Genomic DNA, 57,671 nt, shown 5'->3' on the forward strand with positions numbered 1-57,671 from the left:
TCTCATCGATGCATTTTTATAGTTATATATATATCGCTATGACTTTTATAGGAGGGTCATTCTTGAATTTTTTTTTCCTGAAAGCGAAAGAAAAAACTATCTTTTATCTACTTTTAACCATTCTTTTTCACTCGCTTTACAATCTATTCGGCTATCTGTTTATTGTTTAGTTGCCTTACCATTCTAGAATCGTTTAATGTTTGAAAGAACTACATTCTGTTTAATATTCAACCTTTTCATCCCTACAATCTCCCTTTTCGTGTATCTTTTTTTCAGCATAAATTAATAATCACAAACTTGGCCTTAACCAAGCCAGTTGATGATTATGCCTTTAACAGAAGACGCCAATTTCGAAGATAATTCCATCATTTTTTTACACCATACCAGGGTACGTACGCAAATTATTTATTCTGCCACAATATTGTCCATTCTTGCTGCTTTTGCTACCTTACCATTTATTTACACCACAGTAAGCGTTAAGGGGAATGGTTCTTTGCAGAGTAATATCGAAAGAACAGAGTTATTGGCACCAGTAGGTGGGAAAATTACGCTGATTAATTTAACAGATAATAAAAAAATAAAAAAAGGACAACTTCTTTTAAATATAGACCCTACTCTACCTGAAACGCAAAACGTGATTTTGAATAATCGCTCAAGTGAATTAAAAGATTTATTAAATGATGCGCTCCTCCTCTTAAAACTGGTCGATTTAAGCAATGCCGGGCAACCTGCATTGCAAACCGGCCTGTATGCCGCAAGCTGGCAGCAATATGCAGAGCAAATTCAAAATGCTTTAAATGCCCGCGAGCAGGCTTACAAGATTTATAAAAGGTATGAGATTCTTTATAGCAAGAAAGTAGTTACTGAAGCAGAGTATGAGCAATATAAGTTCAATTACGATCAGGCGCTTTCCGATTTCAATCTGGTGGCTAAAAAATACAAAACACAGTGGCAAACGGAATCAAATCAGTATAGAAAAGAATTAAAAGATCTCGCTGGTCAGAAAATCCAGTTCACCGAACAGGAGAAATTATACCATTTAAACGCAGGGGTTTCCGGAACGGTACAAAATCTATCAGGTTTACAATTGGGTTCTTTTATTACGGCCAATCAGAAAATTGGCGAGATATCGCCTGATAGCGCTTTGCTGGCCATCAGTTACATCAAGCCTGCTGATATCGGTTTAATTAAAGCTGGTCAAATTGTGCGGTTTCAGATCGATGCTTTCAACTATAACCAATGGGGGTTACTGGATGGTGTAGTAACCGACATTTCAGATGATATCATACTGATTAACCAAAGCCCTTATTTTAAAGTGAAGTGTAAGCTGGACAAGGATTATTTAAAGCTAAAAAACGGTTACAAAGGACAGGTAAAAAAGGGGATGACTTTTAATGCACACTTTACTATTGCAAAACGAAACCTGTATCAATTACTATATGACAAGGTTGATGATTGGTTAAATCCAAATGGAACCAAAAGCTAAAAAACCAAAGCAGAAAATTTCAAATTTCTCAAACCCACATCTCAGTTCGCCAGTCTCAAATCTCACATCTAAAACCCATGTCTACACGAATAAAACAACGCGATATTACCGATTGTGGTGCTGCTTGTTTAGCATCTATATCTGCATTTTATAAACTGAAAATGCCTGTTGCGCGCATCCGTCAACTGGCCAGCACCGACCAAAAAGGAACCAATGTTTTGGGTTTGATAGAAGCGGCAAATAAACTGGGTTTTGAAGCAAAAGGTGTAAAGGGCAATTTAGACAGTCTTTCTAAAATTCCATTACCGGCCATTGCCCATGTGATAGTGAAGAAGCAATTGCAACATTATGTAGTTATTTATAAAGTAACGGATAAATACATTGAAGTAATGGACCCGGGCGATGGGAAAATGCACCGCAAAACTATTGAAGAATTTACAGGCGAATGGACGGGCGTATTGGTGTTGTTATTACCTGATGAAGGTTTTAAACAGGGCAATGAAAAGGTTGATACTGGAAGCCGCTTTTGGAACCTGATTAAACCGCATAAAAGTATTGTCATACAGGCGCTTTTTGGTGCTTTAATTTATACCATACTGGGACTATCTACCTCGGTTTTTGTTCAGAAAATAACCGACCACGTTTTGGTAGAGGGTAACCGGAACCTGCTTAATTTAATGAGCTTAATGATGGTAGCCATTTTAGCGCTGCAATTGTTTATCGGTACCGCTAAAACTATTTTTACTATCCGCACCGGGCAACAGATAGATGCCGGTTTGATATTGGGATACTATAAACACCTCTTAAAGCTACCTCAGCAATTTTTTGATACCATGCGGGTAGGCGAAATTATTTCGAGGGTAAATGATGCCGTTAAAATAAGGGCTTTCATAAACGATGTTTCTATTAATCTGGTGGTAAATGGCTTTATTGTGGTATTCTCTTTTATTTTAATGTTCAGTTACTATTGGAAACTGGCCTTATTGATGCTGGCGGTTATTCCATTGTATCTGCTGATTTATTTCATCAGCAATAAACTAAACAAGAAAATGCAGCGGAAGCTGATGGAGGAGTCGGCCGAGTTAGAATCGCAGCTGGTTGAGGGCTTAAATAATGTGGCCACCATTAAAAGATTTGGCCTTGAAAGGTTTACCAACGAAAAAACTGAAACGCACTTTATTGGCCTGCTAAGAACAATTTATAAATCAGGCTTAAACTCTGTTTTCTCCGGAACAGCAACCGAGGTTATTGCCCGTATGCTCACGATCATATTGCTTTGGGTGGGTGCAGGTTATGTTTTGGACGGAGAAATCACGCCAGGTGAATTATTTTCTTTCTATACCCTTATTGGTTATTTTACGGGTCCGGCTACCTCGTTAATTGGTGCAAATAAATCTATCCAGGATGCCATGATCGCTTCCGATCGTTTGTTTGAAATTATGGATCTGGAAATTGAACAAAATTCATCGAGTGTTTTCCTGACCAAAGAATTAATGGGCGATATCCGTTTCGAACATGTAGCCTTTAGGTATGGCAGTCGCGTTAATGTGTTTGAAGATTTAAACCTCAAGATTAAGGCCGGGAGTTTTACTGCGATTGTAGGGGAGAGTGGATCTGGTAAATCTACCCTAATGTCGTTACTTCAAAATATTTATCCCATACAATCGGGCAATATTTTTATTGGTAATCATGCACTTAAGTATTTGAACAATGCTTCTTTAAGAAATTTACTCAGCGTTGTACCCCAGAAAATTGATCTTTTTGCAGGAAATGTAATCGAGAATATTGCCATTGGCGATTATGAACCCAACATGCAACAGATTATTAGTATTTGTACACAGTTAGGGATTATCGATTTTATTGAAGCTTTGCCAGAAGGTTTCCAGACTTATTTAGGCGAAAACGGAGCTTCTTTATCGGGCGGACAGAAACAAAGGATTGCAATAGCAAGGGCATTGTACCGTAATCCTGAGATTTTAATTCTGGATGAAGCGACTTCCTCTTTAGATTCAGCTTCGGAGCAGTATGTACAGCGGACAATAGATCTGTTAAGGATGCAAAAGAAAACAATCATCATCATTGCGCACCGCTTACCTACGATTAGAAAAGCTGATCAGATTATTGTGTTGGATAAAGGAAAGGTTGTAGAAGAAGGAAGCCATGCTGAAATGATGATTGCAAATGGCCACTACGCCAATTTATGGAAACAACAATTTGGTGATGAGGATTTAACAAGTTTGATGATGCCTTCATTTCTCTAAGAGTTGAACTTTACTAGCAAGTTGGCAAGAAAAGTTGCCAGCTCTTGAATTTAATACACTAAAGCCACATCAGTTTTATTATGAAATTATTAGAATACATCGATCGCATTAAAATTATCCACAAACTGATAAAAGAAAGCCGTACAGGTGCACCAGAAAATTTAGCCAGAAGATTATCAATTTCAACCTCGCGATTATACGTGGTATTAGATGAGTTGAAACTAATGGGTGCTCCGATAGAATACTCGAGACAGTTACAAACATATTATTATACCCAGGCATTTGAAGTAAATATTAGGGCTGATTTTACGGTTTTAAAGCCTCAGGAGTTAATGAATGTAAATGCTGGATTTTTTTATCAGCAAAATTACCCACTCCTTTTTTTGTAGAGTGGGCAAAAGTAATTTAGTAGTGTTGCAACAATAGGCGGTTACCGAAAAGCCTTTAAAGAGTAGGTACATCATTAAAAAGAATTAAATCATGAAAAATTTAAATTTAGAAAACCTTAGTGTTCAGGAAATGAATGCTATCGAAATGCTTGAAGAAAACGGTGGAATGGGATATGATGCTGGTGGTTATGGACTGGTATATGATCGTGCAAAAGGAGACGGCGCATTTTACAAAGGTTTTTTTAAAGGTGTATACGATGCTATTTTTAACTAAAATTTATTATGATACAAGAATTAACTAAAAATGAACTACTCATCACGAATGGTGGTAGTGCTAAAGAGATAACCCCTGAAGATCTAGGCTATGAAGTTGGTCATTGGGTTGGCAAAGCACTTATCGTTTGGGCTACTTTCTTTAAAAAATAAAGAGTGACATACGATTTTTTTAAATCTTATTATTCAGTTTAAACAGAGCAAATCCTTTAATAATTCATTAAAGGATTTGTTGCATATAATACTTTATGCTCTATGTCGCCTGTCATCAGGTTATAGTTAACTGCTTTTCTTCAATATATTAACGCTAGATACCGTCCATGGTGGCTTACGCAGCCTGGTTTAGTGCTTTTATAATCAAAAAGGTTTTCCGGAGATTGGTAAATATTTATATTGATTTCAGCTAATTCATTATAAACTGCTGAGGCTATCGTATGAAGGTAGCTCAGATGTAAATCGCTTTTAGTGAAATATGTATGCTCATCAATGTTTACCAGACCTTCTACCTGCCTGATGCTGGTATAAATTGAACACTTTAAACTTTTAGGCGCAAAATTTCGGATGCCTGTTGTACGGTTATGGATTTTATAGGCCGATTCTTTCATACTCCATAACAGCCATACCATTTCATCCGAATTTTTTGCTGATGAAATGAGTAGCTGTTCGTCGGTTGTGAAAATCTTATTCAGGTAGTTTTTACGCCTCCAGTTACTTTGGATTTTTGCCAGATCCAGGTCAACGATATCGTTACCCAGCATGTGCTTCCAGCTTTTGAGCTATAATTTCGGTCGTGGCTTTTACGTTGAGCATTTTCGCCATCGAATCGTTGTCTATTTCGATGTTGAACTTCTCTTCAATATCTAAAACAATATCAACCAGGTTGGCCGAATTTATTTTTAAATCGGTTATAAAATCAGTGTTTTCGTCAATATGTGCCAGGGCTGTTACCTCTTCGCTGTAAGGTTCGACAATTGTTTTTAAGGCTGCGATAATCTCTTCTTTATTCATGAGGGTATTTTTTAAAAATAATACAGGCATTAATATCGCCAAAACCAAAACTGGCTTTAGCTAAGATATTAATTGGTTTTTGAATTAAAGTTTGTGGAATGCATTTCGCATTTATTAAAGTGCTGATCTCGGGGTTTAAGTCTTCGCAGTTAATATTCGGGAAAATAAATCCTTCCGAAAGTTCAAGTATCGAAGCCACACATTCTATGCTCCCTGATGCTGCAATGCAATGGCCAATCATACCTTTTAATGAATTGATATACGGGAAATCGTCAGACGATAATTGTAATGCTGCTTTCCAGTTTTCTATTTCGAGTGCATCTTTCGTTGTTGCGGTAAGGTGACCATTAATTACATCTATTTCACGGGCTTCAATACCCGCATTTTTTAATGCTGCCTGGATACACCGCTGTACAGCGGTAGGGTTTGGGGCAGTCATGGTGCCTAAACCCCGCTGACCACCTGAGTTGATATGACCGCCAAGCACCTCGCCATAAATTTTGGCTTTCCTTGCCATTGCGTTTTCGAGCGATTCTAATACCAGGGCGCCGGCGCCACTGCCAGGTACAAAACCACTTGCGCTTGCACTCATTGGGCGGCTGCCTTTTTCGGGTTCGTGGTTATGTTTAAAGGTGCAAACTTTCATGGCATCAAAACCACCCCAAATGTAAGGGCCACTGTCGCTGGTACTCCCCGCTAACATTTTTGTGGCCTGACCTGTTTTAATTCTTTCGTAAGCCAGCAATATACTTTCAGCTCCTGTGGCGCAGGCCGATGAATTGGTGCTTACCTGATTCCCCAAGCCTAATTTTCCGCTGATAAAAGCACTTACGCCGCTGGCCATGGTTTGTATCACGACCGAACTTCCCAGCTTTTTGATTTCAAGTGCATCTATTTTATTAATGGCCCATCTAAATTTATCGATACCAGAAGTGCCCGCACCGAAAATGGTTCCGCTATCCCAGTAGGGTTCGTCATTATTCTCAATTGTTAAACCCGCATCCTTCCAGGCATCCAGGCCAGCAATAACACCATAAATAATTCCTGTACTATTTAGGTTTCGTAATTCAAGTGGTGTAAAATATTGGCTGATCCGCGCTTCGCTAAGTGCTGGTTTGCCTGCAATCTGGCAAGAGAAGTTTAAGGCTTCCAAATCGGGTTGATGGCGGATTCCGGAAAGCCCTTTTTTTATGGCCTCCGAAAACTCATTAATGGTTGTGGCATTGGGTGCGCATATGCCTAAACCTGTAATTACAACTCTGTTACCCATTTTCTTTCGAAATTAACATCCCGGAAATATTTCCTTTGCAAACCGTTTCGCCAACTGCATTTTCCATTTTTACCTTACAACTCAGTTTATTAAACCTGAAATATACTTTCTCACTCGTTACGGTAACCTGTTCACCAGGGTAAACTGGTTTTAAAAAATCAATAGCGTTTGACGTCATGGCGATCGATACATTTTGATCAATATCTTTTAACAGGTAAATACCTAAACAAACCAATCCGATTTGTGCCATGGTTTCGGTAAGTATGACTGCAGGGGTTAGGGGATGGTTTTTAAAATGACTTTCGTAAAAGGGTAAATCTTTGGCATAAGTATAAGTGCCCTTCGCTCCATTTTCATCAATGTGCAACAATTCATCAACGAAAAGAAAAGATTTACCGTAAGGCAGTTGATCTATTATTTCTTGTGTAGTCATGGCTGAAGGATGGAGTTCTTGAATAATAGCATGATTGAATGAATGGTTACCATTGTAAAAGTATGCGCTGTGCTGAAAAACCCGGGCCGAAGCTTAACATCAGTCCTTTTTCTCCAGGCATTGGCTTTTTCTCCATCATCCGTTCTAAAACATAGAGAACTGTTGCGCTGCTCATGTTTCCGTAAAGCCTTAAAACTTCTTTTGTTTCATCTATATTTTTGTTTAACTGACTAAATAGCTCTTCAACAATCTGGATAATCTTTTTTCCGCCCGGATGGAAGATCAAATGGTCGATATCGTTAATTCCAAAGCCGTGTTTGGTCAGAAAAGGGTGAATGATATCCGGAAAATGACTGGCAATGGTTTCCGGAACAGCCACATCCAGTACCATTTGCAATCCGGTATTGGTGAGCTTAAATCCCATCATCTCTTCAGCATCGTAAAAATGGTACATTTCTTCGGCTAAAATTTCTGGCCCGCTATCTTCTTCATTCGAACTTAACAGTACACAAGCGGCACCATCGCCAAATATCGCGGCACTTACAATGTTGGCCATCGAAAAATCGTTTAATTGAAAAGTTGCCGTTGGCGATTCTACTGCAACAACCGCGGCGCGTTTGCCCGGATTGGCTTGCAGAAAATTCTTAGCGTAAATCATGCCCGATACCCCGGCAGCACAACCCATTTCGGTTACGGGTAAGCGAACAATATCCTGACGCAGTTTGAGGAGATTAATCAGATAAGCATCTAAAGAAGGGATCATAATGCCGGTGCAGCTTACCGTAATGATGTAGTCTAAATCCTGTGCCTGCCAATTGGCTTTCTGGAGTGCGGTTTCCAAACATTTAGCACCTAGTTTTATTCCTTCCCTTACATAAATGTTGTTTCGTTCCTCAAAACTTAAATCACTAAAAACTTCTTCAGGCGACATGATCGAGTATCTTTTATCTACCGCGGCGCTTTCAAAAATCTTTTTTACCTTCCTGATCAAGCGATCATCCTGGTCTTTTAACCAAATATCCAGAAATGGTAGAATCTCGGTGGTTGACCGCGAAAATTCGGGCAAGGCTTTACTTACTGCTTTTACGGTTACGCTCATATCGTTTTAATTATCCATTGGTAGCGGAAAGCCCATTTCCATTTTATTGAACTCGATTTTAAGTTTAATTGTTTGCTGTATTTGAGCAAATCTGCACTTTTAAACCCGCGTAGAATGGATATTAAACCGTCCTCCCGCGACATATCATTTAAACGGAAAACATAACACAAAGCTTTAAACAGGTAATAGGCTACTGCACTCCGTTGCAGATCGTTGATCACAATGCCTATGGCTGCCGATCTTTTAAAATTTTCTAGCAGATCAATAATTTCTTCATCTTTAAAATGATGTAAGGTTAAGGTACACAGCATAATGTCGCAAGGTTCTGTTTTACTTAAATCATCAAATATATCGCTACAGGCATAGGTGATATTCGGGTAGTTTTCAGATAAACTTTGCGCATGACTGATGGTGAATTTATTGGCATCTATCCCTTTTAAAATAAAATGTAAACCTTGTTTATTAGCATAATCGGCCAAGGTGCGTAACATATCTCCATTTCCACAGCCGATATCAGTAATACGTATAACTTGATCTAATGGTTTGCCGTTGATTAAGGTTTTCACCCCATCGAGTGTAACTTTATTACCCCCAAGGAGCTGATTAATACTGGCTATTTTGTCGAGTGCATCGCGTAATACCTCACCTTCCATGGCGAAATCATCCATAATCTCGGGTGCTGTGCTTCTATATGTGGTATCTACTGGCATTTATGATGAAATCTTGATGGGTTTACCATGAGTCTGTTTAATTATTTTATGGAGTAAAAAGGGCATTTTAGTCAAGGCATTCATCGCCAGACTTTCGAAATTATGGTTCCTGAGCAAAGCAGATAATATTCTTCCCGTTTTTAAGCGGCTTTTAAATTCCCTGTTCCAGTGTAGAGTATAATTTTCCTCCAGTGCCACACGTGAATTGATTTGTCCGCCGATTCTTTGATGCAAAAGTTCTGAAACAATTTTGGCACTGTGAATGGCCATGGCCATACCGTTTCCACAAAGTGGATGAATTAATCCGGCAGTATCGCCAATCATTAACATATGGTTATATACAGGTTCTTTGCCCTCAAAAGAAATCTGACTGATGGTTAAGGGAACATCAAATAAACTGCTGGCATTTTCGAAAACAGCCTTCAAATACCTGTTTTTATAAAGCACATTTTCCTGGAAGGCCTGCAGGTTTTTGTGTTTTTTAAAACGCTCATAGTTCGCCAGATAACAGATGTTTAACCGGTCATTTTCAACCTTTGAAACCCCACAATAACCACCTTGAAAATTATGCAGACTAACCAGGTTGTTCGGAAAATCAGCCTTATAATGTGCTTTAACTGCCAGATAAGGCGATCGTTTATTAATGAAACTCCGGTTTAGCTTAATATCAATAGCCGATCTTTTTCCATAAGCACCAATAACATAAGCGGCAACAAAAGAATGGTTTGCCGTTACTATTGTAAATTTATTTTGGGCAAAGTTTATTTCTACCACGCGATCATGAATTACATTTACCTTCCTCCTGATCAGTTCGGTATACAGGTAATGATCCATGGTATACCTGCTTAAACCAAAACCACCCAGCGGCAATTTAGTTTGTATACTTTTGCCCGAAAGGGAGGTGAAAAGCAGATCGCTGATTGATGTGGGCGCAAGATTTTCAATATCCAGGCCGAGCCATTCAAAATAGGGGAGCACCTCATTCGAAATGTATTCGCCGCAAACTTTATGGTGGGGATAGGTATCTTTTTCGATCAGCGTAACATTTAAACCCAACTTATTCAGGTGAAGTGCGGCCGTTAAACCTGCCAATCCACCACCAATAATTAAAATTTCTGTTTCGGACCGCATAAGATGAGATGGAATACTAATATAACGTTTTAACCATTTGTTTGTTCCATCTCCGAATTTTTAACCACAGAGATAATCGAAAAAAGAGCACAGAGGGCACCGGGTTGGGTGTACAATGGAGGCTATATAGTTATAAATTGTCATCCTGAGCCTGTTGAAGGGCCTGTTTAAATGCCTCTCAATTTCGTTAGTGCCCGTTTCCAAATGAGTGCAGAAATGCTTTACGATTTTATCGTTTGTAACAATTGATTGTCTTTTCCGGGAGCTTCAAAAAACTTTAATAGCAGCAGTGTCTGTTTTGAATAAACGGGATTGCAGCGGCATCTCCCGATTCTTCATCGGGAATCTAGCGTAAAGCCCGACGAACATTAACAATGTTTACCAACACTGCTTTGCTAAACAATCTTCAGGCTATATTAATTGGCTAGCTGCCGTCAAAAGGTTACATAAATAGCTGTACCATTTCATTATTAGAAGCGGGCGTTGACATCTATCTGTCGCTTCTTTCTTCCATATTCAAATCGGTATCAAAAGGACTTTTGGTAAAGGGATAAATGGATTGTTTAACAAAACCTTTCGGATACGAAGCTTCATGTACGCCCGTTCCGGCGGGCCATTCTTTGCCTGGTAAATAATAAGTACCAAACATCATATCAATAAAAGGAAATATGGAAGCGAAATTATGTCCATAGTATTTAGGATCTTCGCAATGATGCCAGTGGTGATATTGTGGTGTCGTAAAAATGTATTTTAAAGGGCCAAAATTAATCCTGGTGTTGGCATGGATGAGTACTGCATGGATGGCAATAAATATAATGTACACATTGAACACGGTTGATGAAAAGCCTAAAACATAAAGCGGAATGAAAGTCATTGCGCGGGTGAAAAAGATATCGATAAAATGTGTGCGGCTTCCTGCCAGCCAATCCATATTTTGTGTAGAGTGGTGTATGGAATGGAAACGCCAAAGGGCTACCCGGGTATGAAAAAAACGATGTGCCCAATATTGAAACAAATCGGTACTAAAAAAAGCCAGAAACAAAGCTACTATAAAAGGGAGTCCCTGTACCCAGGTGTGCAATTTATCTAAACCGATCCAGCCAAAAAATAATACGGCAGGTTTTTGGGTTACAATACCGAAAAACTGAATAAACAGATGGCTGATTACAAAATAAGTTAAATCGGTGCGCCACTCTTCGTGGAATTTAGTCTGCTCATTGTTTTTGGGGAAGAATAATTCTAAAGGAACAAAAATAGCGACCATTAAAAGCAGATCTAAAATCATCCAGTCTAAGCCAAAATGCCAGCTCGATTTGGCTACATCTCTCCCTTCAACACTCAAAGCGCCCAATATTACGGCCAAAGCACCAAGTACAAAGCCTGGCCAGGCCCATTTGAGTTTTTTACTGAGGATTAAACTCAATAAAGAAAAAAAGAATGCTGCAATAACACCGCCAAGCATTAGTGCTTCCATGCTGTTTTTCGTGTAAATTTCGCGGAATTCGGGTGTGGTAAGCTTTTCAGGATAATGAAAACACAGGATACCTAAAAGCGCCAGCACAGCTAAAAAAATAGAAATATACCCACTAATCTGGCCCTGGCCCACTACTAATCTTTTGTTCGGAGACATTAAAATATGTTTTGGTAGATAACAATGATAATAAAAAAAGATAAAATATAGTCGAATAAGTGATTCGAAACTTCAAACAGGTTAATTGACTTTGGACTCCAGACTACCGACTTCGGACTAAATCCTCTTCCTGCAAACCATTTCATTCGCTCAACGGTTGCTTTATCGGGCATTGACCTAAGCCATGCCATTCTTTTTTAAATAATCAGTATTTTTGAAACCACGATATGCTACTTAACTATCTACGCCTTTTGCTGCTTCCTTTTTCACTCATTTATGGAATGGCTATTGTCCTCCGTAAAAAACTTTATGATTGGGGATTGATGCGATCTGTAAAGTTCGGTTTACCGGTAATTTGTGTAGGCAATTTATCCGTTGGCGGATCGGGTAAAACACCAACCACAGAATATTTGGTGAGGTTGCTGGCCGATTATAAAATAGCCATATTAAGCAGGGGCTACGGACGGAAAACGAAAGGTTTTATTGTTGCCGATAGCACTGCAACTGCTGAAACAATTGGGGATGAGCCTTTACAGTATCATCAAAAATTTGCAGCTGTTACCGTTGCTGTTTGCGAAGACCGTGTGAATGGGATTAAGCAATTGAAAGACAACCATGATCTGATTATCCTTGACGATGCCTTTCAACACCGCGCGGTAAGGGCGGGTTTTAATATTTTGCTTTTCGAGTTTAGAAAGCTGGGTACTTTACAGTTTTTGTTACCTGCCGGAAATTTAAGGGATGTTTTCTCCTCACGCAAAAGGGCCGATGTATTGCTGGTCACAAAATCGCCGGTTCCATTGTTACATGTAGCGCAGCAGGCCTCGGTAAACGAGCTGCAGCCAAATGCAAATCAACCTGTATTACATTCCTATTTAAAGTACGGCGATCTTATCCATTTATACCATAATGAAAGCCGCACACTCGAATCGATTAAAGATTTCGAAATTTTCCTGCTCAGCGGAATTGCAAATCCAGCCCCGTTAATAGAAGAGCTTGAAAAATATGCTGAAACCATAAAACACGAAGAATTTCCTGATCATTATGCTTTTAAAAATGATGATATTAAGAAGCTTAAATCGGTTTTTATGGCCAGTACTAAAAAAGATAAAATCATTATCACAACAGAAAAGGATAGCAAGCGTTTAAGAGCTACCGGATTTGAAGATTTACTGGTAGATTTACCTGTATATTATTTACCCATTGAGGTTGAATTATTTGAAGAAGATAAGATTACCTTTGACGAACTCATTTTAAACTATGTTAAGAGCAATAGAAGAAACCGTTGAATATATAAAACGTAAAACAGAGAACTTTAAGCCAGAAATAGGTATTATTTTAGGTACTGGCTTGGGTGGCTTGGTAAAAGAAATCGAAGTTGAGCATCAATTGATGTATTCTAATATTCCGAATTTTCCAATTTCTACTTTAGAATTTCATAGCGGGAAACTAATTTTTGGAACATTAAACGGGAAGAAAATTATTGCCATGCAAGGGCGCTTACATTATTACGAAGGTTACAGCATGCAACAGATCACATTCCCGGTTAGGGTAATGAAAGGTTTGGGTATCGAAAACTTAATTGTATCTAACGCTGCGGGCTCGCTAAATCCTGAGTTTAAAAAAGGTGATTTAATGATTATCGCTGATCATATTAATCTGCAGCCAGATAACCCATTGAGGGGTTTAATCGAAAGCGAATTAGGTCCGCGTTTTCCGGATATGAGTCAGCCTTATAAGCGGGATATCATTGCCAAAGCACTTGAAATAGCTAAAAATGTTGATATTAACTGTCATAAAGGGGTATATGTTGCGGTTTCTGGTCCGAATTTAGAAACCAAAGCCGAGTATAAATACCTGCGTTTAATTGGCGCCGATGCCGTTGGCATGAGTACTGTACCTGAGGTGATTGTGGCCAACCACGCTGGTTTGCCTGTTTTCGCTATCTCCGTATTAACGGATGAAGGTTTTCCTGAAGATCTGCAGCCTTTTAATTTAGATGAAATTTTAGCAGCAGCAGCCAAAGCTGAGCCTAAAATGACTGAGATTTTAACCCGCTTAATTTCTGAACTATAAGATGTATAAAGTCGTTAAAATCTGTTTTTTTCTCTTCCTGCTGTTGGGCATTAACAAAGTCTTTGCGCAAGATTTAAAAACAAGTGTTGGTACCAATAAGGAACTTGATTCTGTTCGAAAGAAATTAGATTCGGGAAAGGATTCTGTTGTTTTTACCGCAAAATATATCAGGTTTACCAAGTTATCGTTGACTAAAGATAGTATTGTACTGCTGCCTTTAGATACCTCCACCACCAATATTCAGAATTATAGTCCGCTTTTACAACCCCTGCACCCCACCATAAGCAATGGTAACATGGGTTTGGCCGCGAGGCCATTATTGTATGAGCCTAGTAAAAGGATTGGCTTTGATGCCGGATTTCATTCGCTTGACTATTATGCTTTAACGCCTGAAGATATTATTTACTACCAGGCCAGAACTCCCTTTACCAGCTTATATTTTGTTAGTGCCGGACAAAAAGAACAACTTTTCAGGGCCATACATACACAAAATATTAAAAAAAACTGGAACGTAGGTGTTAATTTTAACCGTGGCGATTCTAAAGGCTTTTACGCCCGGCAGCGTGGCGATAATTTGAATGTTGCCGTATTTTCATGGTACCAGTCGCCAAGCAAACGTTATAATATGTGGGCATCGGCAATCTTTAATACCATGCGTGCCTACGAGAATGGTTCAACGGTAGCTACAGGTTTATTTGATAAAGATTATTCTAAAATTGCGAGAGAAGCGGAGCCCGTAAATTTATCAGACTCAAGAAATATGTACCGGAAAAATACGGTTTTCTTAAAGCAAACCTATTATGTAGGCCGGATAGATACCTCTGCAAATGTGAACAATGCTGTTTTACCAACGAACAAGGTTTCGTACACGTTTGAGTACAATAACGACAGTTTCGATTTTTACAAAAATGGAGCGGATGTTAATAACGTACTGCCTCCTGGAATTGCGAGTACCCTATTTACGAATGACTCAACCCATGTAAAACATATTAAAAATGAGTTTATTTATAGTTTCTTCTTAAGGCCTAAAAACAGTTCGGTTATTAAAAACGAACTAAAGGTTGATGCTGGGGTTAGGCACGATTATTACAAGCATGAATATCTGGGCATAAAACAAGATGCAACCAATTACGAGCGCAGCAGATTTGCTTATCAAAACATTACCATTTTAGGGGCAGCAGGTTACCGGTTCTCTAACAATATCGATTTTAATTTAGATGTACAGCAAATTTTGCAAGGTGAGAACGCAGGTGATTATTTATACGAGGCAAAAAGTAAAATTCTTTTAGGTAAAAACATAGGTAGAATCGAATTGGGTGCCTATGCACAAAACCAAACACCAGCGGCTATTTTTAATTACTATCATGGTAATCATTACCAGTGGACAAACAGTGATTTTAAAAACACTAAAATTGCCAATTTATCATTTAACTATATCAATGATAAGTATGGTTTTACTGCAGGGGCCAAATATTTCTTAACCAGTAATTACGTTTATTTTGCTGCCGACCATAGCAATGGAACAAATGCCATTTTGCCAAAACAAGCTACTGCTGATATTAGCTTAATCAGGCTGGATGTATCAAAGAAATCGAGATTTGGTAAGTTTGTTATGGAAAATTATGTTGCTTATCAAAAAACAGATAAAAATTCAGTATTAAGAACGCCAGAACTTTATACTTATAACAGCATTTATTTTGATAATACTTTTTTCAAAGTATTAAAAGCTAATGTGGGATTTGATGTGCGGTATAACGCTGAATATGCAAACTATTTATATTCACCTGCAACGGCGCAGTTTTATATCGATGAAAGCAATCCAACCAATTTAGCTTCAAAACCAGTAATTGATGTCTTTTTTAAAGCAAACTTAAAAAGGGCTAATATTTTTGTTAAATACGATTTTGTAAATCAAGGCTTATTCCAGCCAGGTTATTACACTGTGAACAGATACCCCATGCAAGATGCACTATTAAAATTTGGGGTTAGCTGGAACTTTTACGACTAAATAATCAAGCATAAAAAAGCCTCCCGATTTTTAAACCGAGAGGCTTTTGTTTTTAAGGCTTTTCTTAGAATGAATAACCTACTGTAAATCCTAATACACGGTTAGTATATTTATTTGAATTAGCTCTCGAATCTTTTGGAGTTAAATCACTTAAACCTAAACCATAATTAGCACCTACTAAGAAACCTGAAGATGTACGGTAAGCTAAACCAAAGTTTGCACCGAAATCTGTACCACTTGCATCCTTATCGGTTGCACTACCAAAACTTAAATCTTTATCATTGCTGTTGGTAGAAGTAACGCTTGAGTTGGTGTTGTTATTTACTGTTGTAGTTGTAGTATTTCCTTTGTTTTTACCAGAAATGTTAAATCCAACATACGGACCAGCACTAATCTGTACTGCACCACTTTCACCAGTAGGGATATTAAATACCGCATTAATTGGTACCTCTATAGCCATTACATTTGTTTTCAACGAAGTTGTTGTAGTAGTTGTTACTGCGCCAACTGTTGCTGAATTGGTGCCTTCAAATTTAACACCTTTGTTCTGTAATGAAATTCCTGGTTGGATAAAAAAGTTGTTGGCTATTCCGAAGTCTCCAAATGCAGTAACATTGTAACCTAAATTATTTTTCGCATTATCGTTGTACAATGCTTCATTGTCGCCACTCGAATGGATTTTAGCTAAGTTAACTCCAGCTTTGATACCGAACCTTGAAGTAGTACCTGTAGTAGATTGAGCGAAAGCACCCGTGGCTAATAAAATAACTGATGCACTTAATAGTAACTTTTTCATAATATTTTTCTTTTAGAAGAATCTTGTTTAAAAATTTCAGGCTTTAACCTGTTGTTAATTACAAGTCTCAATTCCAAAAGCTGTGCCAAAGTATCAAGTGTGTTACAATTGAGTAGCTAATGTATTGGTTTTCAGTATGCTTTTTGCAGCATTTAAGTGAAGCGATGATAGGAATCAGAAATCATATCAAGCACAATTTACTGTATACATAACAGGAATATAGTGAAAAATTAACATTTTTTTTAACCTGAAATCGGTAATGCCAAAAGCTAAATTCTGGCAAATTATGTTTTTTGAGGTTTCTTTTTTGCCGCTGGAAAAAGCACATTATTTAAGATTAAGCGATAGCCTGGCGAATTTGGATGCAGATTTAAATCTGTTGGCGGATCGCCTACGGCGTGCTGATAATCTTCCGGATCGTGCCCGCCATAAAATGTAAACTGACCTTTGCCAATTTCTCCATGTAAATACCTTACTTCTGCAGCGCCTTTATTTTCGCCCAAAACAGTTACACTTGTTTTCACTAAACTCTTTCTGAAGGCTGTGGTTTGCCCCATAAAACCTTTAATCACCTTATCATGATCCTGGGTAAGCATGGTTGGAACAAGATCCCATTTGGCCGAAAAATCGAATAAAGTAAAATAATCGTTGGTTTGGTTCAGTGTACGGGTTTGAGTCGCATCGATATCCGAAAATTCATAATTCATCGGGTTGTTATCTAACTTGAAATTCTGGAAGGCGAGTGTTTTATTGAAATCCAGTTTACTTTGTGCATTTGGATCTGCGCCATCGCCATCAAACATTTGCGCACAAATATCTACGCCATCGGCGGCAAGCGCAATGTCGAAACTATCCGTACCAGAGCACATGGCAAATAAGAAACCTCCACCCGCACAGTATTCTTTAATGTGTTTGGCAACGGCTAATTTCATCTCCGAAACCTTTTTATAACCCATGCGTTTTGCTAAGGTTTCCTGGTTTTTAACATCTTCCTGGTACCAGGTTGCATACCTGAAGTTGGCCCAGAAACGTCCGTATTGCCCGGTAAAATCTTCATGGTGCAGGTGTAACCAATCGTATTTGCTTAATTTATCCTGTAAAATATCATCATCATAAATTACATCATACGGAATTTCAGCATAGGTTAAAACGAGTGTAACGGCATCATCCCAGGGCAATTTGCTTTTTGGTGAGTATACCGCAATTTTTGGTGTTTTCTCCAGTTTAACCATCTCCATGTTTACCGATGGATCGCTGATTTCGTTTAAAAGATTGGTTACTTTTCCATCGGCCATTACTTCGTATGATACGCCGCGGATTTTAAGTTCATCTTCTACGGTTTTATTGTACTTAATTAAAAAGCTGCCGCCGCGGTAATTTAAAAGCCAATCTACCTCCAGCTGTTTGCTGATTGTCCAATAGGCAATTCCGTATGCTTTGAGGTGGTTTTTTTGGTCTTCATCCATGTAAATTAACAATGATGAGGCCCTTAAGCCCAAAGAGCAAAGCAGGCAAATGAGCAGGATATAATATTTCTTTATCAAATCGGTATGCTTAAAACACTAAAATAACTTATTTAGCGTGTTAACTAAAATATAAAGTGCTTAATTTTTTTCGATTTTACGGCTTGCACCAAATTGTACCTAAACCCGACAGCAGCGGCAGCCCCGAGTTTTTTACGAGGGCTACAGCGAATGGCGGGGCTACAGGCCGCCAAGTACGAATTACTGTTCATTTACCTATAATTACTCTTAATATTAGGTAGATTTATAATTTAAAGATGTTCTATTTATACAATTTTGTTATTTTTGCCCTTTACTAAAAAAATATGAATTTTTTTTAGCTGAACAAAATTTAAAATTAGTACCGATATTGATATGAGTAAAGCAATAATAAAAACAGAAAAAGGCGATATGACCGTAGAGTTCTACGAAAATGATGCGCCGAAAGCCGTTGCAAACTTTAAAAAATTAGCTAAAGAAGGCTTTTATGATGGTGTAACTTTTCACCGTGTAATTCCTAACTTTATGGTTCAGGGCGGATGTCCGAATTCAAAAGATCCGGCTAAAGCGCATTTGGCAGGTACTGGTGGCCCAGGTTATAAAATTGATTGCGAATTAGATGGCGAAAATCAGTATCACGACCGTGGTGTTTTATCTATGGCTCATGCTGGCCGCAATACTGGTGGTTCACAGTTTTTTATCTGTCACAGCAGAACCAATACTGCTCATTTAGACCGTAACCATACTTGTTTTGGTAAAGTTGTGGAGAATGTAGACCTTGTAGACGATATCCGTCAGGGTGATAAAATTTTAAACATTGAAGTTTTAGAAGATTAGTGCGCCATGCGTTTGGCGATAAGCGTTTAGAGCGCTGATACCAATTGCTGAATATTGAGGTTTTTAAAACATTAAAAAACGCGATGCGTTTGGGGGCGAGCGTGTTATAACGCTAAACACCAAACACTAACCGCTAAACACACATAATATGAATTTAAGAGGAATTGTTGCCGTATCTGGCAGACCAGGTTTGTTTAAACTGGTTGGACAAAATAAAGTAGGTTACATTTTAGAAGGCTTAGATGCTCAAAAAACTAAAATTGTAGCGAACATCACCAACACAAAATTAGCTTCTTTAGAAGATATTACCGTGTATGGTGAAGATGAAGAAATTAAATTGGCCGATATTTTTGCTAAAATTTCTGCAAAAGGATCTACTCCAGATTTGAAAGGCGACTTACGTGCTTATTTCCTTGAAGTAGCTCCAGGTCACGATCAGGAGAAAGTGTATGCTTCTGATATGAAGAAAATTATCACCTGGTATAACTTATTAAAAGATCTGCCTTTGTTTACGGAAGAAACTCCTGAAACTCCGGGTACATCAGCAGAGGTTAAGTTGTCAGAAGAAAAAGCAGCTTCAGATAAAAAGCAAAAAGCCACAGGATCTAAAGCATCAGCTAGTGCTAAAGCAACTACTAAAACTTCAGCTCCAGCTAAAAAAGCAAGTATGACCAGTAAAAAAGGCGTTTAAGCTTTATTTACCGAAATGATAGGGAACACCAGGCAATTTGTCTGGTGTTTTTTTGTGGGTTTAATCGAAGAAATAGTAAAGCAAAGCTACAATAACCAAAGAGGCAATAATGCTGATCCATAGGTATTTATTGTTGCCATTCTGATTGCTTTTATATCTGTATTCCCTTTTATATTTATCTAATAGCATAATTTCTTTTATTTAATGATGATTATAGCATAATTATTCCATAAGGTTTTTTATTTACATTTTTCTTTTGCAAATTGTTTTGCATTCTGATCACCCAGACTCGCCGCTCTTTTTACGATTGGGCAACCTTCTTTTTTATTATTAAGAAAATATAGTGCCATTCCTTTTGTAGTGAGTACCTTAACGTCTGTTGGATCGTTTTTGAGAACAATATTTGCATCAGCAATGGTTCCTTTATAATTTGCGAGTACCCCTCTAACCAGTGCCCGATTCCTGTACGCTAAAAAATAATTGGAATTTAAATTAATAGCTTTCGTTAAATCATTTTCAACTTCCTTTAGGTGGTTCAGTTTGGCATTCGCTAGCGATCTATAAAAATAAGCCTCAGCTGTAGGATGGATTGCAATAGCTTCGTTTACTGCTTTCAGACAATCGTTAAATTCGTTAAGCCTAAAATGTGCTTCTCCTTTTGCCAGGTACACCGTATAATCTTTTGGGTAAAGTTTCAAAAGATCATTACAATCTGAAATAGTCGCCAAATAATTGCCGTTCTTAAGATTGGCCTGTGCGCTATATTCATATGCGAGTTTTATCAAAGATGTATCAGGTTGGATGTTAAAATCTGTAATGATTACCTTGCAATCTTCAACGCAACCTGTGTAGTTGCCAGTTAAAAATCTTGTTTTAGCTCTATCGTAATGATCCCAATAAAACATAGGATTATCTTTTTTTACAAGTCTGATATCATGATCAAAATCTGATAATGCCGATATTGTATCGCGAAGTTTGAGGTGCAATTCTGCCCTCTGCCTATAGAACGTAGATTGATTAGGGTCGATGAGAATTGCCTGGTTTAAATCTTGTAAGGCGCCAGGCAGATCATGAGCAGAATCTTTAATAACAGCTCTTTCAGTAAAATTATAAGCATCTTCAGGATCGATTGTTATTGCTTTATTGAGGTCCAGCTGTGCCGAAACGGTATCTTGTAATTTTGCATAAAACTTCGCTCTATCTCTATAATATTCACCTTTTCTTGGCGCAATTTTAATGGCTTGGGTTAAATCTTGCACAGCACCTTTAATATCTGTATTTGAACCTTTTGCAGAAGCTCTATAACCAAAGTTATCGGCATCATTCGGATTGAGCCTTATGGCTTTATCAAAATCTGAAATAGCATCAACAAATTTACCCTGATAAGATTTGATAAAGCCTCTAAGTTGATAGGTGACATATTCATCATTTTTAAGATTTATAGATGAATCAAGGTAAAGCACAGCCTGGTTATCTAATTTCTTTTGGAAGGCGTTTAGCCCTTTTTCATAATAATCCTTTGCCTTTTGAGGGAAGGTTTTAAAATTTGTAATGAATAAGATCGAGAGTATTAATAAAATTCTTTTCATGAATAATAAGATGGGATTTAATGGTATAGAGTTTTTAATGCCAAAATATAATGTTAAGCGTGGTGATATGGTTCGCCTTTTAAAATGCTAAATCCACGGTATAGCTGCTCTACAAAAAACAACCTGATCATTTGGTGCGAAAAGGTCATGTCGGATAAGGAAATTAAACCGTTTGCTCTTTTGTAAATGCTTTCATCAAATCCATACGGGCCGCCAATAATAAAAATTAAATGCTGCACACTACCAATCATCTGTTTATTTAAGTAGTTCGAAAATTCTACTGATGAATATTTTTTCCCTTTTTCATCCAGCAAAATAACAACATCGCCATTATTAATTTGTTTGTGCAACAGTTCGGCCTCCTTGGCCTTTTGCTGCGCTTCACTTAGGTTTTTAACATTTTTTACATCTGGCAAAGCCACAAAACTAAAGTTAATATAATGTTTTAAGCGGTTGATGTATTTATCAATTCCTTCAATCAGGTATTTATCTTCTGTTTTGCCAATGGCGATCAATGTAATCTTCATTTAATATTTTGCCTATCTTTAGAATTTCGAGATTCAAACTTAGAGAAAATTGTAACAAAAAATACAATCTATCGATCTTATACCTTCGAAAATAGATACACCGAAGCGATACCATGTTAAAACAACAAGCAGAAATAATAGCCGATTACGATCAGAAAATTAAACAGGTTACAGCAGATATAGATCAAACCAGGAAACGGATCGATCAGCTTTCTTTAATGCGCATAGGTGTATTCCTCGCTGAAATTTTATTTTTCGTTTTGCTGCTGCGCTCGGCAGACGACAGCCTGCGGACATTAATTCAGATTTGTTTGCTGCTGCCTGTAATTGCCTTCGTTTTTATTGTCCGCAGACAAAGTCAGCTCGACCGCGAAATCGATTATAAAAAGCAACTCTTATGGGTTTATCAGAATGAATGGAATGTTTTAAATGGTGCGGCTAACGGATACGACCATGGTCAGGTTTTCGAATCTGAACTGCATCCTTATACTGCTGATCTTGATATTTTTGGTAACGCATCATTGTTTGCCCTGATTAACCGTTGTAGTACCAAAAACGGGAATAACTTACTGGCTAAAAATTTCGCAGAAAAATCGACCAGAGACCGGATATTACTCCGCCAGGGAGCTGTAAATGAAATAAGGGAAAAGATAGCAGAGACCTATAGTTTCAGGGCTAACCTGCATGGCTACGATCCCAATAAAATAGAGCAGATTAAAATGCAGCTTAAACACCAGTTGGGTGCACAATTGGAATTTGTAAAGAGCAGGTTGATGAGGTTTTATGTTAAACTCGTGCCTTATATTTCTATTACATTGATATTGGCCGCTGTTTTTGTCAGCGGTGTTTTTTGGAAAGTGCTGGCACTTCTATTTGTCATACACACGGGATGGAACGTATGGTTAGGTGCGAAGATTAATAAAGTTTTTTATTGTTTCGGTGGAAGTTCGGGTTTGTTAAATGGTTATGCCAGTGCTATTTTATGGACAGAGAATCAAAGCTGGAAAAGCGTTTATACCTTAAGTTTACTGGACTCAAAAATCCCGGTTAGCAAAGAAATTAAAGCATTGTCTAAAATTATCCAGAATTTTGATGCCAGGCTGAATCTCCTGGTCGGTGGTGTATTAAATGCGCTTTTGCTCTGGGATTTAAAATGCTGCATCAGTTTAGATATTTGGTATACATCTTCATCAAGGGATGTGGTTTCGGCCCTTGACCACTTAGGCGATTTTGAAGAGCTGATTTCGCTGGCTACAACGGCCTATAATCAGCCTGATTGGGTTTTCCCAGTACTTAGCGATCAGTTTGCATTAGCCACCACACATATTGGGCATCCGCTTATTCCAGCGCAAATAAGGGTGAATAACGATTTTCATTTGGAAGCAAAACCAACAGTAGATATTGTAACAGGTTCTAACATGGCGGGTAAAAGTACTTTTCTACGGACTTTAGGCATTAATATGGTATTGGCTTATGCTGGTGCGCCGGTTTGTGCCAAAGAAATGCAATTATCTGTTTTTTCGATCAATACCTATATGCGGATTAAAGATTCGCTGAACGAAAGTACCTCTACTTTTAAAGCAGAGCTAAACCGCCTGAAAATGATCTTGGATCATGTGGTGAAAGACAAAGATACTTTTGTATTGATTGACGAAATGCTGCGCGGTACAAACAGTCGTGATAAATATTTAGGCTCGAAGGTTTTTGTACAGAAGTTGATTGCCGAAAAAACACCTGCACTTTTTGCTACCCACGATTTACAATTAGCCGATCTGATTGTGGATTACCCAGAAACCGTCCGTAATTTTCACTTCGATATCCAGATTACCGAAGGCGAAATGAAGTTTGATTATCTATTGAAGCAAGGGCCTTGTAAAACCTTTAATGCGGCAATTTTATTAAAGGAAATTGGTTTAACGTTGGATTAATATTAACATTATTGGATATTTTGCTCTGCTACTTAATTGATTAAATTTTTGATTTCAATTTTTTTGAAAAAATGCCATAACTATCTAAATTTCGATATCTCAATGAAACAGGCCATTATTTACTCCTTAAAAGTAACATTAACTACACTGTTACTTTGTCTTCCGGTCACCTTTGCAATCATGATGGCATACCTCAAGATGTTGCCAATTATTACTTCAAATTATAGCGTTAATGTTTATTTGGATCTAAAAGACGCCGCTATATTTATTGCTTTAACTTTTTGCGCACTTTTATTTAATATGCGTAAAATTAATGGCAATGCCCAATCAGTTTATAATAAAAAGAGGATTGCAGGCAATGCGCTTATGACCTCAATAGCATTGTTTATGCTTTATTTATGGGCATTTGGAAAGTTAATGCCTCTTGGTGTTGATGAGTTTTTGGTTACCTACGGGCCATCTTTTTTGATTATGTTTATTTGTATGAGGGTTTTCCCGCTTCGGAAAGAAGAGGAGAGTGTATATAATGATTCAAAAAGCATTATTGTTGAACCTTTTGGTCGATTAATCTACAACAGAAAAGATAAAAAATGGTTTGGGGTAGTGCCAAATCTTCATCCTGATCATAATATTGAACTATCAATCGGTACAGAAAGCCAGGATCAGCAAATAGACGATAAAGTAGAGCTCGTTAAAAAACTAGCTTCTGATTATGACGCTATAATTGCCAGTTTGCAATATTTAATCTTCAAAAGATTTAAGAATACCAACTTTGAAAAATCATTGGATGAGATAAAAGAGATGTACTATTTAATCAGTGTAGATTTAAAGCCAGATAATAAAACTTGGTGGCTGGTTATGGAGCCGGATTTTAAGGTGGCATCAATATATAATCACTATCAACGTTTCACTATGGTGGATCGGGAAATTGTTTGGGCAAATTTTGATATTGATCATCATATTTCATCAAGAATGGTTTGAAGTATTAAATCTTATAAGATGAACATCTGATTATTATCCAAAAATGTCTCAGTTAAACCTGTTATCCCTATACTGTTTTGGCGAAATACCCATGATGCTCGAAAACAGGCGGCTAAAATAATAAGGATCGCTGATGCCTATTTTTAGTGCAATTTCGTTAATTCGGAGGTTGGTAAAGAGTAGATACTGTGTGGTTTTCTGAATTTTAAGCTGGTTAAAGTAATCGATAGGAGAAGTACCTGTTTTCTTTTTAAATATAGCCGATAAATATGATGGCGATAGGTAAACAGCCAGCGCCATTTCTTTTAATGTAAGTATTTTTTCGATGTTATTTCGCATAAAATCTATAAGCTCTTCAACCTTATCGGGTTCCATAATTTTATCATTCACAAGATGTTTGTCGGTATAAACCACCTCGGCAATGTACTGGTGGAAGCACAAATTGGCATAAACAATATTCTCTCGGCTAAAACCCCGCTCAAGGCGGCTATATATCGTATTAAAAATGGTGTTTCGTTCTTCACTAAATCCGGCATATCCCTTATAATTTTGTAATTGTGCTACCAAAGCATCAGCACCGGTACCCGAAAAATGGAACCAGTAAATTGTCCATGGTAAAATTAAATCAGCCTGATAAACATGAGCTGTTTTTTTTGGGATAATAATGTAGTTGCCAGCCTCAATATGATAAGTAGTATTTTCTAATGTTACACTACCTTTTCCGTCGGAACAGTAAATTAAAATATGCTGTTCTGATCCGTTTGCCCTTTTTCGATAATGGTTTAGGGCTTTAGGGTAAAGGCCAATATTGGTGAGGTATAAATTGCTTATGATTTCATTTCCAATGCATTGCTTGCTAATTACATTTCGTGGAATGATAATGGTTCTTTCATATTCGAACCCATCTTTTTTTGCATTGGACTTTTCGGTCATCACTTGTGTTTTTCACTAAATTACATATTTTAAAAGTAATATAGTCCATCTTTTTCGCAACTTAATACATTTTTGTTTATAGCTTTTATAAGGACATTTGATTAGATCACGCCTAAAAATATTAAGCACAAAATAAATAATTTCATTTTCAGGGTTCTGCTGGATCTTTAACACTAAGAACTGCCGGAATTACCTCTGAATTGAATACTGACCAAATGTTATTAAAAAGGAAAATATTATTTGCATCCGGCTTTACCTTAGTCGCTATAGGTTTAATTGCTTTTTCACTCTTTTCTTCTGAGGAAGAGATCGATTTTAACTCGCAGGTTAAGCCCATTTTAAATAAAAAATGTATTTCTTGCCATGGCGGCGTTAAGCAGCAGGGCGGTTTTAGTGTATTGTTTCGTGAAGAAGCTTTGGCTAAAACCAAAAGCGGCAAACCGGCAATCATTCCAGGTCATCCGGAGGATAGCGAATTTATTAAACGGTTAAAATCTAACGATCCTGAAGAAAGGATGCCATATAAGCACCCGGCGCTAAATAATGAGGAGATCGATATCCTGAGTGGCTGGATAAAGCAAGGTGCAAAATGGGGTAACCATTGGGCTTATGTTAGTGTAAAACCTACTGAATTACCAGATGTAGATAACAGTTGGATCCGCAACGATCTGGATAAATTTATTTTTGCGAAACTAGAAGAAAATAAACTGGAACCATCTAAAACTGCTGATAAGGCCACCTTATTGAGGAGAGTAAGTTTAGATTTGATTGGTACTTATCCTTCAGACAAACTGGCCAAATTTTATTTGAATAGCAAAGATGAGCAGGCAGCCTACAAGGTGCTGGTTGATAGTTTACTGGCTTCGCCTAAATTTGGCGAGCGATGGGCATCGATGTGGCTGGATATAGCGCGTTATGCCGATACCAAAGGTTATGAGAGCGATCCTAACCGAAATATCTGGAGCTATCGCGACTGGGTGATTAAAGCCTTTAACCGTGATATGCCCTACGATCGTTTTATTACTGATCAGATCGCCGGTGATTTATTCCCAAATCCAACAGATGCCCAATATATTGCTACTGCATTTAGTAGAAATACTCCAACCAATGATGAAGGCGGAACCAATAATGAAGAGTTTAGAACAGCGGCGGTATTAGATCGTGTAAATGCCACCTGGGAAGGCTTAATGAGTACCACTTTTTCTTGCGTACAATGCCATAGCCACCCGTACGATCCCTTTAAACATGATGAGTACTATAAATTCATGTCGTATTTTAACAATACAAGAGATGAAGACGTTTCAGCAGAGTACCCTTTGCTTAAAGATTTTAATGATAGCCTTAAAAATGAGCTGAATCATTTAACCAGCTGGGTTAAAACTGTTGCAGGTAAGGAAAGAGCTGCCGAAGTTGATTTATTCTTAAAAACCGGTCAGCCAGCAATAAATTCTACTACGGCCGATCAACTGGTTAATTCGGTAATCGGTAATAATAACATTGCATTATTTTTTAAAAATAGCTCTTCGGCAAGACTAAAATCAGTCGATCTTAATAATGTTGATCAGTTAATCTTACGCTACAATTGTAGCAAACCAGATGGTACAATGAGCCTGCATTTAGGTTCGCCAAATGGTCCTGTTGTAAAATCGTGGAAAGTGGGCCAAACCAAGGGCTATGAAAATGTAGAAGTTGATTTTGCAAAACAAAGTGGGGTACAAGATGTGTATTTAAAGTATAACAATCCTTCGGTAAAAAATCCTGACGAATTTATGTTGTACTTCGATTGGTTTTATTTTACCAGACAGTTTCCAGGAAAAGGTAAACCTGATTATTTGGTCAACAAAAAAAGGTTTACTGGTTTAATGAATGCAAATGTGCCCACTACACCAATCATGGTTGAAAATCCACTGAGCATGCAACGTAAAAATTATGTGTTTGAGCGTGGTGCGTGGACTTCGAAAGGCAAAGAAGTTAAAGTTGGTGTGCCTAATTCTCTGGCATTTGCCATGCCTAAAAATGCACCAGATAACAGGATGGGTTTAGCCATGTGGCTTACCGATAAAAGAAATCCGCTCGTATCCAGAACCATGGTAAACAGATTGTGGGAGCAGTTGTATGGTGCAGGTTTGGTAGAAACTTTAGAAGATATGGGTACCCAGGGAATGGCGCCAACCCACCAGGAACTTTTAGATTTTATGGCTTATCAGTTTATGTACAAATATAACTGGAGTGTTAAAAAAATGTTGAAGGAACTGGTGATGATGGCCACTTACAGGCAAGACAGTAAGGTAACAGAAGAACTGAAAGAAAAAGATCTGTTTAATAAGTTTTACGCCAGGGGCTCCCGCATCAGGTTAAGTGCCGAGCAAATAAGAGATCAAAGTCTTGCGGTTTGTGGAGTATTAAGTAATAAAATGTACGGACCACCGGTAATGCCCTGGCAGCCTGAAGGCATCTGGTTCTCGCCTTATAGTGGTGCCAAATGGGTGTTAAGTGGCGGAGAAGAACAATACCGCAGGGGAATTTATACCTATTGGAAAAGAACAGCACCATATCCATCTGCTATTGCTTTCGATGGTGCATCGCGGGTGGTTTGTAGTCCGCGCCGTATTCGCACCAATACACCTTTACAAGCCCTGGTAACCTTAAATGACAGTGTGTATATCGATTTAGCTAGAAAACTGGCCGTGCGCATGGAAAAAGTGGGTGGAAGCACCAGCAAATCGAAAATTGCAAAGGGTTATGAATTGATCTTATACAAAACGATCCCTCAAAACAGATTGAAAGTATTTGAAGACCTGTATGCCAAAGCCTTTGGCGAGTTTAGAAAAAATTCGGCAAGTGTATCGGCATTTATGGGCGATAAGCAAAAGAAATATAAGCCAGAAGATGCGGCAATGGTACTCGTGGCCAATGCCATGCTTAATCTGGATGAAGTGGTTACCAAAAATTGATTTGACCGGTTATGACAAGAGACGAATTAAACGCACATAGGTTAATTAAAGAAGCGCATGAAGCAAATGCACGCCTGCACTCGCGACGTCATTTTTTAAAAGAAAGTGCAATGGGTTTGGGTGCTTTGGCAATGGGTTCATTACTGGGTAGCTGTGGTAATCTTTTTTCAAGTCCGCAAACCAAAATTGCTTACGATCCTGCGCATCCGTTATTGCCAAAATCGCCACCACTTGTAGGTAAGGCACGAAGTGTAATTTATTTGCACATGGCAGGCGCTCCATCTCAATTGGAATTATTTGATTTTAAACCAGAATTGATGAAAATGGATGGCCAGGATTGTCCTCCTTCATTACTCGCCGGGAAAAAATTTGCTTTTATAACCGGGGTGCCTAAAATGTTAGGGCCACAGGCTATTTTTGCCAAATATGGCCAATCGGGTGCTTTGGTTAGTGATAATTTACCACACTTTTCTACCATGGTAGATGAAGTAAGCTTTTTGAAAGCGGTAAAAACGGATCAGTTTAATCATGCTCCGGCGCAGTTGCTGGTGCATACCGGTTCACCGCGATTGGGCAGGCCGAGTATGGGAAGTTGGGTAACCTATGGTTTAGGATCAGAAAACCAGAATTTACCCGGATATGTAGTATTGACCAGTGGAGGTAGTTTCCCCGATGCCGGAAAAAGTGTTTGGGGAAGTGGTTTTTTACCATCCGTTTATCAGGGTGTACAATGCCGGAGTGAAGGAGATCCGGTACTGTTTATTAAAGATCCGGATGGAATGAACCGCGATTTGAGAAAAGCCTCTATCGAAGCCATTAATAAAGCCAACGAACAACAATATCAGGAGTATAACGATCCCGAAATTTTATCGAGGATCGCACAATATGAAATGGCTTACCGCATGCAGATTTCGGCACCAGAGGTGATGAATATCAATGATGAACCTGCTTACATTCACGAAATGTATGGCACACAGCCCGGTAAAGCCTGTTTTGCCAATAATGTACTGCTTGCCCGTAAACTGGTAGAAAAAGGCGTACGTTACATCCAGTTATTCGACTGGGGCTGGGATGCACATGGAGATAGCCCAAACAACTCACTTAATATCGGACTAAAGAATAAATGCAGAACCATTGACAGGCCAATTACCGCTTTATTGCTCGATTTAAAACAACGTGGTTTATTAGAAGAAACCCTGGTCGTTTGGGGAGGAGAATTTGGCCGTACCCCAATGATGGAAAACCGAAATGGTATACAAAACCCATTTAAAGGTAGAGATCACCATACAGAAGCATTTACTATATGGATGGCCGGCGGAGGTGTGAAAAAAGGATTTACACACGGAGAAACAGATGAAATTGGTTACAGTGCGGTAAGTGGAAAAGTAGATGCCTTCGATATTCAGGCGACCATTTTAAACCAGTTGGGATTCGATCATGAACAATTTACCTATCCTTTCCAGGGTCGGCCGTTTAGGTTAACCGATGTGGCAGGTAAGGTAATATCAGAGATTGTGGCTTAAGTCGGGAGTCGGGAGTCGGAAGTCAGGAGTCGGAAGTCCGGAGTCCACAGTCGATTAACCCAATGAGTTACCAATAAACTAATGACCAATGAACTAATGACAAGTGAACCAATGAACTAATAACAAGTAAACGAATGAGCCAAACCAGAAGAAAATTCTTACAAAATACAGCTGTTGTAACGGCAGCTTCAATTTTAGCCCCTATCCAAAACATGAGTGCTAATGAACTTAAAAATATAAAAGCAAAAGCCGGCTACGAATTATTATTTATGCAAACCGATTGGGGTTTTGGCGGTACAAGAGATGAATTTTGCGCAGCAGCAAAAAAAGAAGGCTATGAAGGCATTGAAGTATGGTGGCCAGGCGAAGAAAAAGCGATAAAAGAACTTTTTGATGCGTTAAAGAAATATAAATTAGAAGTAGGATTTTTATGTGCCGGATATCAGGCGAATATAACGGAGCATTTAGCCACTTTTAAACAAAATGTAGATGCCATTTGTGCCAATACTTATCAAAAACCAGTTTACATCAATTGCCATTCGGGAAAAGATTATTTCACTTACGAAGAAAACAAAAAGATTATCGATTACGCAACAGCGAAAAGCAAATCGTCGGGTATACCAATTTATCACGAAACGCATCGTAGCCGTATGATGTTTGCAGCACATGTTGCCAAAAACTTTGCGGAGAAAAATCCGGAACTGAGATTTACTTTAGATATTTCGCATTGGTGCAATGTGCACGAAAGTTTATTGTCTGATCAGAAACAAACCATCGATTTCATTTTAGAAAAGGCAGAACATATCCACTCGCGTGTTGGGCACCCGGAAGGGCCACAGGTAAACGATCCAAGGGCACCAGAATGGGCAAAAGTGGTAGAAGCACACCTGGCCTGGTGGGACAAAATTATCGCACGGAAAAAGAAAAACGGCGAACGTATGACCATTCTTACTGAGTTTGGCCCGGCTGATTATATGCCTACCTTGCCTTATACACGCCAACCCGTTGCCGATCAATGGGCAATAAATGTTTACATGATGAATTTATTAAGAAAGAGATATCAATAAGATGCTAGAATTTTTTGGGCGCTTTCACCCGGTTTTTGTCCACCTTCCTATCGGGATTTTGTTACTTGGCTGTATTTGTATGCTCTTATCATTTACTGCAAAATTTATGAACCTAAAACCAGCCATTCCTATTATGCTGCTTCTGGGTGCGTTAAGTGCTGTAGTATCTTGCATTACAGGTTATTTATTGGCCAATGGAGGGGATTATGATGGTAAGCTGGTGAGCAATCACCAATGGATGGGCATTAGTGTTGCTGTTTTGTCTTTTATCTTGTGGATCATCTATCAGAAAGTTAAATCGAATGCCATATTGGGCACAATTGCTGCGGTTCTTATCGTCCTCATTTCGATTACTGGACATTTGGGTGGTTCTTTAACCCATGGTTCTGATTATTTAACTGCCCCGTTAAAATCGGGCAGTACTAAAGGGGGTGCAGCTATTCCGCCAATTCCCAATGTTCAGGAAGCCTTCATTTACCAAAATGCGATTCAACCGCTCTTTCAAAATAGATGTTATAGCTGCCATGGCAGCGAAAAGCAGAAAGGTAAGCTGAGGTTAGACCAGGAGGAATATATTTTAAAGGGTGGAGAAGATGGGCATACCATTGTAAAGGGTAAAGCTGACGATAGTGAGCTGATGAAACGGATTTTATTGCCATTGAATGATGAAGACCATATGGCGCCAAAAGAAAAACCCCAACTTACCACCAACGAGATTGCCTTGGTAAAATGGTGGATTGATAATGGTGCTGATTTCAAAAAGAAATTTAAAGATCTCCCCCAGCCAGAAAATATAAAAACAATTTTAGCCAGCCTGCAAAAAGGCGAAAGTGGTGCTGAGCAAATCAAAGTCAGTGATATTCCAGCTCAAGAGGTTTCAGCTGTCGACAATAAAGTATTGAAAAAATTTACTGATGCAGGGATTACGGTATTTCCCGTTGCCCAGAATACCAACTATCTTTCAGCCAATTTTATTAATGCGCAATCGATGGGGAAAGATGTTTTAGACTTGATAAAATCGATCGAAAAACAACTCCTTTGGCTTAAGCTGGAAAACAACAAGGTAAATGATCAAACCTTAACGGCAATAAAGGATTGCAAAAACTTAACCAGGTTAAACTTAAACAATACGCAGGTAACAGATGCGGGTTTAGCATCGCTTAAAGACTTAGATCAGTTACAATCGTTGAGTTTGGTTGGGACAAAAATTACGGTAAAAGGGCTTAATCAGTTACAGAAACTTAAAAATTTAAAATTTCTGTATGTATATCAAACCGGTATCGGTAAAGCCGATTTAGCCAGTATAAAAAAACTATTGCCTAAAGTAAGTTTAGATACCGGAAATTACACGGTGCCTAAAATTGCCCAGGATACTACCGTATTTAAAGCACCTTAACTGCTAACCTGAATACATTGTTAAATTACCTGAGGAGCGTTATTGAACCAGAATATTTAACCGTATTATTCGATATGTTGGTGCCCAATATGATATAATAATATACGCCAACAGGGAGCTGGTTGCCTTTAAAAGTACCGTTCCAGTTTTCGAATATATTATTGGTAAAGAAAACCTGACTGCCCAGGCGGTTGTAAATCTGAATGCTATATTTCTTGAGGTTGGTTACACCAATAACCAGTTCATCATTAATTCCATCGCCATTTGGCGAAAATGCATTTGGAACAAATGTAGAGGCATTTTTTTTGATGATCAGGTCGCCCTGGGTAATAGCATTTGCACAGCCGTTTTTAGAGAATGCAGTTAAAGTGATCCTGAATAATCCATCGGTTTGATAAATATGGGTAGGGTTTTGTTCTGCAGTGGTAAAACCATCGCCAAAATTCCATTCATAAAAATCACCATAAAGCGAAGTATTGGTAAATGTTATAGGTACAGGAGCAGAAAACTTGGTGTTAAATGTGGGTTCAGTATAAAACTGAGCAACCGGAACCCTGGCAATGGCCGGAATAACGATGGTTGCAGCTTCGGAATTACAGGTGCCCGATGTTAATACAACCTGATACGTACCTGCCAGATTAAGATCTGTTACCGGAATTTCAATAGCATTTGTGCTGGCGGTATAATGGTTTGGTCCGCTCCAGGCATAAGAAATACCTTCTTGTGCCGGCACAGATAATTTTATCACATCTTTTAAACAAAACAAAGCCTGATTGATACTGATTTCTGGTTTTTCGGGCTTCAATTCCACCAGAATATCTTTTTTAAAAGTAGAAATGCAGCCATTGTCGGTTTCAACCGTTAAGGTGATGGTTTTAGGCCCCGGATCAGTAAAGGTTAATACTTTGCTATCGTTACCGGTGTCAACCTGACTTTTTACGCCGGTGCCAAAATCCCAGGTGAGCTTTGTATAATTTTTAGAAGTATTAATCAACGAATAAGATTGGTTTGTTTCGCATCTGTTATTAACCTCAATCGAAAACATCGCTTCAGGTTTTAAATCGACCGATAAAATATCGATCGAATTTACTTCACTCACACAATCTCCAACCTGAACATAAAGTTTGTATGTTCCAACTATTTCTGGTCCGCTTACCGGGATTTCAGGATTTTGTTGTGTTGAACTAAAATTTGGCCCCGACCAGTGGTAAGTGGCTAAATTTATAAAAGGAGTTGATAATTTTAATACATCTCCCTGGCATAAATTAACATTCGAAGCCGTTATAGGAGGTTTTTCGGGCGTATTTGCAACAATAAAAGTTTGCGTGGTCACTACGTTACATCCGTTAGTGCCTTTGGCTTCTAAAACCACAACTTTCTCTCCAGGGGTGCTGTATGTTACGGTAAATGGCCCGGCGGTGGTAGCTGATGCCAAACTTGCGCCTTCTCCAAACGACCATTTTAATGAGGCGAAATTTGATGCTTTGCTTTCGAAAATATACGCCTGGCTATCGGTACAGGGATTTAGTTTCTGAACATCAATCTCCGCTGTAGGGCCAGCAAAATCGGCAGTACCTCCAAATTCTAATGTAAAGCCATTATTTCCGCCAGAAAAATTATCGATTAGTAAGGCATAAACATGGTCTTGTTGCAGCTCTACATATTTCACAAAACCATTTTGACCAGCGGGACAATTTGGCGCTTCTGTCAAATCAGTTTCCGTCATACTTAAGCCGGTTTTATAATAAGTGGGACTACAGGTAACGCCACTTCCCGAGGCACATCGGATAGCATTTGCTGCATCTATTTTACTACAGTCGCCGTTTACACCTAAATCGTAAAAAATCCAGTCAATGTCGTTTGTGGTTACTGTAGGTGTGATCACAAAAGTAAAGTCGCCGGGTGCAGAGGCTTTAAACATATACCAGGCAGAGTTCGATTCGGTACCCAGGCAGGTACCTGCCGATTCGTGGTTGTTAGCTCCTGAGCCTGTAACATTTAACTGGGTAAAGGTTTCTTTTGTACATAACACGGAAAATGTCCCGCAATCTTGCCCTGGTTTTACGGGCGGGAAATAATTATCGATACAAAGTTTAAAAGTACCGGTAGCATCATTTGCTGCGCTTATCCTAACATAGTAAACCTGGCCTACCGTTAAAGCCCCTTTGTATAAAGAAATAACATTGTTTGATGTGGCTTGCGTGCCAGGTAGCTCGCTTATAAAACCAGTTGCGGCGTCAAATGAATATAAGGCAACCAATGGATTAATTAAAGTGTTTGTGCTATTGGCGTTAATTTTTCCGCTAACAGAAATATTTACATCAAATTTAGATGCGGTAAACTTAAACCAAACATCCTTTCCAACAGTCTGCCAGTTTAAAGCTTTATTATAATTGCTCGGGCTAGCTTCTAAATTGTTAAATTCGGCATCACCGCTGCAATATGCACTGGTATTGGTAATATTTATGGCATTTATCAGTTCATCATTAATGGGGGGCGTAAATTTTCCAAAGGCAGCGAGGTTTAATATTACCAATAGAAAAGAAATTAATGAGAAGTAGCGCATTAGGTAAAAATATTAAAAAATGTTTTCATTTCGAATCATTTCGATTGTTAATGATTTGTTAATATTAAACTCGCAACTTATGGCAATTAATTGATAACGAATGATTAACGCAAGTGATTTTGGTCAAAATTTTTTATGGGGTGTGGCTACCGCAGCAGCCCAGATAGAAGGCACTGCTACCCAGTATGGTAAAGGCCCATCCATTTGGGATACATTTACGGCGAAAAATGGAAAAATAAAGAAGAACCATAAATTAGATCCCGCCTGCGATTTTTATCACCGCTATGCCGAAGACCTCGCTTTAGTTAAACTGCTGGGCTTTAAAGTTTTTAGATTTTCCATTGCCTGGTCGCGGATTTTGCCTGCAGGCAGGGGAGAGATTAACCAGGAAGGTATCCGTTTTTATCACAATCTTATTGATGAATGTTTAACCCAGGGGATTACTCCCTACGTAACCCTTTATCACTGGGATTTACCGCAGGCTTTAGAAGATGAGGGCGGCTGGACAAGTTTTAGCATTAACGCGGCTTTTAATGCTTTTGTGAGTATTTGTGCTATAGAATATGGCGATAAGGTAAAAAACTGGATTGTATTGAATGAGCCTTTCGGTTATACCTCTTTGGGATACATGCTTGGGGTTCATGCGCCGGGAAAAACGGGCTTAGGCAATTTCTTTTCAGCAGTGTTACATACGGCACTCGCCCAGGCCGATGGCGGTAAAATTTTACGTGCTGAAATTAGCAAAGCCAATATCGGAACTACTTTTTCTTGCTCAGAAATAATTCCCAGTACCCAAAGTGATAGTGATGTGCTTGTTGCCAGGCGGGTTGATTGTTTAATGAACCGGCTTTTTGTAGAACCTACGCAGGGCATGGGTTTTCCAACTGCCAATTGGGATGCGTTAGAGAAATTTCAGATCGAATATGGTACCTGGCGACTTCACGAACGCATGAAATTCGATTTTGACTTTATTGGTCTTCAAAATTATTTCCCGCTGGTGGTTAAGTATAATGCCTTTATTCCGGTTATTCAGGCCTGGGAGGTTAAAGCCAAAAGTAGAAAAAAGCCCCATACTGCAATGGGGTGGGAGGTAAATGCAGATAGTTTTTATAATATCGTTAAACAGTTTGCTGCCTATCCAAATATCAAAAATATCCTGATCACCGAGAACGGCGCCGCTTATCACGATAAATTAATCAATGGCAAGGTAGAAGACCCTGAACGCATTGAATATTTTAAACTTTATTTAAAAGCACTGCTAAAACTTAAAAAAGAAGGCATAAATGTAACCGGTTACATGGCCTGGACATTAATGGATAATTTTGAATGGGCAGAGGGCTTTACAGCAAGGTTTGGACTGATCTATAATGATTTTAAAACTCAGGAACGCAGCATTAAAGATTCCGGATATTGGTGGCAGAACTTCCTAAAAAGTTAGTTGATATTTCGCTGTTTCCTTCTTCATTATTAAACAAATTCTTAAGTTTGATTTATGAACGATAGAACAGTAGTTTACAGCACCTATTATAATCCAATGGAGGCCAATATTATTAAGGCTAAATTGGAAGACAGCGGATTTGCTTGTTTCCTTGCCGATGAAAATGTTGCCACGTTAAATCCACTTTACAATCAGGCTATTGGTGGTGTAAAACTTATTGTTTTTGAAAGAGATGTGGCGGCCATTAATGCTTTATTGGCCGAAGACCATAGTTTGGGCTTTGATTCATCGGAGGACATTATTGATGAAGATGAACCAGGAGATAATAAAACGGTTTGTGAGAAATGTGGTTCAACCAATGTGGGTTATGGGATGGCTACCGATAAAAAATATAGCATTTGGGCAACTGTACTTGCTTTTTTAACTTTAACGACGCCGATTAAGGCCAATAAATGCCACCACTGTTATGATTGTGGTTATGAGTTTGAATAATTCCAAAAGCATAATGCAATTATTTACAACATCATTTGAAGCGCAAGGCCAGTAGCAGCTATCAAAGTCTGTTCCCGTGCTCCGCTATATCCTTTCGCTGCGCTTCAGGGATGCCGCTATGCCCGGGGGCTAGTTACCCGATGACTGCAAAAATTAGGCAAAATTTTCTTCAATAGTGTATTTGTGCTTTTAATGCACAGGCCTTTGTTTAATAAACCTTATTGAAGCGCTTATACTTTTTGTTGCACAACCAAAAACAATCCACTTAGCAGCACAAAAAGATAAAAGCGGAAAGAAGGACTACCCAAACGGACAGGCAATGAAGCCGATTTTCAACAAAAAATAAAGATTTTCGTTTGAAGCGCAAGACCAGTAGCAGCTATTAAAGTCTGTTCCCGTGCTCCACTATATCCTTTCGCTGTGCTTCAGGGATGCCGCTGTGCCCGGGGCTATAGAGTTCATGTACTGAAAGGGATAAACCTCTCTATCCAGACTTTGTCCCTTCTAAAATAAAAAATCCCGTCCTGACTTAACAGTACGGGATTGGTGTGCTATCTCACAAAAAATATTGTAACCTTATAATTTACGAGCAGTAATCGTTGTATTTTCGGTATATGTCTCCCCGTTCTTACTTCCAATGCTTGATTTATCGGTTCTCTTCAAAATCAAGATATTGTTTGAGATAGAAAAGTTAAAACTATTGTGGTTAAAGGCTAAATTCCCACTGAGGTTTAATTTGTCACCAGCAACAGTATATTTTACCTGCACATCTTCTATTGTATTCTGGTTGTTTCCTTGCACATCTTTGAAATAAAAAATAGCATGTAAACTACCGTCTTCTTTAAAGTCTAAAGTTGGCCTCGGGCTTTCGCCTTTGGTATCGTCCTGATCTTTTCCTGTATTTTCGAAATTAGTGATTACATATGATTCAACTTGCCATTTACCGACAATAGAATTATTTTCAGACTCCGTTTTTTTGCACGCTGTTAAATTAAATATCGCCAGGATGGCAAATGATAATAAAAGTTTTTTCATGTTAAGTAATTATGGGTATGATAAAATAATCCCGTCCTGACTTAACAGTACGGGATTATTTTTTTAAAAGAATATCTAATTAAAAGCCGAAACCTAAAGCAATACCAGTACGAAGTCCGAAACCTTCAATACCACCTTTAATATCAGGTTCATTGTTGCCTTGTGTAGCTTTATAATTTCCATTGTTATAACTTGGACCAAAGAAAATATCCAATACAAAACCGCTTCCATATACCCATTGGCGTCCGATTAATGCACCGCCACCAAATGAATTGTAATTTCCTTTATCAGTACCATCGGTAACCGTATAATCCTGGTATCTCAGAAAAGGGGCTGCATATAAGCCGCTAATTGCTTTTTGTTTCAAGTAGAAGCGAACTTCTGGCGTAATGGCAACACCAGTAAATTTAACATCATCCAGTTTTAAACCGGTATAGGCTACACCCAGTTGTAAAGAAACGCCATCGTTCAATTTACGTTCATAAAATACAGAACCTGTTTTTAGTAATGCACTTAAAGGGTTGATTTTGATTGTGTTTTGGGCATCCTGTGCTTTTGCACAAAAGAAAGTCATGGCCGTAATGGCACAAAGAAAGAGCTTTTTCATTAATTTGATTAGTTTATTTTACTGGCAAAAATAGAACTAATATGGTAGTTTCCAAATAAAAAAATCCCGTTCTGATTTAACAGAACGGGATTGATATTTTGGCTTTAGACTTAGGACTAAAGACTATGTACTTTCAAGACCATTAAAGCGCAGCTTTCGCAGCAGCCTCAGCCCGAATAATATTGAGTGCACCACCCGCTTTAAACCAATCAATTTGTTGTGCGTTATAACTATGGTTAACCGGGAACGACTCTTGTGTACCATCTGCATGGTGTAACACTAAGGTTAATGGCTGGTCTGGCGTAAATTCTGTTAAGCCTAAGATATCGATGGTATCATCTTCTAAAATTTTATCATAATCATCTTTATCAGCAAAAGTTAAACCTAACATGCCTTGTTTCTTCAGGTTGGTTTCGTGGATACGGGCAAAAGATTTTACCAATACAGCACGAACACCTAAATGGCGAGGTTCCATAGCAGCATGTTCACGAGATGAACCTTCACCATAGTTTTCGTCACCAACAACGATAGAACCCAAACCTGCCGCTTTGTAATCGCGTTGGGTTGCTGGAACCGGGCCATACTCGCCAGTTAATTCATTTTTAACGTTATCGGTTTTATCGTTGAAGTAATTTACTGCACCAATAAGCATGTTGTTAGAAATGTTATCTAAGTGACCACGGAATTTTAACCATGGACCAGCCATCGAGATATGATCTGTTGTACATTTACCTTTAGCTTTGATTAAAAGTTTCAAACCTTGTAGGTCAGTACCTTCCCAAGGCGTAAATGGATCTAATAATTGTAAACGGTGTGACGTTGGAGAAACCAAAACCTGAACGGACGAACCATCTGCTGCCGGTGCCTGATAACCTGCATCTTCTACCGCGAAACCTTTTGTTGGCAATTCAAAACCAGTAGGTGGATCTAATTTAACCTGTTCGCCTTTATCGTTGGTTAATGTATCAGTTAATGGATTAAAGCCTAAATTACCTGAAATGGCAATTGCGGCAACCATTTCTGGTGAAGCCACGAAAGCGAAAGTATTAGGGTTACCATCCGCACGTTTAGCAAAGTTTCTGTTAAATGAGTGTACAATGGTATTTTTTTCTGCTTTTTCTGCACCTGTACGGTCCCACATACCAATACATGGTCCGCAGGCGTTTGTGAAGATGGTTGCATTTAAATCTTCGAAAGTTTTTAAGAAACCATCGCGATCTGCAGTATAACGTACTTGCTCAGAACCTGGATTAATGCCAAAGTCAGCTTTAGTTACTAATCCTTTTGCAATGGCCTGGTTTGCGATAGAAGCCGCTCTTGATAAATCCTCGTAAGAAGAGTTGGTACAAGAACCAATTAAGCCCCATTCTACCTTTAAAGGCCAGCCGTTTTTCTCTGCCTCCACTTTCATTTGTGAAACCGGAGTAGCTAAATCCGGCGTAAAAGGACCATTTAAATAAGGCTCTAAAGTATCTAAATCGATCTCAATGACCTGATCGAAATAGTTTTCAGGGTCAGCATAAACTTCTGCATCACCTGTTAAATATGCGGCAATTTTGTTGGCTTCATCAGCAACTTCATTTCTGCCGGTAGCACGTAAATAACGTTCCATGCTTTCATCATATCCGAAAGTAGAAGTGGTGGCACCAATTTCGGCACCCATGTTACAAATGGTGCCTTTACCGGTACAGCTCATTGAAGTTGCGCCATCGCCAAAATATTCTACAATTGCACCGGTACCACCTTTTACGGTAAGGATACCCGCAACTTTAAGAATAACATCTTTGGCAGCGGTCCAGCCGTTTAATTTTCCTGTTAATTTTACACCGATTAATTTAGGGAATTTAAGCTCCCAGGGTAAACCGGCCATTACATCACAGGCGTCAGCACCACCAACACCAATGGCAACCATACCCAAACCACCTGCATTTACAGTATGCGAGTCAGTTCCGATCATCATTCCACCCGGGAAAGCATAATTCTCTAAAACGACCTGGTGAATAATACCTGCTCCTGGTTTCCAGAAACCGATACCGTATTTATTCGAAACAGAAGATAAGAAATCAAAAACTTCAGCACTTTCGGTTTTGGCATGAGGTAAATCTATAGCAGCACCTTCTTTAGCCGTAATTAAGTGATCGCAATGAACCGTAGAAGGCACAGCCACTTGTGGACGGCCAGCCTGCATAAATTGCAATAATGCCATTTGCGCAGTTGCATCCTGCATCGCAACACGATCTGGTGCAAAATCTACGTAGTCAGAACCACGTTTAAATGCCGTTTTAGGATCTCCATCCCAAAGGTGCGCATACAATATTTTTTCAGATAATGTTAAAGGTCTGCCAACTACTTTACGCGCAGCCTCAACGCGGCTGCCAAAGTTTGCATAAACCTTTTTAATCATGTCTATATCAAAAGCCATACTTTATTTTTTTAAAATTATTGTCAATAACAACACTAACTAAATTAAACAATTTTTAATAGACTTATTTTTAAGATTTGTCAAATTATGTTATTTAAAACCATTCTATCCAATTGTTAGTGTAAATAAAAAGGCTATCTGATTATCGGATAGCCTTCATGCTTTATTAACAATAAAATATGTTTATTTGTTTCTTATTGTTTTGTAGAAATAGGGGTAAACTTGGTTAAGTTAATACCTTCTACCGCTACTTTATATTCTTCAATACTTGGAATACGTCCTAAAATAGCAGAAAGAACGACTACTGGTGTAGATGCCAGTAAAGACTCTCCTTTTTTACCATCTTTATCTTCTACCACACGACCCTGGAATAAACGTGTAGATGTAGCCATTACGGTGTCGCCTTTTGCCGCTTTCTCCTGGTTACCCATGCAAAGGTTACAACCCGGACGTTCTAAGTACATGATATTCTCATATTCTGTACGTGCTGCGCTTTTTGGTAAGGCATCGCTGAATTCAAACCCAGAGTATTTCTGTAAATATTCCCAGTCGCCTTCTGCTTTCAACTCATCGATGATATTGTAAGTAGGGGCTGCAACTACCAACGGCGCTTTAAACTCTACTTTACCGGTTTGAGTTTCTACGTTTTTCAACATCTGTGAAACGATTTTTAAATCGTCTTTATGCACCATACAAGAACCTACAAAGCCAAGATCTACTTTTTTATCGCCACCATAAAAAGTTAAGTCTCTGATGGTGTCATGGGTATAACGTTTAGAAACATCTGCGTTATTTACATCCGGGTCGGCAATCATTGGTTCTTCAATTAGATCCAAATCGATTACAACTTCAGCATAATATTTGGCATTATCATCTGGCATTAAAGCTGGTTTAATACCGGTTTTAATTTCCTCAATACGTTTGTTTGCTTTATTGATTAAACCTTGTAGAACCTGGTTATGGTTATCCATACCTTTGTCTATCATGATTTGAATACGATTTTTAGCAATTTCTAACGATTGGATTAAAGTATCGTCCTGAGAAATACAGATAGATGCTTTTGCTTTCATCTCTGCTGTCCAGTCGGTAAAGGTAAAGGCCTGATCGGCTAATAAAGTACCGATATGCACCTCGATAATGCGACCCTGGAATACGTTTTCACCATCAAACTGCTGTAACATTTGCAATTGTGTCGCGTGTACCACATCACGGAAATCCATGTGTTCTTTCATCAGCCCTTTGAAGGTTACTTTTACTGACTCCGGAATTGGCATAGAGGCCTCGCCAGTTGCCAGTGCTAGTGCCACTGTACCCGAATCTGCACCAAAAGCTACCCCTTTAGACATACGTGTATGCGAGTCGCCACCGATGATGATTGCCCATTCATCAATCGTAATGTCGTTCAATACTTTGTGAATAACATCGGTCATGGAATGATATTCGCCTTTAGGGTCGCGGGCAGTAATCACGCCGAAGTCATTCATAAACTTCATCAGTTTAGGGATATTTGCCTGTGCTTTTTTATCCCACACAGATGCGGTATGGCAGCCTGATTGATAGGCACCATCAACAATTGGAGAAATAACTGTAGCAGCCATTGCCTCTAATTCCTGAGCGGTCATTAAACCTGTTGTATCTTGAGAGCCAACAATGTTCACTTCAACACGAACGTCAGAACCGGCGTGTAAAACTTTGCCTTGTGTTAAACCTACAGCATTTCTGTTGAAGATTTTTTCTACCGCCGTTAAGCCCTGACCTTCATAAGATACCTCTTTAGCTGGAGCGAATACTGAAGAAGCTTCGATACCTAAAGTTTTTGCTGCAAAAGTTTGGATTTTTTTACCAAAAATGATGGCGTAAGAACCACCCGCTTTCATAAATTCCATTTTTTGCGGCGTTAGGGCTTTTGAAATATCGATCAGCTCTTGTTCGCCATTGTATAATTTTTTAGTTTTTGTATTGATGGTGAGCACTGTTCCCGTTTCTACAGAAAATCTTTGCTCTAAAATGGGCTCGTCTTTTTCGTTACGAATAACATTCCCGTTTTCATCCGTTTTCTTTACCCAGTTTTGAAGATCGATACCTATACCACCAGTAACATCAACTGTGGTTAAGAAAATTGGCGAAATGCCATTGGTACCACCTACAATTGGAGCGATATTTACAAACGGAACATATGGACTAGATCGTTTGCCCGTCCAAAGTGCCACATTGTTAACGCCCGACATACGAGAAGAACCTACACCCATGGTGCCTTTTTCAGCTACCAACATTACGCTTTTATCAGGGTGTTGAGCCTGCAATGCTTTAATTTCTTCCTGAGCCTCTGGCGTAATCATACATTTACCATGTAATTCACGGTCAGAACGGGAGTGTGCCTGGTTACCTGGCGACAATAAATCTGTAGAAATATCGCCAATACCAGCGATAAAAGTTACCACTTTGATTTCTTCTGCTACTTCAGGAAGTTTGGTGAAGAATTCGGCCTTAGCATAACTCTCCAATATTTCTTTAGCAATTTCATTACCGTTGTTATAAGCATCTTTTAAACGATCTGTATCTGCATCGTACAAGTAAACTTGTGTTTTGAGAACATCTGCTGCTTTTTTAGCCTTATCGCCATTATCTGCCAAAGCGATGTCTAACAAAACTTTGATAGATGGACCGCCCTTCATGTGGGATAACAATTCGAAAGCAAAATCAGGTGTGATTTCTGCAACAATAACTTCAGCCAGAATAATTTCTTTTAAGAACTGTGCTTTAACAGCAGCTGCGGCAGTGGTGCCCGGCAAAGTGTTGTATATGAAAAAGTTAACAGCTTCTTCTCTGTTTATGTTGTTTACATTTTTGATTTGAGTAATAATTTCACTCAATAATTCTGCTCCATCAATAGGTTTAGGGTGAAGACCTTGAGCTTTTCTGTCTTCAATCTCCTGGATATAATCGTTATAAATACTCATCTTAGATATTTTATTCTTTTTGCTATAAGATTGTGCTACAAACACCCGCTTTTTACAAAAAAGAATACTGTTTTGTATATTAATTTGCGTTTATTGAACCCATAAGGCTCAATTTTTTGGTTAAAACAAAAATAGCAAAAAACAACCCTTAAATGCAATTTAGGCAGGCGATTGCGTAATTTGGAATTGTTCTAAACTACGAAAAAAGATGTGAATTGAAGGTCATAAAAAAGTATAAATGATGAAAAAAATATCGGCTGGATTTATGCTGATAAATGTGTGTAGGCGCTAATTATTTCAAGGTCTTGCGAGCGGAAAAGCTTATTTTCAATTTAAGCTTATTTGTACTTTTAATCATAACAGGTATAGTCATCAACATCATAGAAAAAACCCAGGCTTTTAGCTTTGTAATTACCTAAAGTATCAATGCTAACCTTAAAGGGTTCTGTTCTCACGGTGCACTTATGGAATTTTACCAGATAGAATTCATAACCATTTTTAACTTTTTTATACGAACTGCCAATAGCTCTTGTATAATCGACCGATAAATTATGGATATCTGCAATGAGCAAAGCTTCTTCTATGCTATCAATCTTGCCTATAAATTTGATCAATTGTGCTTCTTCGGTAACCAATTTTAAGTGATTATGATCTACATAAGCAATATAAAAATAGCCTTGCCACATTTTGTATAAGAAGCCTAATTTAGGGTCGTCAAATTTATTGTTCATCAGGTAAGAAATGTCGCCCTTTCCGGTGATGATTTCCGTATTGGTATTTGGATTATGGAAATATCCCTGCCGAATACACGCCCAATATTGATAATCTTTATCCGGTCGTATCGCCCTAATAAGATCTTCGGTTACATTCAGTCCGGGCGGGATTTTTTCAAAACCTTGTTCAACGTTTCCATTGCATGATAACAATAGTAAAGTAAGAATAAAAAGATAATATCTTGCTGACAGTTTTTGGAACATGTTACGCTTTTAACTGATGATGGATAATAACAGGCTTTTCCATAACCGTTCGTTATCGGACAAATTTGTGCGGTTTTGAACAGTTGTCTATTTTTATTTATCTTAATATTTTGATTGTCAGGTTTTTACTTGTTGATAAGAGCCTTGGCATAGGATTGGCTAAGGACTACAACGTTGAAAATGTAAAACCTTTTTCAGTAAAATAAGCCAATACTTTGGGAAGGGCGTAAGATAAACGATCGAATGCTTTTAAACTATCGTGAAATACAATTATAGAACCATTTTCGGTATGTTTAATCACGTTTTGATAACATTTTTCGGGCGAAAGCTTAGTGTCGAAATCGCCGCTGAGTACATCCCACATTACGATGTTCAGTCCTGAGTCGATGGTCCTTAGTCCTAAGTCAGATTTTTGATTTTGGAATACGGTCTTCGGGCTACGGACTACGGACTTCAGACTTTTAATCTGGCTTTTCCTGATTCTGCCATAAGGTGGGCGGAAAAGATTGGTTTGCGTGAGTTCCTGGCATTTTAGCGTATTTTGAAGGTAGGTTTCATTATCGGTTTTCCAGCCTTTTAAATGATTGAAAGTATGGTTGCCAATGGCATGTCCGTCGTTTTTTACACGTTCAAAAACTTCGGGGTGTTTTACAATATTATCGCCGATGCAAAAAAATGTAGCTTTAGCATTAAAGACTTTTAAAGTTTTTAATACAAAATCTGTAACATTGGGTATAGGTCCATCGTCAAAGGTCAAATAAATAACTTTTTCGGTGCGGGATTTATTCCATAATAGTGATGGATAATACCATTTTAGCAGAAGCGGTGATTTGATCAGGTACATTTTAGCGGTAAAGTTACTAAATGCCTGTACAGATTGAAATTATTAAAGTTGTTTATATAGATTTGAAACAAATTATGAAGATGTTTACCAAGAAGAAGTTAGTTACCGGTTTTACTTTTGTTATCGCGCTCAGTTTTGCCAATAAGGCTAATGCACAGCAAGTTTTAACCATCCAACAGGCAGTAGATAATACCCTTAGAAATAATTTACAGATCAAACAGGCTGCATTTAGTGCAGCTTTAAGCAATGAAACGCTAAGTCAATCTAAAAATGCGCTTTTACCAACGCTTAACGGATCAGCAAGTTATAATAAAAACTTCGGTCGTAGCATCGATCCATCAACCAATCAGTTTATTTCACAGCAATTCTCGTCAGCCAATGGTAGCTTAAGTGCAAGTGCCGATCTTTTTCAGGGCTTTCAGAAAATAAACCAGATCAAACAGAACAAACTTTTGCTTGCTGCCGATCAAACCAATGTAGAGAAAATCAAAAACGATTTAATTTTGCAAGTGGTAACCTCATATATGCAGATCCTGTATAATAAAGACTTACTGGCGGCTTCGCAACAACAGTTAGATGTGGCTAAACAGACCTTAAAAAGGGAACAAGCTTTGTTAGATGCCGGTAATAAAACCTTAGCCGATATTTCGCAGGCAAAATCACAGGTGGCAACTGCAGAGTTGAATACTACAAATGCTCAAAATACATTATCGGTATCTTACTTAACTTTAAATCAATTGATGGAAATGCAACCAGAAAACAGATTTGAGGTAAAGGCACCGGTTATTGCAGAAAACTATTCTTTACAGAACAGTTATGATATCAATACCATTTTCACCAGTGCGGTAACCAGTTTCCCGGATGTTAAATTAGCATCGTTAAGAACAGAAGCTGCCTTAAGAGGAATTAGTGTTGCAAAATCGTCTTATTACCCAAGACTTTCAATCGGAGCTGGTTTAGGATCTAATTTTTCAAGTGGCAGAAGTAAGGTTGTTTCAATTACCCCAAACGGATTTTCTGAAATTGGAAGAACCTTAACCACTAACGAATCTGTTGTTGCACCAGACTTTGTAACTGTTTTAGGGAAACAAGCTTTCGGCTCGCAGATAGAAGATAACTTTAACCAATATGTTGGATTAAATCTTTCTATTCCTATTTTTAATGGTTTCCAGGCGAGAACAAATGTTAGAAAAGCAAAAATTAACTATCAGAATACTCAGGTACAGGAACAACTTACCAAGAATAATTTAAGCAAGGTAATCTCTCAGGCTGTGTATGATCTAAAGGCCGCAGAAAGTCGTTATTCATCAACTCAGAATGCATTTCAGGCGCAAAAAGATGCCTTTTATGTAATTGAGCAGCGTTATAATGTTGGTTTAGTAAATTCTTTAGATTATAGCACCGCTCAAACCAATAGAAATAAAGCGGAGATAGATTTTATACAGGCTAAATATGATCTTTTATTCAGGGCAAAAGTAATTGATTATTACCTGGGCAAACAGATTGTTTTTTAAAACTAAAAACTAAAGCGAAAAGTATTAAAAGCTTTCAAGTTTAAAACATTACAAACTTTAATACAAACAAACGAAATACAATAAATTATGAAACTGAAGCATATTATTATTACCGTAGTTGCTATCGTAGCCCTTCTAGTGATATTAAAACTAGCCGGAGTTATTGGTGGTGATAAGACCGAAAAAGTAACTACAGAAAAAGCGTCAGATAAAACTGTGGTTGAAACCGTAACCGCAAGTGGTAAAATACAGCCGGAAACAGAAGTTAAATTAAGTTCTGAGGTATCGGGAGAGGTAGTAGAGTTAAAAGTAAAAGAGGGCGATATTGTTAAAGCCGGTCAATTGCTTTGTAAAGTGCGTCCGGATGTTTTACAATCAGGATATGAAAGAACGGTAGCTAGTTTCAATGCTCAAAAAGCAAGTGTGGCTTCCGCTCAACAACAACTGGTACAAAACCAGGCTAACTTTGTAAACGCAGATGCTACTTATAAACGTAATGTTGAACTGTTTAATAAAAAAGTGATCTCGGCATCCGAATTCGACGCAGCTAAAGCCGCATATTTAACAGCTAAAGCAAATTTAGCCAGCGCGAAAGAAAGCGTAATAGGCGCTAAATTTACTTTAGAACAAACCGGCGCAAACGTTAAAGAAGCAGGGGCAAACCTGGCTAAAACGACTATTTACGCACCAGTTGATGGTGTAGTGTCGAAACTATCAATCGAATTGGGCGATCGTATTTTAGGAACTTCGCAAATGGCAGGTACAGAAATTATGCGTATTTCTAACCTATCATCAATGGAAGTTAACGTTGATGTTAACGAAAATGATATTACCCGTGTTAAAGTTGGCGATAAAGCTTCGATAGAGGTTGATGCTTTTTCTGATAAAAAATTTAGAGGCGAGGTAACTGAAATTGCAAGTTCATCAACAGCAGTGGGTACCGCCGTATCTACCTCAGTAGATCAGGTAACCAATTTCTCGGTAAAAATTAGAATTACTGAAGAATTAGCTGGCAAACAACAATCGATTTTCCGTCCGGGAATGTCGGCTACTGTTGATATCGAAAGCGAATCTTTAACTGGTTTGGCCATTCCAATCCAGGCGGTATTTACTGATAATGCAAAATCTGCCGATGCCAGCCAAAACCAGGGTAACCAGGCAAACACTGATAAGCAAAAATCTAAATTAACCGATAAAAAGGTGAAGCAGTATATTTATGCTTACGATGCTAAAACCAAAAAAGTTAAAAAAACAGAGGTAACCACAGGTATCCAAAACGATCAGTTCATTATCGTAAAATCTGGTGTTAAAACTGGCGAAGAAATTGTAACAGGTCCTTACTCTGCGATCCAAAACAAATTAAAGGACGGAATGATTGTAGAAAAAACATCTAAAGACCAGTTGTTTAACAAAGACGCTAAGAAGTAGCCTCTTGAGGTATAAGGTTAAAGGTGTGAGGTGTAGGGTATTGCCTATCCGCCTCACACTTTTTAGTGTAAATATCTATAAGAAATAGTAACTTGCGGGCTTGAGACGTAAGATTTTAGGTATGAGATATGTTACTCGAGTCTAAATATTACACCTTTTACCTTAAGCTTTAGTACGTAGGCCATAATAACCTTATGCCTTTTACCTTAAGCCTTATACCTCTTTAAAATATGGTACCTAAAATAGCAATGATAGGGGGCGGGAGCTGGGCGACTGCCATTGTAAAAATGCTTGCAGATAATTTAGCCGAAAAGGAAATTTTTTGGTGGATGCGTAATGAAGCTGCTATAGCGCATATTAAAAAATTTAAGCACAATCCAAATTATATTAGTTCTGTTGAAATTAAACTTACGCAAGAGAACAATATATCCTCTGATATCAATGCCATTATCAATTCAGCTGAATTTGTAATTTTAAATGTTCCGGCAGCATTTCTCAAAGAAACTTTATCTACCATCACCGCAGAAGATTTAAAGGGGAAGAAGATTGTTTCTGCCATTAAAGGAATTGTTCCTGAAGATAACCTGATTATAGGCGAATTTCTGCATAAAAATTATGGTATTCCTTATCATGATATTCTGGTGGTAAGTGGTCCGTGCCATGCCGAAGAGGTGGCGTTGGAAAAATTATCATACTTAACCATCGCCTGTACCGATGTAGAAAAAGCCGCTACATTTGCTTCATTTTTAAATACCCGTTATATTAAAACAAACGTGTCGGATGATATCTTTGGGACAGAATATGCAGCAGTTTTAAAAAATATATATGCTGTTGCCAGCGGCATTTGCCACGGCATAGGTTATGGCGATAACTTTCAGGCGGTATTGATCAGTAATGCGATCCGTGAAATTAAACGTTTTGTAGATGCGGTTCACCCCATCGACCGCGATATTAAAGAATCAGCCTATCTGGGCGATTTACTGGTAACCGCTTATTCGCAATTTAGCCGTAACCGTACCTTTGGTAATATGATAGGGAAGGGCTATACCGTTAAATCTGCTCAGCTGGAAATGAATATGATTGCCGAGGGTTATTATGCGGTGAAATGCATGCATATTAAAAACCAGGCATACCATGTAGATATGCCAATTTGTAAGGCGGTACATAGCATTATCTACGAAAACCATTCGCCGCATATCGAAATGAAATTGCTGGCCGAGAAATTAAACTAAGGTGATGTTCAGCATTTAAGGCGCATATAATCTCCCGAAAATTTCGCAGAAAAGTGCTGATTTGTAATTTTAATTTGCGTTAATCTGTGTGATCAGCGGGAAATTCACACTAAAGGCAGTAGGTATATTCACATTTGCCGTGTCTTATAAAGCAATCTTTATTTTTTATTGAAAAGCAGGTTCATTGCTTTTCGGTTCGGGCAGTCCTTCTTTCCGCTTTTATCTTTTTGTGTTGGTTAGTGGAGGTTTTTTGGGGTTGTGCAACAAAAAGGATAATCACTTCAACAAGGTTTATTAAACAAAGGCCTGTGCATTAAAAGCACAAATATTCTTCGAAAGGAAATTTTGCCCTCGTTTTTTACAGTACCCTGGTAACTAGCCCCGGGCGCAGCGGCATCCCGGAAGCGCAGCGAAAGGATACAGCGGAGCACGGGAACAAACCTTAATAGCTGTTACTGACCTTGCGCTTCAAAAAATATTTTCTTATCTCAATCCTGCTCTCGCTTTTTAGGAATAAGATTTCTTTAATATGATGTAGCTATAAAACAAAACCAGCAGATTACCTGTTATCATTTAAATAAAAATATAGCTGTCATGAAAAAGAAATTAGTAATGGGTTTATTAACGCTGGCCTTGTTTGGAGGTGTAGCTTTAAACGTAAATGCTCAAGAAAAGAAAAAAACTGAAGTAGGTAAAGCATTAGATCATACCGGAAAAGCAATTAGCAAAGGTGCTAAATCTGTAGGTAATAAAACTGCAGAAGTAGCGGTAAAAGGCAGTTCGAAAGTTGCTGATAAAACCTGGAAAGGCAAAATGGCACCAGATGGATCTGATGTTTATATCAATGCAAAAAATGAAAAATATTATGTGAACTCGAAAGGTGCTAAAATCTGGTTAAAAGCTAGTCAGATTAAAAACAGACCTGAACCTAAAAAATAACAACATAAAAAAAATCCGATGAATAACTCATCGGATTTTTTTATGCAGAATTTTATATATTTTTCTAAACTATGGTTCCGTACAAATCGAAATCTTCAGCCCGGTCTATTTTTACATTTACAAAACTTCCGTTAGCTGCATAACCGGTTGCGGCATCGATTAAAACTTCGTTATCAACCTCGGGCGAATCAAATTCGGTTCTTCCAACAAAGAAATCACCTTCTTTTTTATCTACCAGTACTTTAAAGGTTTTGCCTACTTTTTCCTGGTTAATATCGAAGGAAATACCCTGCTGAATTTCCATAATATCATCTACACGTTGTTGTTTTACTTCGTCAGGGATATCATCCACTAAAGTATGTGCGTGTGTTTTTTCCTCGTGCGAGTAGGTAAAGCAACCTAGGCGGTCGAATTTTGTTTCGGCAACCCATTCCTTCATTTCTTCAAAATCGCGTTCGGTTTCGCCAGGGTAGCCACAAATTAAAGTGGTACGCATGGCAATGTTTGGTACCTTATCCCTAATCTGATTGACTAAATCGATGGTTTTTTGTTTGGTCGTACCACGGCGCATCGATTTTAGCATATTATCTGTAATGTGCTGTAAGGGCATGTCCAGGTATTTGCAGATATTGTCGCGTTCGTTCATGGCATCCAAAATTTCCATCGGGAAACCAGAAGGGTAGGCGTATTGCAAACGGATCCATTCGATTCCGGGAACATCCGATAAACGACGCATCAACTCATCTAACTTACGTACACCATAAAGGTCTAAGCCGTAATAAGTAAGATCCTGAGCAATTAAAATCAGTTCTTTTGTGCCGTTTTTGGCCAATATTTTTGCTTCGTTAACCAATTCTTCCATTGGTTTACTCAAGTGTTTACCACGCATTAAGGGAATGGCACAGAAAGAGCAAGGACGGTTACAGCCTTCAGCAATTTTGAAATAGGCAAAATGAGAAGGGGTGGTTAGCAAACGCTCGCCGATGAGCTCATGTTTGTAATTGGCGCCTAACTCATGTAATATATTTTGCAGATCGTTGGTGCCGAAAAAGGCATCAACGTTTGTGATTTCTGATTCCAGTTCGGGTTTGTAGCGTTCAGATAAACAACCTGTAACGACTACTTTGCCAATTTTACCGGCTTCTTTCAGTTCGCTGAACTGAAGAATAGTGTCAATTGATTCTTGTTTGGCATTATCGATAAAACCGCAGGTATTAATTACAACGATATCATCTTTACCCATCTTGTCTGATTCGTGCACAACATTTAAATTGTTGCCACGCAACTGCCCCATCAATACTTCCGAATCGTATATGTTCTTTGAACAACCCAATGTAATTACATTAATTTTAGGTTGCTTAATTGCGCTTTTACTTCTTACTATTTTGGTATTCATCTTTTACACTTGATCTTTACTGTGTTAATATAGCCGTCACCCTGAATTTATTTCAGGGTCTTCTTTCTAAATAGATGCTGAAATAAATTCAGCATGACGATGGCATTAAAATAATTACGCCTATTTAAACAAACTATTCACAAACTCTTTCTTATCGAAAAGCTGTAAGTCGCCAATTTTTTCTCCTACACCAATATATTTAACAGGAATCCTGAATTGATCTGATATGCCGATTACGACACCACCTTTAGCTGTACCATCTAATTTGGTAATGGCCAGTGCATTCACATCTGTCGCTTCGGTAAACTGTTTGCACTGTTCAAAGGCGTTTTGTCCGGTTGAGGCATCCAATACCAATAAAATTTCGTGCGGTGCGCCTGGTACAACCTTTTGCATCACCTGTTTAATTTTACCCAACTCGTTCATTAAGCCGATTTTGTTGTGTAAACGTCCGGCTGTATCGATAATCACTACATCTTCACCATTAGCAACAGCAGACTGTAAGGTATCAAAAGCAACTGAAGCAGGATCAGAACCCATGGCTTGTGCTACAACCCTCACGCCAACGCGTTCACCCCAAAGCTTAATCTGATCAACAGCTGCAGCTCTAAAAGTATCGGCAGCGCCTAGTACAACTTTAAGTCCCGATTCTTTAAGTTTATGTGCCAGTTTTCCAATAGTGGTTGTTTTACCAACACCATTTACGCCAACCACCATAATTACATAAGGTTTATGGTCGCCATACTCAAACTGGCGGAAATCGTTACTATTGTTTTCAGATAACAGCAACTGGATCTCGTCGCGGAGAATAAAGTTAAGCTCAGAAGTGTTTAAGTATTTATCTTTGGCAACACGTTCTTCAATACGTTTGATAATTTTTAATGTCGTACTTACGCCAACATCAGAAGTGACCAAAACTTCTTCGAGATTATCGAGCACTTCATCATCAACAGAAGATTTTCCTGCTACAGCTTTGGTAATTTTATTAAAGAAACCGTCTTTGGTTTTCTCTAAACCTTTATCCAGTGCTTCCTGAGCTTCAGGTGCAGTTTCTTTCTTTTTGAAAAAATCGAATAAACCCATATCTAAATTTTTATATAACAAAAAAAGCCCTTCCGGTTAAAACGGAACGGCCTTTAATATCTTTTAATATTAAAAAATATTAACCTTATTTAGATGCAATAGCATCTTTTACGTGGTCGTTATGTACGATAAGTTCTTTGAATGAGTAAGCACCGGTTTTTGGTGATTTTACCATTGTAATTACTTTCGAATATTCTTTACCTGTACCTGTTTTAAGGGTTGCAACTACTTTCTTTGCCATGTTCTTATAAAATTTAATGATTGAATGATAGATGGATAGAATGGGGGGGATGTATACCCTAACCTTCTACCTTTACACCATCAATCTTATTTAATCTCTTTATGTACGGTTACTTTTCTCAATACTGGATTGAATTTTTTTAATTCTAATCTTTCAGTAGTGTTTTTACGGTTTTTGGTAGAAATATATCTAGACATACCTGGCATGCCACTTTCTTTATGTTCAGTACATTCTAAAATAACCTGAACTCTGTTACCTTTTTTTGCCATTTTAATATAAATTGAAAACTGTTAATCTCAACAGTTAATGTTTTTTACAAAAATCCTTTTTTTACGAAACGGTTAATTGCTTCGCTAATGCCCACTTTATTGATGGTTTTAATCGCTGAAGTAGAAACTTTCAACGTAATCCAACGGTTTTCTTCAGGAATATAAAATTTCTGAAGTTGTAGGTTTGGGTAAAATTTGCGTTTGGTTTTAACGTTTGAGTGAGAAACGTTGTTACCTACCATTGCTTTTTTTCCTGTTAAATCACAAACTCTTGACATGACTTGTAAATATAGTTGTTAATATCGTCCGCTTAATTTTTTTAAGAGTGTGCAAATATCTGAATAATAATTGTAAACGGCAATAGCCTAGCTAATTATTTTTTATAATTATTATTTACCCGCGGTAAAGGTTATGTAATGTTTATTAATGCCGAATATGAATTTCTTCTTATATTAAGCTATATTAAAAATAAATATTTCTGATCAAACGTTTGATATTCATTTTGATACGATTAAGCTATTTCTCCTTATGATTATTTATTTAAATTAGCCCCCACTAATCCAAAATATAAGAACGAGCAATGCAAATTACATCTTTTAAGCAGTACGAAGAAGATTATAAGAAAAGCGTAGAAAACCCAGAGCAGTTTTGGGGCGAAGTAGCGCAAAACTTTCAATGGCGTAAACCCTGGTTTAAGGTATTATCGTGGAATTTTAACGAACCAAATATCAAATGGTTTGAAGGGGCAAAACTTAACATCACCGAAAACTGTTTAGACCGCCACTTAGCTACCAATGGAGATAAACCTGCTATTGTTTGGGAACCTAATAATCCTGAAGAAGAAAGTGTGACTTATACTTATAAAATGTTGCACGAACGCGTTTGTCGTTTTGCCAATGTTTTAAAACGTAACGGTGCTAAAAAAGGCGATCGTATTTGTATTTATATGCCAATGGTGCCCGAACTGGCTATTGCTGTATTGGCCTGCGCCAGAATTGGTGCAGTACATTCGGTTATTTTTGGCGGATTTTCGGCTAAATCTATTGCTGACCGGATTAATGATTCGAAATGTAAAGTGGTGATTACTGCCGACGGTTCTTATCGCGGTAATAAACAGATTCCTTTAAAAGATGTAATTGATGATGCATTAATTGGTTGCCCAACGGTAGAAAAATGTATCGTATTAACCCATATCCGTACCCCTGTTTCGATGCTGAAAGGCAGAGATGTGTGGTGGGAAGATGAGGTTAAACACGTAAACGATATTTGTGAAGCCGAAGAAATGGATGCAGAGGATATGCTGTTCATTCTCTATACTTCTGGCTCTACCGGTAAACCTAAAGGTGTGGTGCATACCTGCGGCGGTTATATGGTTTATGCAGGTTATACCTTTTCGAATGTGTTTAATTACCAGCCTGGAGAAGTTTATTTTTGTACAGCCGATATTGGCTGGATTACAGGCCACTCGTATATTGTTTATGGGCCGCTTTCGCAAGGGGCAACATCTGTATTGTTCGAAGGAATCCCAACCTACCCAACGCCTTCTCGCTTTTGGGATATTGTAGAAAAACATAAAGTAAATACCTTATATACAGCGCCTACCGCTATTCGCTCTTTAATGAGTTATGGTGATGATCCGCTTAACGGTAAAGATTTAAGTTCAATCCGTGTTTTAGGTTCTGTAGGAGAACCAATTAACGAAGAGGCCTGGCATTGGTTCGACGAAAAAATCGGCCACGGTAAAGCGCCTATTGTCGATACCTGGTGGCAAACCGAAACCGGGGGGATCATGATTTCACCTATTGCTACGGTAACCCCAACCAAACCTAGTTTTGCTACCCTGCCATTGCCGGGTATCCAGCCAATTTTGGTTGATGAAAATGGTAATGAAATTGAAGGAAACGGCGTAATGGGAAATCTTTGTATCAAATTCCCTTGGCCAGGTATGTTGCGTACCACTTATGGCGATCATGAGCGTTGCAAACAAACTTATTTCTCTACTTACGATAATTTATATTTTACCGGTGATGGTTGTTTGCGCGATGAGGATGGTTATTACCGTATTACCGGTCGTGTGGATGACGTATTAAATGTTTCAGGGCATAGAATTGGTACCGCTGAAGTAGAAAATGCGATTAATATGCACGCTGGTGTGGTAGAAAGTGCGGTGGTAGGTTATCCGCACGATGTAAAAGGTCAGGGTATTTATGCTTTTGTAATTTATCCGGAAATGCACGGAGAAGCCGAATTATCTAAAAAAGATATTTTACAAACGGTTACCCGTGTAATTGGTGCGATAGCAAAACCTGATAAAATATTGTTTGTTTCTGGTTTGCCAAAAACACGTTCAGGCAAAATTATGCGTAGAATTCTACGCAAGATTGCTGAAGGGGATACCAGTAATTTAGGCGATACCTCTACACTGCTTGATCCGGGAGTGGTTGAAGAAATTATAGCTGCTGCGAAAAAGCTTTAACAATAATTTTAAATAAACAAATGGCCCCGGTTTTTCGGGGCCATTTTTGTTATCTGCTATTTCTAGTAACCTGGGTTTTGAACCAGTTTTGTATTTGCATCAATTTCCCTTTGTGGAATTGGGAAAACTAATTTGTTAGAGTTCCAGGGTAAGCTACCAATATTGGTTTGTGTTCTTTTTGCATCATGTAATGCAAAGCCTTCAAAAGCAAACTCCAGCTTTCTTTCATTAAGGATATTTGCCAGGGTTGCGGTTAGGGTTGTTAAGCCAGCCCTGCTTCTAACGGTGGCTAAATCTTGTAGCGGTGTAACGCCTCCAATAGGAGCAGCCGGAGCTAAGCGGACATTACATTCTGCCCTGATTAAATACATTTCCGCGAGTCTGATTACAGGTATATTTCCAAATTGATTTCCGAATTTCGACGTGAAAATATCATCATCATCGTAAAAAGCATTAGCCCTATCATCGCCTGCGGTATAAGTTGCATCAATCCAATCTTGTGAAATTACGGCATCTCCACGGCCACCAAATGTTGATGAACCATAAAACTCATTAAAACCGTTAAATCCGGTTAAAGTTGTTACCTGCATGGCAAAAACATCTTCAGTAGTATTGTCGCCTGGTTTTGCCGGTTTTCCGCTTTCAGGCATTTTAGGGAAAGCATCCAGGTAAGTTCCTGTTAACTGGTAATTTCCTGAAGTAATTACCCGATTTGCAGCAGCGGCGGCAGCACTATAATTGCCCATTTGTAAATATAACCTGGCTAACATTGCAGCTGCTGAAGATTTAGTCGCAAAGAAACTGTTGGTTGCAGGCAATTTAGCTTCTGCATCGGTTAAATCAACTATAGCCTGATTATAAACAGCCGCTACAGTAGCCCTGCTTACATAATTTGCTTCGCTGATGAGGTTAGTTGGTGTTAATACTATCGGAACCCCCAGGTTTGTAGCTGGCGAACCATCATTATAGGCTTTTCCAAATAACCTTACCAGTTCAAAATATGCGGCTCCTCTAATAAATTTCGCTTCACCTTCAACCCTGCTTTTTTTGGCCGCTTCTACTTTATCAATGGCTGCTATAACATTATTGGCATCATTAATTGATGTGTAACCTGCAGCCCAAACATTATCGACAAAGGTATTGGTTTTTAAAAGTGATTTATTAATGGCTTGAGTTAATTCCTCGTAGGTGCCAAACCATTCAATGGCATCAGTATTTGCTAAAAAATCCGTTATTAAAAACGGACGGCCACCA

At 38.4% G+C, this 57,671-nt stretch carries 50 protein-coding genes (1 of these 50 running past the window's edge); 23 read left to right on the forward strand and 27 right to left on the reverse strand.

The window, feature by feature from the left end; translation table 11 throughout:
• Window positions 1-325 precede the first annotated feature (325 nt).
• From AC07YT_RS20715 to AC07YT_RS20735, 5 genes are all read left to right on the forward strand, one after another.
• Entirely contained in the window at window positions 326-1,486 is a 1,161-nt protein-coding gene (locus AC07YT_RS20715; RefSeq protein WP_494945508.1) for an HlyD family secretion protein, read from the forward strand.
• A gap of 77 nt (window positions 1,487-1,563) precedes the next feature.
• A complete protein-coding gene (locus tag AC07YT_RS20720; protein WP_086547697.1) occupies window positions 1,564-3,747 on the forward strand; it encodes a peptidase domain-containing ABC transporter in 2,184 nt (727 codons plus the stop codon).
• Window positions 3,748-3,827: 80 nt separating this feature from the next.
• Window positions 3,828-4,136, forward strand: a complete 309-nt coding sequence (locus AC07YT_RS20725; protein WP_086547696.1) for a hypothetical protein — start codon at window positions 3,828-3,830, stop codon at window positions 4,134-4,136.
• Window positions 4,137-4,227: 91 nt separating this feature from the next.
• On the forward strand, window positions 4,228-4,410 hold the full coding sequence (locus tag AC07YT_RS20730) for a hypothetical protein (protein ID WP_086547695.1): 183 nt from the start codon (window positions 4,228-4,230) through the stop codon (window positions 4,408-4,410).
• A gap of 8 nt (window positions 4,411-4,418) precedes the next feature.
• Window positions 4,419-4,562: a hypothetical protein gene (locus AC07YT_RS20735; protein ID WP_494945509.1), complete on the forward strand. Its 144-nt coding sequence runs from the start codon at window positions 4,419-4,421 to the stop codon at window positions 4,560-4,562.
• A gap of 140 nt (window positions 4,563-4,702) precedes the next feature.
• Here AC07YT_RS20735 and AC07YT_RS20740 read toward each other — a convergent pair whose 3' ends face one another.
• The 8 genes from AC07YT_RS20740 to AC07YT_RS20775 form a co-directional block, all read right to left on the reverse strand.
• Window positions 4,703-5,167: a 4'-phosphopantetheinyl transferase family protein gene (locus AC07YT_RS20740; RefSeq protein WP_086547694.1), complete on the reverse strand. Its 465-nt coding sequence runs from the start codon at window positions 5,165-5,167 to the stop codon at window positions 4,703-4,705.
• Window positions 5,157-5,417: an acyl carrier protein gene (locus tag AC07YT_RS20745; protein ID WP_086549411.1), complete on the reverse strand. Its 261-nt coding sequence runs from the start codon at window positions 5,415-5,417 to the stop codon at window positions 5,157-5,159. Before AC07YT_RS20745 ends, AC07YT_RS20740 begins: the two co-directional genes overlap by 11 nt.
• Window positions 5,410-6,687: a beta-ketoacyl-[acyl-carrier-protein] synthase family protein gene (locus tag AC07YT_RS20750; protein WP_086547693.1), complete on the reverse strand. Its 1,278-nt coding sequence runs from the start codon at window positions 6,685-6,687 to the stop codon at window positions 5,410-5,412. The genes AC07YT_RS20745 and AC07YT_RS20750 overlap by 8 nt, the downstream gene beginning before the upstream one ends.
• Complete coding sequence (locus tag AC07YT_RS20755) at window positions 6,680-7,120, reverse strand: 3-hydroxyacyl-ACP dehydratase FabZ family protein (RefSeq protein ID WP_086547692.1); 441 nt, start codon at window positions 7,118-7,120, stop codon at window positions 6,680-6,682. Before AC07YT_RS20755 ends, AC07YT_RS20750 begins: the two co-directional genes overlap by 8 nt.
• A gap of 46 nt (window positions 7,121-7,166) precedes the next feature.
• Window positions 7,167-8,219, reverse strand: a complete 1,053-nt coding sequence (locus AC07YT_RS20760) for a type III polyketide synthase (RefSeq protein WP_086547691.1) — start codon at window positions 8,217-8,219, stop codon at window positions 7,167-7,169.
• Entirely contained in the window at window positions 8,216-8,929 is a 714-nt protein-coding gene (locus AC07YT_RS20765) for a methyltransferase domain-containing protein (protein WP_086547690.1), read from the reverse strand. Before AC07YT_RS20765 ends, AC07YT_RS20760 begins: the two co-directional genes overlap by 4 nt.
• Window positions 8,930-10,060 carry an NAD(P)/FAD-dependent oxidoreductase gene (locus AC07YT_RS20770; RefSeq protein ID WP_086547689.1) on the reverse strand — a complete coding sequence of 377 codons (1,131 nt, stop codon included), beginning with the start codon at window positions 10,058-10,060 and terminating at the stop codon, window positions 8,930-8,932.
• A gap of 490 nt (window positions 10,061-10,550) precedes the next feature.
• Window positions 10,551-11,690, reverse strand: coding sequence for a sterol desaturase family protein (locus AC07YT_RS20775; protein ID WP_086547688.1), 1,140 nt, complete (start codon window positions 11,688-11,690; stop codon window positions 10,551-10,553).
• Window positions 11,691-11,917: 227 nt separating this feature from the next.
• Here AC07YT_RS20775 and lpxK point away from each other — a divergent pair, with 227 nt between their 5' ends.
• The 3 genes from lpxK to AC07YT_RS20790 are packed head-to-tail and all read left to right on the forward strand — an operon-like array spanning window position 11,918 to window position 15,774.
• Window positions 11,918-12,979: a tetraacyldisaccharide 4'-kinase gene (gene lpxK, locus AC07YT_RS20780; protein WP_086547686.1), complete on the forward strand. Its 1,062-nt coding sequence runs from the start codon at window positions 11,918-11,920 to the stop codon at window positions 12,977-12,979.
• Entirely contained in the window at window positions 12,951-13,766 is an 816-nt protein-coding gene (locus AC07YT_RS20785; RefSeq protein WP_086547685.1) for a purine-nucleoside phosphorylase, read from the forward strand. Before lpxK ends, AC07YT_RS20785 begins: the two co-directional genes overlap by 29 nt.
• Window position 13,767: 1 nt before the next feature.
• Window positions 13,768-15,774, forward strand: coding sequence for a putative porin (locus AC07YT_RS20790; RefSeq protein ID WP_494945510.1), 2,007 nt, complete (start codon window positions 13,768-13,770; stop codon window positions 15,772-15,774).
• A 64-nt stretch (window positions 15,775-15,838) separates the two neighbouring features.
• Here AC07YT_RS20790 and AC07YT_RS20795 read toward each other — a convergent pair whose 3' ends face one another.
• Together AC07YT_RS20795 and AC07YT_RS20800 are read right to left on the reverse strand one after the other, a co-directional pair.
• Entirely contained in the window at window positions 15,839-16,570 is a 732-nt protein-coding gene (locus AC07YT_RS20795; RefSeq protein ID WP_086547684.1) for a porin family protein, read from the reverse strand.
• A 284-nt stretch (window positions 16,571-16,854) separates the two neighbouring features.
• Entirely contained in the window at window positions 16,855-18,036 is a 1,182-nt protein-coding gene (locus tag AC07YT_RS20800) for an asparagine synthetase B (protein WP_086547683.1), read from the reverse strand.
• 411 nt (window positions 18,037-18,447) lie between these two features.
• Between AC07YT_RS20800 and AC07YT_RS20805 the strand changes: the two genes are divergently transcribed.
• Together AC07YT_RS20805 and AC07YT_RS20810 are read left to right on the forward strand one after the other, a co-directional pair.
• The gene (locus tag AC07YT_RS20805; protein WP_086547682.1) at window positions 18,448-18,909 is read left to right on the forward strand and encodes a peptidylprolyl isomerase; all 462 of its coding nucleotides are present in this window, start codon (window positions 18,448-18,450) and stop codon (window positions 18,907-18,909) included.
• Window positions 18,910-19,057: 148 nt separating this feature from the next.
• Entirely contained in the window at window positions 19,058-19,600 is a 543-nt protein-coding gene (locus AC07YT_RS20810) for a DUF5606 family protein (protein WP_086547681.1), read from the forward strand.
• A gap of 60 nt (window positions 19,601-19,660) precedes the next feature.
• Here the strand turns inward: AC07YT_RS20810 and AC07YT_RS20815 are convergent, their stop codons facing one another.
• The 3 genes from AC07YT_RS20815 to rlmH are packed head-to-tail and all read right to left on the reverse strand — an operon-like array spanning window position 19,661 to window position 21,716.
• Window positions 19,661-19,789 carry a hypothetical protein gene (locus tag AC07YT_RS20815; protein ID WP_255352031.1) on the reverse strand — a complete coding sequence of 43 codons (129 nt, stop codon included), beginning with the start codon at window positions 19,787-19,789 and terminating at the stop codon, window positions 19,661-19,663.
• A 50-nt stretch (window positions 19,790-19,839) separates the two neighbouring features.
• A complete protein-coding gene (locus tag AC07YT_RS20820; RefSeq protein WP_086547680.1) occupies window positions 19,840-21,189 on the reverse strand; it encodes a tetratricopeptide repeat protein in 1,350 nt (449 codons plus the stop codon).
• A gap of 53 nt (window positions 21,190-21,242) precedes the next feature.
• A complete protein-coding gene (gene rlmH / locus AC07YT_RS20825) occupies window positions 21,243-21,716 on the reverse strand; it encodes a 23S rRNA (pseudouridine(1915)-N(3))-methyltransferase RlmH (RefSeq protein ID WP_086547679.1) in 474 nt (157 codons plus the stop codon).
• Between the two features lie 113 nt (window positions 21,717-21,829).
• On the opposite strand from rlmH, the gene AC07YT_RS20830 reads away from it, so the two are divergent.
• Window positions 21,830-23,644: a MutS-related protein gene (locus tag AC07YT_RS20830; protein WP_086547678.1), complete on the forward strand. Its 1,815-nt coding sequence runs from the start codon at window positions 21,830-21,832 to the stop codon at window positions 23,642-23,644.
• A 102-nt stretch (window positions 23,645-23,746) separates the two neighbouring features.
• On the forward strand, window positions 23,747-24,625 hold the full coding sequence (locus AC07YT_RS20835; RefSeq protein WP_145954272.1) for a hypothetical protein: 879 nt from the start codon (window positions 23,747-23,749) through the stop codon (window positions 24,623-24,625).
• Between the two features lie 48 nt (window positions 24,626-24,673).
• On the opposite strand, the gene AC07YT_RS20840 is transcribed toward AC07YT_RS20835, so the two are convergent.
• Window positions 24,674-25,558 (reverse strand): AraC family transcriptional regulator, encoded by an 885-nt coding sequence (locus AC07YT_RS20840; RefSeq protein ID WP_086547676.1) that lies wholly within the window; start codon window positions 25,556-25,558, stop codon window positions 24,674-24,676.
• 215 nt (window positions 25,559-25,773) lie between these two features.
• On the opposite strand from AC07YT_RS20840, the gene AC07YT_RS20845 reads away from it, so the two are divergent.
• The 4 genes from AC07YT_RS20845 to AC07YT_RS20860 all read left to right on the forward strand — a co-directional run bounded on the left by AC07YT_RS20845 (window position 25,774) and on the right by AC07YT_RS20860 (window position 32,498).
• The gene (locus AC07YT_RS20845; protein ID WP_086547675.1) at window positions 25,774-28,512 is read left to right on the forward strand and encodes a DUF1553 domain-containing protein; all 2,739 of its coding nucleotides are present in this window, start codon (window positions 25,774-25,776) and stop codon (window positions 28,510-28,512) included.
• 11 nt (window positions 28,513-28,523) lie between these two features.
• Window positions 28,524-30,035: a DUF1501 domain-containing protein gene (locus AC07YT_RS20850; protein ID WP_086547674.1), complete on the forward strand. Its 1,512-nt coding sequence runs from the start codon at window positions 28,524-28,526 to the stop codon at window positions 30,033-30,035.
• Window positions 30,036-30,169: 134 nt separating this feature from the next.
• A complete protein-coding gene (locus AC07YT_RS20855; RefSeq protein ID WP_478359205.1) occupies window positions 30,170-31,102 on the forward strand; it encodes a sugar phosphate isomerase/epimerase family protein in 933 nt (310 codons plus the stop codon).
• 1 nt (window position 31,103) lies between these two features.
• On the forward strand, window positions 31,104-32,498 hold the full coding sequence (locus tag AC07YT_RS20860) for a c-type cytochrome domain-containing protein (RefSeq protein WP_086547673.1): 1,395 nt from the start codon (window positions 31,104-31,106) through the stop codon (window positions 32,496-32,498).
• Between the two features lie 25 nt (window positions 32,499-32,523).
• Here AC07YT_RS20860 and AC07YT_RS20865 read toward each other — a convergent pair whose 3' ends face one another.
• The gene (locus tag AC07YT_RS20865; protein ID WP_086547672.1) at window positions 32,524-35,064 is read right to left on the reverse strand and encodes a PKD domain-containing protein; all 2,541 of its coding nucleotides are present in this window, start codon (window positions 35,062-35,064) and stop codon (window positions 32,524-32,526) included.
• A 100-nt stretch (window positions 35,065-35,164) separates the two neighbouring features.
• Here AC07YT_RS20865 and AC07YT_RS20870 point away from each other — a divergent pair, with 100 nt between their 5' ends.
• Both AC07YT_RS20870 and AC07YT_RS20875 read left to right on the forward strand, forming a co-directional pair.
• Window positions 35,165-36,502, forward strand: a complete 1,338-nt coding sequence (locus tag AC07YT_RS20870) for a GH1 family beta-glucosidase (protein WP_086547671.1) — start codon at window positions 35,165-35,167, stop codon at window positions 36,500-36,502.
• A 54-nt stretch (window positions 36,503-36,556) separates the two neighbouring features.
• A complete protein-coding gene (locus AC07YT_RS20875; protein WP_086547670.1) occupies window positions 36,557-36,994 on the forward strand; it encodes a putative signal transducing protein in 438 nt (145 codons plus the stop codon).
• A gap of 576 nt (window positions 36,995-37,570) precedes the next feature.
• Here the strand turns inward: AC07YT_RS20875 and AC07YT_RS20880 are convergent.
• The 6 genes from AC07YT_RS20880 to AC07YT_RS20905 all read right to left on the reverse strand — a co-directional run bounded on the left by AC07YT_RS20880 (window position 37,571) and on the right by AC07YT_RS20905 (window position 45,839).
• Window positions 37,571-38,029 carry a lipocalin family protein gene (locus AC07YT_RS20880; RefSeq protein ID WP_086547669.1) on the reverse strand — a complete coding sequence of 153 codons (459 nt, stop codon included), beginning with the start codon at window positions 38,027-38,029 and terminating at the stop codon, window positions 37,571-37,573.
• A gap of 79 nt (window positions 38,030-38,108) precedes the next feature.
• Entirely contained in the window at window positions 38,109-38,636 is a 528-nt protein-coding gene (locus AC07YT_RS20885; protein ID WP_086547668.1) for a DUF3575 domain-containing protein, read from the reverse strand.
• Between the two features lie 142 nt (window positions 38,637-38,778).
• Entirely contained in the window at window positions 38,779-41,058 is a 2,280-nt protein-coding gene (locus AC07YT_RS20890) for an aconitate hydratase (protein ID WP_086547667.1), read from the reverse strand.
• A 194-nt stretch (window positions 41,059-41,252) separates the two neighbouring features.
• Complete coding sequence (locus AC07YT_RS20895; protein WP_086547666.1) at window positions 41,253-44,018, reverse strand: bifunctional aconitate hydratase 2/2-methylisocitrate dehydratase; 2,766 nt, start codon at window positions 44,016-44,018, stop codon at window positions 41,253-41,255.
• Window positions 44,019-44,368: 350 nt separating this feature from the next.
• The gene (locus tag AC07YT_RS20900; RefSeq protein ID WP_145954271.1) at window positions 44,369-44,995 is read right to left on the reverse strand and encodes a hypothetical protein; all 627 of its coding nucleotides are present in this window, start codon (window positions 44,993-44,995) and stop codon (window positions 44,369-44,371) included.
• Between the two features lie 166 nt (window positions 44,996-45,161).
• Window positions 45,162-45,839 carry a polysaccharide deacetylase family protein gene (locus AC07YT_RS20905; RefSeq protein WP_086547664.1) on the reverse strand — a complete coding sequence of 226 codons (678 nt, stop codon included), beginning with the start codon at window positions 45,837-45,839 and terminating at the stop codon, window positions 45,162-45,164.
• Window positions 45,840-45,913: 74 nt separating this feature from the next.
• Between AC07YT_RS20905 and AC07YT_RS20910 the strand changes: the two genes are divergently transcribed.
• The 4 genes from AC07YT_RS20910 (at window position 45,914) to AC07YT_RS20925 (ending at window position 50,952) form a co-directional block, all read left to right on the forward strand.
• On the forward strand, window positions 45,914-47,353 hold the full coding sequence (locus tag AC07YT_RS20910) for a TolC family protein (RefSeq protein ID WP_086549408.1): 1,440 nt from the start codon (window positions 45,914-45,916) through the stop codon (window positions 47,351-47,353).
• An 87-nt stretch (window positions 47,354-47,440) separates the two neighbouring features.
• Window positions 47,441-48,781, forward strand: coding sequence for an efflux RND transporter periplasmic adaptor subunit (locus AC07YT_RS20915; protein WP_086547663.1), 1,341 nt, complete (start codon window positions 47,441-47,443; stop codon window positions 48,779-48,781).
• A gap of 230 nt (window positions 48,782-49,011) precedes the next feature.
• A complete protein-coding gene (locus tag AC07YT_RS20920; protein WP_478359194.1) occupies window positions 49,012-50,013 on the forward strand; it encodes an NAD(P)H-dependent glycerol-3-phosphate dehydrogenase in 1,002 nt (333 codons plus the stop codon).
• A 594-nt stretch (window positions 50,014-50,607) separates the two neighbouring features.
• Complete coding sequence (locus AC07YT_RS20925; protein WP_086547662.1) at window positions 50,608-50,952, forward strand: hypothetical protein; 345 nt, start codon at window positions 50,608-50,610, stop codon at window positions 50,950-50,952.
• A 64-nt stretch (window positions 50,953-51,016) separates the two neighbouring features.
• Here AC07YT_RS20925 and rimO read toward each other — a convergent pair whose 3' ends face one another.
• From rimO to rpmB, 5 genes are all read right to left on the reverse strand, one after another.
• Window positions 51,017-52,348 (reverse strand): 30S ribosomal protein S12 methylthiotransferase RimO, encoded by a 1,332-nt coding sequence (rimO, locus tag AC07YT_RS20930; RefSeq protein ID WP_086547661.1) that lies wholly within the window; start codon window positions 52,346-52,348, stop codon window positions 51,017-51,019.
• A gap of 120 nt (window positions 52,349-52,468) precedes the next feature.
• On the reverse strand, window positions 52,469-53,431 hold the full coding sequence (gene ftsY / locus AC07YT_RS20935; RefSeq protein ID WP_086547660.1) for a signal recognition particle-docking protein FtsY: 963 nt from the start codon (window positions 53,429-53,431) through the stop codon (window positions 52,469-52,471).
• An 85-nt stretch (window positions 53,432-53,516) separates the two neighbouring features.
• On the reverse strand, window positions 53,517-53,672 hold the full coding sequence (locus AC07YT_RS20940; protein ID WP_010599808.1) for a DUF4295 domain-containing protein: 156 nt from the start codon (window positions 53,670-53,672) through the stop codon (window positions 53,517-53,519).
• Window positions 53,673-53,758: 86 nt separating this feature from the next.
• Window positions 53,759-53,941, reverse strand: coding sequence for a 50S ribosomal protein L33 (rpmG, locus tag AC07YT_RS20945; RefSeq protein WP_010599807.1), 183 nt, complete (start codon window positions 53,939-53,941; stop codon window positions 53,759-53,761).
• Window positions 53,942-53,985: 44 nt separating this feature from the next.
• A complete protein-coding gene (rpmB, locus tag AC07YT_RS20950; RefSeq protein WP_025145121.1) occupies window positions 53,986-54,219 on the reverse strand; it encodes a 50S ribosomal protein L28 in 234 nt (77 codons plus the stop codon).
• Between the two features lie 302 nt (window positions 54,220-54,521).
• On the opposite strand from rpmB, the gene acs reads away from it, so the two are divergent.
• Entirely contained in the window at window positions 54,522-56,417 is a 1,896-nt protein-coding gene (gene acs / locus AC07YT_RS20955) for an acetate--CoA ligase (RefSeq protein ID WP_086547659.1), read from the forward strand.
• A gap of 62 nt (window positions 56,418-56,479) precedes the next feature.
• Here the strand turns inward: acs and AC07YT_RS20960 are convergent, their stop codons facing one another.
• Window positions 56,480-57,671 carry the 3' portion of a RagB/SusD family nutrient uptake outer membrane protein gene (locus AC07YT_RS20960; RefSeq protein WP_494945511.1) on the reverse strand. Its footprint extends 188 nt past the window's final position, so the window shows 1,192 of its 1,380 coding nt (coding positions 189-1,380); its start codon lies off the right edge, out of view; it ends in the stop codon at window positions 56,480-56,482.

This window comes from Pedobacter sp. GW460-11-11-14-TSB4 (assembly GCF_059423705.1).

What these genes read in the sequence shown, in the direction of transcription:
- AC07YT_RS20765 (WP_086547690.1), bottom strand. Translation starts at nt 8,929, where the DNA reads ATGCCAGTAGATACCACATATAGAAGCACAGCACCCGAGATTATGGAT.
- AC07YT_RS20735 (WP_494945509.1), top strand. Translation starts at nt 4,419, where the DNA reads ATGATACAAGAATTAACTAAAAATGAACTACTCATCACGAATGGTGGT.
- AC07YT_RS20730 (WP_086547695.1), top strand. Translation starts at nt 4,228, where the DNA reads ATGAAAAATTTAAATTTAGAAAACCTTAGTGTTCAGGAAATGAATGCT.
- AC07YT_RS20855 (WP_478359205.1), top strand. Translation starts at nt 30,170, where the DNA reads ATGAGCCAAACCAGAAGAAAATTCTTACAAAATACAGCTGTTGTAACG.
- AC07YT_RS20940 (WP_010599808.1), bottom strand. Translation starts at nt 53,672, where the DNA reads ATGGCAAAGAAAGTAGTTGCAACCCTTAAAACAGGTACAGGTAAAGAA.
- AC07YT_RS20925 (WP_086547662.1), top strand. Translation starts at nt 50,608, where the DNA reads ATGAAAAAGAAATTAGTAATGGGTTTATTAACGCTGGCCTTGTTTGGA.
- AC07YT_RS20815 (WP_255352031.1), bottom strand. Translation starts at nt 19,789, where the DNA reads ATGCTATTAGATAAATATAAAAGGGAATACAGATATAAAAGCAATCAG.
- acs (WP_086547659.1), top strand. Translation starts at nt 54,522, where the DNA reads ATGCAAATTACATCTTTTAAGCAGTACGAAGAAGATTATAAGAAAAGC.
- AC07YT_RS20880 (WP_086547669.1), bottom strand. Translation starts at nt 38,029, where the DNA reads ATGAAAAAACTTTTATTATCATTTGCCATCCTGGCGATATTTAATTTA.
- AC07YT_RS20740 (WP_086547694.1), bottom strand. Translation starts at nt 5,167, where the DNA reads ATGCTGGGTAACGATATCGTTGACCTGGATCTGGCAAAAATCCAAAGT.
- AC07YT_RS20865 (WP_086547672.1), bottom strand. Translation starts at nt 35,064, where the DNA reads ATGCGCTACTTCTCATTAATTTCTTTTCTATTGGTAATATTAAACCTC.
- AC07YT_RS20795 (WP_086547684.1), bottom strand. Translation starts at nt 16,570, where the DNA reads ATGAAAAAGTTACTATTAAGTGCATCAGTTATTTTATTAGCCACGGGT.
- lpxK (WP_086547686.1), top strand. Translation starts at nt 11,918, where the DNA reads ATGCTACTTAACTATCTACGCCTTTTGCTGCTTCCTTTTTCACTCATT.
- AC07YT_RS20760 (WP_086547691.1), bottom strand. Translation starts at nt 8,219, where the DNA reads ATGAGCGTAACCGTAAAAGCAGTAAGTAAAGCCTTGCCCGAATTTTCG.
- AC07YT_RS20820 (WP_086547680.1), bottom strand. Translation starts at nt 21,189, where the DNA reads ATGAAAAGAATTTTATTAATACTCTCGATCTTATTCATTACAAATTTT.
- AC07YT_RS20770 (WP_086547689.1), bottom strand. Translation starts at nt 10,060, where the DNA reads ATGCGGTCCGAAACAGAAATTTTAATTATTGGTGGTGGATTGGCAGGT.
- ftsY (WP_086547660.1), bottom strand. Translation starts at nt 53,431, where the DNA reads ATGGGTTTATTCGATTTTTTCAAAAAGAAAGAAACTGCACCTGAAGCT.
- AC07YT_RS20785 (WP_086547685.1), top strand. Translation starts at nt 12,951, where the DNA reads ATGTTAAGAGCAATAGAAGAAACCGTTGAATATATAAAACGTAAAACA.
- AC07YT_RS20805 (WP_086547682.1), top strand. Translation starts at nt 18,448, where the DNA reads ATGAGTAAAGCAATAATAAAAACAGAAAAAGGCGATATGACCGTAGAG.
- AC07YT_RS20850 (WP_086547674.1), top strand. Translation starts at nt 28,524, where the DNA reads ATGACAAGAGACGAATTAAACGCACATAGGTTAATTAAAGAAGCGCAT.
- AC07YT_RS20910 (WP_086549408.1), top strand. Translation starts at nt 45,914, where the DNA reads ATGAAGATGTTTACCAAGAAGAAGTTAGTTACCGGTTTTACTTTTGTT.
- AC07YT_RS20870 (WP_086547671.1), top strand. Translation starts at nt 35,165, where the DNA reads ATGATTAACGCAAGTGATTTTGGTCAAAATTTTTTATGGGGTGTGGCT.
- AC07YT_RS20915 (WP_086547663.1), top strand. Translation starts at nt 47,441, where the DNA reads ATGAAACTGAAGCATATTATTATTACCGTAGTTGCTATCGTAGCCCTT.
- AC07YT_RS20725 (WP_086547696.1), top strand. Translation starts at nt 3,828, where the DNA reads ATGAAATTATTAGAATACATCGATCGCATTAAAATTATCCACAAACTG.
- AC07YT_RS20845 (WP_086547675.1), top strand. Translation starts at nt 25,774, where the DNA reads ATGTTATTAAAAAGGAAAATATTATTTGCATCCGGCTTTACCTTAGTC.
- AC07YT_RS20895 (WP_086547666.1), bottom strand. Translation starts at nt 44,018, where the DNA reads ATGAGTATTTATAACGATTATATCCAGGAGATTGAAGACAGAAAAGCT.
- AC07YT_RS20920 (WP_478359194.1), top strand. Translation starts at nt 49,012, where the DNA reads ATGGTACCTAAAATAGCAATGATAGGGGGCGGGAGCTGGGCGACTGCC.
- AC07YT_RS20745 (WP_086549411.1), bottom strand. Translation starts at nt 5,417, where the DNA reads ATGAATAAAGAAGAGATTATCGCAGCCTTAAAAACAATTGTCGAACCT.
- rpmG (WP_010599807.1), bottom strand. Translation starts at nt 53,941, where the DNA reads ATGGCAAAAAAAGGTAACAGAGTTCAGGTTATTTTAGAATGTACTGAA.
- AC07YT_RS20800 (WP_086547683.1), bottom strand. Translation starts at nt 18,036, where the DNA reads ATGGATGAAGACCAAAAAAACCACCTCAAAGCATACGGAATTGCCTAT.
- AC07YT_RS20885 (WP_086547668.1), bottom strand. Translation starts at nt 38,636, where the DNA reads ATGAAAAAGCTCTTTCTTTGTGCCATTACGGCCATGACTTTCTTTTGT.
- AC07YT_RS20750 (WP_086547693.1), bottom strand. Translation starts at nt 6,687, where the DNA reads ATGGGTAACAGAGTTGTAATTACAGGTTTAGGCATATGCGCACCCAAT.
- rpmB (WP_025145121.1), bottom strand. Translation starts at nt 54,219, where the DNA reads ATGTCAAGAGTTTGTGATTTAACAGGAAAAAAAGCAATGGTAGGTAAC.
- AC07YT_RS20810 (WP_086547681.1), top strand. Translation starts at nt 19,058, where the DNA reads ATGAATTTAAGAGGAATTGTTGCCGTATCTGGCAGACCAGGTTTGTTT.
- AC07YT_RS20720 (WP_086547697.1), top strand. Translation starts at nt 1,564, where the DNA reads ATGTCTACACGAATAAAACAACGCGATATTACCGATTGTGGTGCTGCT.
- AC07YT_RS20875 (WP_086547670.1), top strand. Translation starts at nt 36,557, where the DNA reads ATGAACGATAGAACAGTAGTTTACAGCACCTATTATAATCCAATGGAG.
- rimO (WP_086547661.1), bottom strand. Translation starts at nt 52,348, where the DNA reads ATGAATACCAAAATAGTAAGAAGTAAAAGCGCAATTAAGCAACCTAAA.
- AC07YT_RS20715 (WP_494945508.1), top strand. Translation starts at nt 326, where the DNA reads ATGCCTTTAACAGAAGACGCCAATTTCGAAGATAATTCCATCATTTTT.
- AC07YT_RS20830 (WP_086547678.1), top strand. Translation starts at nt 21,830, where the DNA reads ATGTTAAAACAACAAGCAGAAATAATAGCCGATTACGATCAGAAAATT.
- AC07YT_RS20835 (WP_145954272.1), top strand. Translation starts at nt 23,747, where the DNA reads ATGAAACAGGCCATTATTTACTCCTTAAAAGTAACATTAACTACACTG.
- AC07YT_RS20840 (WP_086547676.1), bottom strand. Translation starts at nt 25,558, where the DNA reads ATGACCGAAAAGTCCAATGCAAAAAAAGATGGGTTCGAATATGAAAGA.
- AC07YT_RS20890 (WP_086547667.1), bottom strand. Translation starts at nt 41,058, where the DNA reads ATGGCTTTTGATATAGACATGATTAAAAAGGTTTATGCAAACTTTGGC.
- AC07YT_RS20790 (WP_494945510.1), top strand. Translation starts at nt 13,768, where the DNA reads ATGTATAAAGTCGTTAAAATCTGTTTTTTTCTCTTCCTGCTGTTGGGC.
- AC07YT_RS20755 (WP_086547692.1), bottom strand. Translation starts at nt 7,120, where the DNA reads ATGACTACACAAGAAATAATAGATCAACTGCCTTACGGTAAATCTTTT.
- rlmH (WP_086547679.1), bottom strand. Translation starts at nt 21,716, where the DNA reads ATGAAGATTACATTGATCGCCATTGGCAAAACAGAAGATAAATACCTG.
- AC07YT_RS20900 (WP_145954271.1), bottom strand. Translation starts at nt 44,995, where the DNA reads ATGTTCCAAAAACTGTCAGCAAGATATTATCTTTTTATTCTTACTTTA.
- AC07YT_RS20775 (WP_086547688.1), bottom strand. Translation starts at nt 11,690, where the DNA reads ATGTCTCCGAACAAAAGATTAGTAGTGGGCCAGGGCCAGATTAGTGGG.
- AC07YT_RS20905 (WP_086547664.1), bottom strand. Translation starts at nt 45,839, where the DNA reads ATGTACCTGATCAAATCACCGCTTCTGCTAAAATGGTATTATCCATCA.
- AC07YT_RS20860 (WP_086547673.1), top strand. Translation starts at nt 31,104, where the DNA reads ATGCTAGAATTTTTTGGGCGCTTTCACCCGGTTTTTGTCCACCTTCCT.